Origin of the sequence: Pseudoalteromonas sp. NJ631, from assembly GCF_000276645.1 — a bacterium.
Classification (GTDB): domain Bacteria; phylum Pseudomonadota; class Gammaproteobacteria; order Enterobacterales; family Alteromonadaceae; genus Pseudoalteromonas; species Pseudoalteromonas piscicida.
Genome location: NZ_AKXJ01000005.1, coordinates 1 through 57671 on the forward strand (window position 1 = coordinate 1; position 57671 = coordinate 57671).

Annotated in this window: 23 protein-coding genes and 4 pseudogenes (1 of these 27 running past the window's edge); 7 read left to right on the forward strand and 20 right to left on the reverse strand. The window is 43.2% G+C overall.

The window, feature by feature from the left end; genetic code table 11:
* From A587_RS24910 to A587_RS0110445, 18 genes and pseudogenes are all read right to left on the reverse strand, one after another.
* Positions 1–643: condensation domain-containing protein (locus tag A587_RS24910; RefSeq protein WP_036964809.1), on the reverse strand; the 643-nt coding region annotated here is incomplete at its 3' end.
* Positions 640–4137: a non-ribosomal peptide synthetase gene (locus tag A587_RS23950; protein ID WP_017217524.1), complete on the reverse strand. Its 3498-nt coding sequence runs from the start codon at positions 4135–4137 to the stop codon at positions 640–642. The genes A587_RS23950 and A587_RS24910, both read right to left, overlap by 4 nt.
* Before the next feature lies 1 nt (position 4138).
* Positions 4139–10990, reverse strand: coding sequence for a non-ribosomal peptide synthetase (locus A587_RS0110370; RefSeq protein ID WP_017217525.1), 6852 nt, complete (start codon positions 10988–10990; stop codon positions 4139–4141).
* 136 nt (positions 10991–11126) lie between these two features.
* On the reverse strand, positions 11127–12104 hold the full coding sequence (locus A587_RS23955; protein ID WP_017217526.1) for a TauD/TfdA family dioxygenase: 978 nt from the start codon (positions 12102–12104) through the stop codon (positions 11127–11129).
* Between the two features lie 87 nt (positions 12105–12191).
* On the reverse strand, positions 12192–27383 hold the full coding sequence (locus A587_RS0110380; protein WP_017217527.1) for a non-ribosomal peptide synthetase: 15192 nt from the start codon (positions 27381–27383) through the stop codon (positions 12192–12194).
* A gap of 42 nt (positions 27384–27425) precedes the next feature.
* Positions 27426–29024, reverse strand: a complete 1599-nt coding sequence (locus A587_RS0110385) for an MBL fold metallo-hydrolase (RefSeq protein ID WP_036964811.1) — start codon at positions 29022–29024, stop codon at positions 27426–27428.
* A gap of 68 nt (positions 29025–29092) precedes the next feature.
* Positions 29093–30079 carry a sulfotransferase domain-containing protein gene (locus tag A587_RS0110390; protein ID WP_017217529.1) on the reverse strand — a complete coding sequence of 329 codons (987 nt, stop codon included), beginning with the start codon at positions 30077–30079 and terminating at the stop codon, positions 29093–29095.
* Positions 30069–31832: a cyclic peptide export ABC transporter gene (locus A587_RS23960; RefSeq protein ID WP_017217530.1), complete on the reverse strand. Its 1764-nt coding sequence runs from the start codon at positions 31830–31832 to the stop codon at positions 30069–30071. Before A587_RS23960 ends, A587_RS0110390 begins: the two co-directional genes overlap by 11 nt.
* 26 nt (positions 31833–31858) lie before the next feature.
* Positions 31859–34315: a penicillin acylase family protein gene (locus A587_RS23965; RefSeq protein WP_017217531.1), complete on the reverse strand. Its 2457-nt coding sequence runs from the start codon at positions 34313–34315 to the stop codon at positions 31859–31861.
* A 101-nt stretch (positions 34316–34416) separates the two neighbouring features.
* Positions 34417–35628, reverse strand: a complete 1212-nt coding sequence (locus tag A587_RS0110405) for an aminotransferase class V-fold PLP-dependent enzyme (protein ID WP_017217532.1) — start codon at positions 35626–35628, stop codon at positions 34417–34419.
* Entirely contained in the window at positions 35619–37049 is a 1431-nt protein-coding gene (locus tag A587_RS0110410) for a phenylacetate--CoA ligase family protein (RefSeq protein ID WP_017217533.1), read from the reverse strand. Before A587_RS0110410 ends, A587_RS0110405 begins: the two co-directional genes overlap by 10 nt.
* A gap of 437 nt (positions 37050–37486) precedes the next feature.
* A pseudogene (locus A587_RS23970) lies at positions 37487–38299 on the reverse strand (IS5 family transposase).
* Between the two features lie 380 nt (positions 38300–38679).
* Positions 38680–39084: a hypothetical protein gene (locus A587_RS24480; protein WP_157234642.1), complete on the reverse strand. Its 405-nt coding sequence runs from the start codon at positions 39082–39084 to the stop codon at positions 38680–38682.
* Positions 39048–39644: pseudogene (locus A587_RS24485) on the reverse strand (transposase); the annotation flags it as partial. The pseudogene A587_RS24485 and the gene A587_RS24480, both read right to left, overlap by 37 nt.
* A 43-nt stretch (positions 39645–39687) precedes the next feature.
* Positions 39688–41245: pseudogene (locus A587_RS24700) on the reverse strand (IS3 family transposase).
* A gap of 45 nt (positions 41246–41290) precedes the next feature.
* Positions 41291–41557 (reverse strand): hypothetical protein, encoded by a 267-nt coding sequence (locus A587_RS0110440; RefSeq protein ID WP_026000955.1) that lies wholly within the window; start codon positions 41555–41557, stop codon positions 41291–41293.
* Positions 41558–41741: 184 nt separating this feature from the next.
* The gene (locus A587_RS25410) at positions 41742–41921 is read right to left on the reverse strand and encodes a GAD-like domain-containing protein (RefSeq protein WP_082086205.1); all 180 of its coding nucleotides are present in this window, start codon (positions 41919–41921) and stop codon (positions 41742–41744) included.
* 29 nt (positions 41922–41950) lie between these two features.
* A pseudogene (locus A587_RS0110445) lies at positions 41951–42331 on the reverse strand (SMI1/KNR4 family protein); the annotation flags it as partial.
* Positions 42332–42715: 384 nt separating this feature from the next.
* Here A587_RS0110445 and A587_RS0110455 point away from each other — a divergent pair.
* Both A587_RS0110455 and A587_RS0110460 read left to right on the forward strand, forming a co-directional pair.
* A complete protein-coding gene (locus tag A587_RS0110455; RefSeq protein ID WP_017217543.1) occupies positions 42716–43516 on the forward strand; it encodes a Rossmann-like fold-containing protein in 801 nt (266 codons plus the stop codon).
* A 167-nt stretch (positions 43517–43683) separates the two neighbouring features.
* A complete protein-coding gene (locus A587_RS0110460) occupies positions 43684–44532 on the forward strand; it encodes an EamA family transporter (protein WP_017217544.1) in 849 nt (282 codons plus the stop codon).
* Positions 44533–44613: 81 nt separating this feature from the next.
* Here A587_RS0110460 and A587_RS0110465 read toward each other — a convergent pair whose 3' ends face one another.
* Positions 44614–47097 (reverse strand): S9 family peptidase, encoded by a 2484-nt coding sequence (locus A587_RS0110465; protein ID WP_017217545.1) that lies wholly within the window; start codon positions 47095–47097, stop codon positions 44614–44616.
* Positions 47098–47234: 137 nt separating this feature from the next.
* On the opposite strand from A587_RS0110465, the gene A587_RS0110470 reads away from it, so the two are divergent.
* The 4 genes from A587_RS0110470 to A587_RS0110485 all read left to right on the forward strand — a co-directional run bounded on the left by A587_RS0110470 (position 47235) and on the right by A587_RS0110485 (position 54247).
* The gene (locus A587_RS0110470; RefSeq protein WP_010379361.1) at positions 47235–48245 is read left to right on the forward strand and encodes a LacI family DNA-binding transcriptional regulator; all 1011 of its coding nucleotides are present in this window, start codon (positions 47235–47237) and stop codon (positions 48243–48245) included.
* Positions 48246–48584: 339 nt separating this feature from the next.
* Positions 48585–49811, forward strand: coding sequence for a threonine/serine ThrE exporter family protein (locus A587_RS0110475; protein ID WP_017217546.1), 1227 nt, complete (start codon positions 48585–48587; stop codon positions 49809–49811).
* A 272-nt stretch (positions 49812–50083) separates the two neighbouring features.
* Positions 50084–52660 carry a TonB-dependent receptor gene (locus A587_RS0110480; protein WP_017217547.1) on the forward strand — a complete coding sequence of 859 codons (2577 nt, stop codon included), beginning with the start codon at positions 50084–50086 and terminating at the stop codon, positions 52658–52660.
* 258 nt (positions 52661–52918) lie between these two features.
* The gene (locus A587_RS0110485; protein ID WP_017217548.1) at positions 52919–54247 is read left to right on the forward strand and encodes a TonB family protein; all 1329 of its coding nucleotides are present in this window, start codon (positions 52919–52921) and stop codon (positions 54245–54247) included.
* Positions 54248–54282: 35 nt separating this feature from the next.
* Here the strand turns inward: A587_RS0110485 and A587_RS0110490 are convergent, their stop codons facing one another.
* On the reverse strand, positions 54283–56388 hold the full coding sequence (locus A587_RS0110490) for a winged helix-turn-helix domain-containing protein (protein ID WP_017217549.1): 2106 nt from the start codon (positions 56386–56388) through the stop codon (positions 54283–54285).
* Positions 56389–56487: 99 nt separating this feature from the next.
* Between A587_RS0110490 and A587_RS0110495 the strand changes: the two genes are divergently transcribed.
* On the forward strand, positions 56488–57671 hold the beginning of the coding sequence (locus A587_RS0110495) for a TonB-dependent receptor (protein ID WP_017217550.1). It continues 1417 nt past the right edge of the window; only the first 1184 of its 2601 coding nucleotides appear in the window; its start codon is at positions 56488–56490; its stop codon lies off the right edge, out of view.

The window sequence follows — 57671 nt, forward strand, 5'->3', positions numbered from 1 at the left end:
TCGACCAGCCATCTGAGGCGATATGGTGCATGTTCAATACCATCACCCCCGTATCAACACTTGTCTTAATATACTTCACACGCAGCATCACATCTTCTGCTAAGTTGAAGGCTATATTCACATTGTCCTTAACGATCATTTTTACTTGTGACTCTAACATCTCACCCGTGAGATGTGTTAGGTCTTCTACTTCGACTGAAAACACACACTCATCAATGCTTCGAATATGCTGTAATGTGTCCCCCCCATCGGCGACGTATACGGTTCTTAATATTTCATGACGCGCCAAAATGGTGTGAAAGACCGCCTGGACAATGTCTAAATCCAGCTGACCTGCGACTTTAAACGCCAACGGCATATTATACTCTGCCGATCCGCCTTGTAGCTTGTCGATAAACCACAATCTTTGCTGCGAGTAAGAGGTTAAACATAACCCATTTGGATGATCAACTTTGGTTATGTTTACCTCAGGTTGACTATTGTTTTTTCTTAACCATTCAATGATTTTATCTTTGTCTTGCTTTATTTTTGTTATAAGTTCGGGTGTTAACTTTTCTTTTTTTCCGACAATTTTTAGGTTTACAGAATCTTCTGTCGTTAACTTAATACCAATATCATATAAATGGTTAAGAAGCTTTTTCATATCAATAGTTCCACTTCATCTTCTTCTATCTTATCGCTGACTAGCTCAATTTTTGTTTTTAGTATTTTACTGTCTATTGTTTCTGCAGTGAGCTTTATTGTTGGGCAATCAAATAACTTTGCGACTTCTATACTTACATCAAACTTTTGTTGAATAATCGCCTTCTTTTTCATTACGAGTAAAGAGTGCCCACCGAGTTCAAAGAAGTCAGCTGTGACACTGATTTTTTTCATATCTATCTCTAAAATCTGTGCCCAGATCTCTACTAACACCTTTTCTGTATCCGTCTCAGGAGGTATATACTCCCCTTGCAAAACGCTGCCATCAGGTTGAGGTAGCGCATTGATATCTACTTTACCATTTGGAGTCAATGGCCACTCAGAGATCAGCATCAAGGCATTCGGAACCATATAATCAGGCAACTGTTTATAAAGTTCGCTCTTAGTCTCAGAAAGTAAGCGAGCGAGACTGAACTCATTGAGATCAACAGTAGGTTTTATGTACCCTACTAGTTGCTGGCTATCGAGCAAATCCTTTGCCAACACGACAGTAGAATCCACCCCTGGCTGCAGCGCAATCTGCGCTTCAATTTCACCAAGCTCGATCCTAAACCCGCGTATTTTAACTTGGTCATCAATACGGCCAACAAATTCCAAACTCCCATCAGCCAAGTAACGCACAAGATCACCCGTTCGGTACAAACGCTCAGAGCTATTTGCATCCGCTTTATTGTAGTACGGGTTTTTAACAAAACGCTCCGCTGTCAACTCTGGACGATTAAAGTAACCTCGAGCTAAACCATCACCACCAATATAAAGCTCGCCCAGCGTCCCTTTGGGTAATAGCTGTTCACCTCGCCCCATTACATAGAATTGACTATTACATATAGGCTTTCCTATGTGAATGCTATGTTCTTTAGTAAGCGCTTCTCGCTCAGTGTAACAAAATTTATGATAGCTGCAACCGACGGTGGCCTCAGTAGGACCATACTCGTTGATAAATTGTGCATTAGGCATCTGTGTGAGCATTTTCACCGCTAAGCTCCGAGATAGAGCCTCACCACCAACCACAATCACATGCGGCGTCAAAGTAGGTTTAGCCAAGGATAACCCCTTGAGGTGAGTTGGCGTTACTTTATATAGCCCTGCGACATCCCCCTCAAGAGACGCCTGCAGCGCACTAAATGCATCTTGCTCGCGCCCTAGCACTTCAACATATTTGCCTTTTAGCCAGCTACCAAAAAGTGAAGTTACAGTCGCGTCGAAATTAAGTGACGTACTCATAAAGGAAAACTCAATGTTGTCCGTCAGATAACTTTTAACACACGATAAGTAGTTGCTTACACTTTGATGCTCAATCATGACACCTTTAGGTCTTCCTGTCGAGCCAGAAGTGTAAATCATGTATGCCAAGTGACAAGAAGTCAGTTGGTATTGAGATTTAATAAGGTTTTCACCGCTATAATGTTGAAACCTTGCCTCATCTTCAATACAAATAACTTGCCCTGTGTATCCTTCAAGTACGCGCTCAAGTTGGGCGAGGCCCAATATGGTTGTGAGCCCGGCGTCCTCAATCATATAGTCTATACGCCCTTGTGGATAGCTGGGGTCCAATGGCACATATGCGCCGCCAGCCTTGAGTATGGCGAGAATACCGACAATCATTTCTAGCGAACGTTCAACACATAGCCCGACTAAAGTATCTGGCTTGACTTCATGCTTATCAACCAAGTAGTGTGCTAGTTTATTTGCGCGTTCATTCAGCGCGCTATAAGTCATGCTTGCATGCTCGAATATGACTGCCACACTGTCTGGGTTGTCTAAGGCTTGCTGCTCGAATAACTCATGAATACACATATCTTTTGGGTAATCCGCCGCTGTGCAATTTAGCTCACTAATGAGGTTATAGGATGCTTCACTAGACAGGATTGGTAGTTTATGCGGGGCCACATCGAGGTGCTCAACTTCACAAAGCCCACTAAGTAAGCGGCACAAATTGTCACTTAACCCTTGTACGAACTCCTTGTTAAAAAGAGCGACATCGTAGGTCCAATCAATCCTGACTCCTTCAGCACTAATGCGCATGTTTACTTCTAAATCGAACTTAGCCTGTATTGTCTGTGGCGATAAGGGTTTAAGTGTTGCCTCAGATAAACGTATTTCTTCGATATTAGACTCGGTGTCAACGCCATAATCCGTGTTTGTCGTTATCATTATTTGAAACAGCGGAGTGTGCGCAGTGCTTCTCGGTATATTCAATCGTTCGACGAGTTTGTCAAAGGGCACATCTTGGTTAGACTGAGCATCGAGGTGCACCTGACGAACATGATGAAAGTAATCTGACAAGGTATTCTGATGTGTATCAACTTTGAGTACCAGGGTGTTGATAAAAAAGCCTATTAAGGGAGTGAGTTCTTCATGCATTCGGTTGGCGACTGGGGTGCCGATCACAACATCTTTGCAATTGCTATGACGAGACAGTAGTAGAGATAAAGCCCCATGTAAAAGCATAAATGGGGTCACCTTAAGCTGCTTAGCAAGGGTTTGTAAATTTGCGCGGATCTCCGATGGTAAAGAACAACTTATCATCTCACCAGCATGTGCTTTTACTTCTGGTCTAGGGTTACTCAATGGTAAATTATGTACCATTGGTAAATCATTCAATTGTTCAGCCCAATAATCTAGTTGTTTATCTAATACTTCATCAGCCATTTGGGTGCGCTGCCAGTGCGCATAGTCCACATATTGAATGGGCAACTTGGCAAGCGGGTTTGGCTTGCCTTGGCTAAGGGCTTCGTAAAGCGCGAAAAACTCTTTCGTAAGTACCTCCATAGACCAGCCATCCGAGGCGATATGATGCATATTAAAAACCAAAACGCCGGTATTCATTGCTGTCTGTAGGTAGCTTACTCGCAACATAATATCACGAGCCAAGTCAAACGGTTCTACCGTATCAGCTGCTATGTATTCCTGCACAGCAGATTGCTGCATCTCACTCGTGAGATCTGTAAAATCGACCTCATTGACGCAAAATTCAATGTCGGCCGGAGCTCGAACAATTTGCTTTACTTCCCCTAACTCTTCAACATATACGGTCCTCAGTACCTCATGACGCTGGATGATTTGATTGATAACTGCGGCTAAGAGTGAAACGTCCAAATCTCCCTGCACGCTAAACGCCTTGGGCATATTATACTCTGGAGTCTGTCCTTGCATTTGGTCAATGAACCACAGGCGCTGCTGTGCAAAAGAAACCTGGTGGCCCGTTTGGCTACGCTCTACAGGTCGAATTTTTCCTTTTACTGACCCATTGCTGATCACCCCGTCAAATTGCATTAAATAATCTATGAGGCACGCCTTGTGTGACTTGATTAAATTCGCAATATCACTGGTGATTGCGCCTTTGGGAGATTTCGCTTTTAGCTTACCGTTGTCATCCATGTATACATCTATATCGAAACCAGAAAGATGTACAATTAATTCTTTGGCATTCATTCTAAAACTCCACTTCTTCTAGTTCTTTTTCATCATGTTGAGATAAGCGCGCTTCTAATTCCGTTTTCTCCATAAACCGCGCGCAAGCTTCAGCAATGCTTTCTATGGTTGCGCTAAAAAACAATTTAGATACCGCAAGATCAACACCAAACTTTTGTTTAATCATGGAGTTCATTCTCATAACTAAAATAGAATGTCCCCCCAATTCAAAAAAGTTAGCGGTAATGCTGATCTTTTCTACATCGACCTCTAAAAGTTGCGACCATATCTCTGCTAATATTATTTCTATTTCTGTTTCAGGCGCCACGTATTGCCCCTGAAGCAAACTCCCATCAGGCTGAGGCAGTGCTTTTTTATCTACCTTTCCGTTAGGCGTTAAAGGCCAATCCGATACCACCATTAGCACGCTTGGTACCATATAATCGGGGAGCTGGCTTGCTAATTTCGCTTTAACATCGGATAAAAACGTTACTCTGCTTACCTCGTCAAGCTCACGTTCAGGTTTTACATACCCGATAAGTTGCTGCGCGCCAGCCAGTGATTGTGCCTTCACTAATGCAGAGTCGACCCCCATCACTGTTGATAGCTGCGCCTCAACTTCACCAAGTTCTATTCTAAATCCCCTTACTTTAACCTGATCATCAGCGCGACCGCAGAACTCTAGGTTGCCATCAGGCAAGTAGCGCACCAAATCGCCCGTACGATATAGACGCTCTGCACTGTGTGCGTTGCCTTGTTCATAATATGGATTATGAATAAAGCGCTCAGATGTCAGTTCTGGTCGATTCAGGTAGCCTCGAGCAAGGCCGTCCCCCCCAACATAAAGTTCACCCAATACTCCATCCGGCGCCAGTTTTTGATGGTGATTAAGGACATAGACTTGGGTATTCTTCATACCGCGCCCTATGGGTATTGAGTCACCAAGCTTAAACTCATCTTTACCCACTTTATAGTAACTACAACCGATAGTCGACTCTGAAGGGCCATAATGATTGATCAGCGCACTCTCAGGAAACACCTTGTAAAAGTCCATCACTAGTCTGGCATCGAGAGCTTCTCCCCCTATGACAAACGTATGGGAATTCTGCACCTTAGCATCTCCTAATTGATCCACAATAATCTGAAGATGAGAGGGAGTTAATCTGAGTAGCTTATCATCTACACCACTCAAGAGTTTGTCGATCACGTTGCCTATAATACCCTCATTATTGGCTAACTCAACACAGTCACCATGGATCAGAGGCAAGTATATACTAGGTAAGGTTAAATCAAAGCTTAAAGATGAAAAAACCAAAGAGCCAGTCAAGTTCTTAGCATAATAGCTATCACTATTAGTCAGCATATAATCGAGTAAACTTTTGTGCTCCACCATCACACCCTTAGGCTTGCCCGTTGATCCCGAGGTATAAATCACATAAGCCAGATTTGACAAATTAGTCTCTAGTGTTGATTTATCAATATTCTCAGCTCGATATGCTTGAAATTGTTGCGAGTTATCAAGTTCAATGACTTCATATTCATCCCCTTGCAGCTGGCACGCCACTTTAGAATGACTCAAGATCGTAGTGAGTCCAGCATCTTCTATCATATTGTTTAGACGCTCCTGCGGATAGCTGGGATCTAACGGTACATAAGCTCCCCCCGCTTTGAGCACAGCCAATATACCAACAACCATCGACAATGAACGTTCAATGCACAGTCCAACCAAAGCTTCCGTTTTGATCCCGTGTTTTTCCACCAGAAAATGAGCCAACCGATTCGCGCGCTGATTTAATTCAGAGTAGGTCAATTTCTCCCCTTCAAAAGACACTGCAATCTTGTCAGGATTATCTTTGGCCAGCTGCTCGAACAGCTCATGAATACACCGCTCTTGGTTATGCTCCATCACTGTATTATTGCGCTCATTCAGTAAAGATTGCTGTTCTTCATTTGGTAGTATCGTAAGTTCACTGACAGCCAGTGAGGGTGTAGCAGTCAAACTGACCACTAGATGCTGTAACGCGGTATGCATATATCGCATCACGCGCGCCACATCAATCGATGAATCCACTTTGAAATTTAGAGCAAAGCCAACCCCATAATCATCAACACTCAAATTAAATGGGTAATTGTTTCGCTCTTTCGATGAAATCAATTCAAATTCAGACAGGCTCGAGTTATCGTCCTCTTCTTGAAGCTTCGAATGTCGATAATTGAGCATCGCACTAAACACTGGCGTATTATTTGCTATTGCACTGCAACTTTGTGCGAGGGACAAAGGTGTTTGTTCGAACTCTAATAACTCATGTAAATGACGCTGCACACTGATAACGAAATCCAACACGCCTGTATCTTTAATTTGAATTCGTACCGGTAATGTATTAATAAACACACCCAACATATTTTCAGAGTGCTTTAACCCTTGTAACCGACCCGACATCACACTCCCAAAGACCACATCACTTTTATTACTGCATGCCCCGACAACTAAACTAAACGCAGCATGAAAGAGACTCGCCGGGCTAAACTTGAACTGCTTAGATAACTGGCGAATACGCTGTGCGATATCATCAACGACAAACTCTCTAGATTCTAAAATACAGCTCCCATCTCTATTGATATCGAATAACTCATAAGGCACTGTCGGCTCAACAACATCCCCCAATATCTTTTCAAAATAGTTTCTAGCCTTATTTTCTTTCAATTGTTTCGACGTGTAAGCGATGAAATCTCGGTATGGCCGCACCGGTGATAAGCGGTTAATTTTCCCCTCACTGATTAAGTTGAGTTCACGGTGTATGATCTCTAACCCAACATGATCATTTATAATATGGTGTAACCGCAACAATAAAAAGAACTGCCCCGCTAAGCTACCTTTGGCGATTTCCAAATGAAGAAGTGGTGCCTTCGTCAAATCTATCCATTGATTTTCAGGTAAGCTCTGTTCGGTCATATAAGCCTTTACATCAACGCCATCATTTAACTCCAGCCAATTTACAGACAGCTGTGCTTGCCTGCAAACAACTTGAACCGGCTCTGAAAGCCCTTCGCTTATCACCAATGTTCTTAATACATCGTGCCTTTGAATCAGGTGCTCGATGCCGTTAATGAAATTATGTACAGCCTGCTCTTTGCTTACTTCAAACAGCATAGGTAGAACATAAGGGTCATTCTGCTGACTCATTTTATGGGTATATAGAATCCCAGCTTGCAACGGGCCTAACGGGTATATATCTTCAATGTTTTCCGCCCCACCAGGTACTTGTAAAGTGATATAATCAATTTCGCTTGGTGACAAAGAAATCAATGGTAGCATCTGTGGTGTAATAGCCTGGCAATCGGCCGGAATTAAATTAGTCGGCGCCTTAAAGTCATGTATTTCATGAGTCTTACCATTGCTTTCAATCACACTAGCCAATGTCATTAAATTTGGCGTCGAGAATAGGTTTTTCACTTCGATGTTAAGCCCGGCTTTCTGTGCTTTGGAAACCAACGTCATAACCAATAAAGAGTGCCCGCCTAACTCAAAAAAATTGGCGTTGCGGCTGACCTTTTCTGCTTCTAACCCCAATAGTTCAGACCAAATCTCGACTAACATTTTTTCTGTTGTGGTCTGAGGAGCCAAGTATTCACCTTGTAGCGTCGTCAAGTCCGGTTCAGGCAGTGATTTTTTATCTACTTTTCCATTGGGGGTGAGCGGCCATGTATCTATCGACATAATGACACTCGGCACCATGTACTCCGGTAATAGGGTTAACATGCTGGCCTTAACCTCAGTAAGAAAAGCGGCTTGCTCATTATTATCGAGTTCATAAGCCGGCTTTATATATGCCAGTAATTGCTGGATACCACCCAGTTCTTTCGTGATCACTAAGGCCGAGTCGACCCCATCATGCGCAACAAGCTGTGACTCGACTTCCTCTAGCTCAACACGAAACCCTCTGATCTTTACCTGATCATCTATTCGACCCATGAACGTCAATTTGCCATCAGGTAAGTGACGTACTAAATCACCAGTACGGTACAGTGTCTTTGAGCTATTAGGGGTATTTTCATTGTAGAAAGGATTGTTGACAAAGCGCTCAGCGGTTAACGACGCGCGATTCAAGTACCCGCGAGCCAACCCTTCTCCACCTATGAAAAGCTCTCCAATTGCGCCCAGTGGAGCCAATTGGAGATCCGAGTCTAAAACCAACAACTGCGTATTCAATAATGGAATCCCGATACTGATAGAGGAGACATTGGGTATATCAATCAGATCTTCATGTTTGAACAATTCAACACAACATCCTACCGTCGCTTCTGTTGGGCCATATTCATTGATAAATACGCTGTTAGGCAACATTTTAGCAATTTTATTCGCCTCCTGATATGCGAGCGCTTCCCCACCAATCACGACAACATGACGCGTCAACACAGGAGCGGGCAATTCCAATCCCTTTAAATGCGCAGGTGTCACCTTGAACAACGTGCTCGTATCGCTCTGTATCGCCTCTTGTAATGCTTCAAACACATTGCGGCTTTCGTTTAGCATTTTTAAATAGCCGCCTTTTAACCAAGACCCGAATAACGAAGTGACTGTCGCGTCAAAATTTAATGAAGTGCTCATTACTGAGCATTGAATTTCATCATGAGGGTAACCATTGATACTCGTAAAATAATTTGAGACGCTGCGATGTTCGACCATCACCCCCTTTGGTCTACCCGTTGAACCAGAAGTATAGATCAAATATGCTAAATGCGATGATGTCAGCCCGATTGAGGATTTGGCAACATTAGCAGTACTGTACTTTTGAAAAGTACTTTCTTCATCAAGATAAATCACTTTCCCGGTGTAATAGGGTAATGAATTACGCAAATGCGTGTGGCTCACAATGCTCTTCAAATCGGCATCCGCTATCATGTGTGTCAATCTCGACTCCGGATAGCTTGGATCTAAGGGTACATAGGCACCGCCCGCTTTGAGTACCCCAAGTAAGCCGATAACCATTTCAAGGGAACGCTCAACACAAAGGCCCACATGTGTATCTGGTGTCACATTATGCTGCTCGATCAAATGGTGCGCTAATTGATTTGCTTTATCATTGAGTGCCTGATAGGTCAGCTGTTTATCGCCAAATACCACTGCTACACTGTCGGGATTATCCATGACTTGCTGCTCAAACCATTCGTGAATACACCGTTCTTTTGGATAGTCCGCTTGCGTTTGATTAAAATTCATCAATAAGTGGTTTTTCTCGCATTCATCAGCCAGTGCTACCTGGTTAACTTGAACCTCAGGGCTGAATACAACCGCTTCACATAAAGTATGAAAGTATCTCGCCAGCCGTTTAATGGTTTGCTTGGTAAACAACTCATTGCGGTATTCTATCGAACCTTCCAACTTATCTGAGTTTTCGTTAAACACCAGCGTTACATCGAATTTACTCATACCTAGATCTAACGGAGCAGCCTGCATCCGGTCTCCCAGCGTGCTTTTCGGCGTATTTTGCAACAGAAACATCATTTGAAAAAGTGGGCTTACCGATGAATTTCTGGACACCTTCGACAGTTCGACCACTTTCTCAAAGGGCACATCTTGATTTTCGAATGCTTCAAGGCAAGTTGCCTTGACTTGAGCCAATAATGATGTGAAAGACTCCCTACCTTTGACTTGGTTTCTCAATACCAGGGTATTGATAAACATACCAATTAGACTTTCAGTCCCCTCATAGTGGCGATTGGCAACAGGGGTCCCAATACAAATATCTTCCTGATTACTACAGCGATAAAGCATCACTTTAAATACACTCAGCAATAGCATATATAAAGTGCACCCTTGCTTCTCGGCCAGCTTTTTCAATTGCCCCGTCAACACTTCACCTAGGCTAAAATTATATCGGCTTCCAGAGAAACTCTGCACATATGGCCTCGCAAAATCTGTTGGGAAGTTTAATACCTCAGGTACGCCCTCTAGTTTGCTTTGCCAATAAGAAAACTGCTTTTTCAATGCCTGTTGCTCATCACATTCACGGGTCGCTAAATGAGAGGAATTAGGATCCGAATTACTTGGAGTTACCTCGTTATCTAACCATGCCCTTTGCCAAACACTGTAATCGGCATATTGAATTGTTAGCTCAGGTAAACATGGGGTTCTGCCCTGCTCAAGCGCTTGAATAATGTGATTGAATTCATTGACAAAAACCCCCATTGACCAGCCATCGCTCACAATGTGATGCATATTGACGACCAATACATGATGCGCATCGTGTAGTTTAAATATCTTGGCTTTGAGTAAAGGTCCGGTCTGTAAGTTAAAAGGCATGCGTGCTTCGTCATCACACAGCCTGTGTAATGCATCATCGCGCTCACCCTGCGACTTAATATGACTAATATCGACTTGTTCAAGCTCTAATTTAAGCGAATTCAAAACCTGTTGTTGTACTTCACCTTCCACACTCGGAAATATGGTCCTTAGATTTTCATGTCGACTAATGATTACATTAAATGCCTGTTCTATATGACTAATGTTCAGAGTTTGATCCGCTTCACTTCGAATATCTACTCGCCACGGAATGTTGTAGCTGGCACTTTCAGAGCCCATTTGTTCAATAAACCACAACCTTTCTTGAGAAAAGCTCAATGGAAACTTATCGATCTCGTTGCCTTTATCGCAAACTCGGTTTACCGCCTGAATGAGCGGTGTATCCTCGCTATTTTTCTCTGCTGCTAGCGTTTCTAAAAAGGTAATGACGTCAGCTTTGTTAGCGACTAACTCATCTCGGATCTCATTATTCCATACGCCTTTTGGTGCTTTGAATTTAAGTTGCCCACTTTCTAGCCATAGCTTTATTCCGAGCGCATTAATTTTGTTGATAAATGTTACTATTGCCATACTTTGAGTCCTTAAATTCTTTTTGTTTTTCTCTTTTTATTTTTATAATTAAGCGTCAGTGACGCCCCAAAACTCGCGTCACTGAGCGCTCCCTAGCGAGGTATGCTATTTAATATTTATGGGAGTTAAATCGGCCTTAAGACATCGCCACGAGGATTTTTCTAGGGCCAGTGAATGGGGCACGCCCGTGTGCCATTAACATGTTATCTAACACTAACGCATCGCCTTTTTGCCAAGGGAAGTAAATAGTCAGCTGTTTAAACGCGTTTCTAACACTCTCTAGTATCTCATCAGATATTTCACTGCCATCACTAAAACAGGCGTGTTGCGGCAATGTATGAAGGTTGCCATCACACATATCTACCAGGGCTTCGTAATAATCTCGCGGGTGATTAGAAGCGTGAAATTGATCAGCTTGATTAAACCAAACTTTCTCATTACTAATAGGATGCGTCGCTACACCGAGCCCTTGTTGCAGTGTTTTCAGTCCGCCGTCTTTTTTCCATTCAAAGTCAATATTGGATTGTTTACAAAATTCACTCACCTCATCCTTGTCATCGGTTTCGAAAGTTTCTTGCCAAGATGGTCCGAAAATGCCGCTTCCGTCATGCATATTTCGAATATACATAACTTTACGTTGCTCAAACATCTCTGTTATTTCAGGGTCTAGTAATTGCAATACTTTACGACCATCCGCAATCAGCGTATTGCCCGCTTTTTCGGGTGGCGTGACACAACAGAAAAAAAGCTGCTCTGGCCACTGTTCGTTATAGGAAAATTCATTGTGCAAAGAGATAAAGTGCTCTGCTGGGTATTCAGTCGATGTGTATATACCTTGCAAGAGCTTTGTTCTTGGAGAATTCCCCCCCGTGTAATCAAGTAAATGCGACTGTTTAAACTGCGTCAAAAAGTCATCAAACCCCTCTACAGAGTCAACACCAAAGTTGCGAAACAAAATCGCCCCATGCTCAAGCAACTTTTCTTTTAGTAAATCACTGTTGCTTTCCTTCCACTCCCTCAGTTGTTCAAGTTTATGTAAATCAGATGCTCCGTGAACTTCGACAACAAATGGAGAGCCGGCTTTTTCTTCATATACCCTAGTCGTTATGGACATTAAAATAATCCCTTGTTAAATAAGAATTGCTTAGAAACAGACTGTGAGGGGATCTCTCAGTCTGTTTCCGATGTGCATTAGTAAACCTTAGAGCGAACCCGCAACAAAGTCTTCGTCGGATGCAGCTTCTTCCGCCTCACTCATTACTGGCAGTTCATATGTGGTATTCTCAAGTATGTACTCGGCTGTACCACTGATGTCCTTGAGGTTGAAAAGTGCTTGTAGCGGCAGTTTTATCCCCAGCTCCCTCTTTAGCTTTGACACCAACATTACAGCCAATAGTGAATGCCCACCTAAGCTGAAGAAATCATCATTGATACCGATTGTTTCAGCCTCAATTTGCAATATCCCCGCCCAAATACTAACCAACTTCTCTTCCAGCACATTTCGTGGCGCGACATAAACTTGCCCAGATGCCAAATTAATGTTCATTTTTTCAAGAGATTGGCGGTCCACCTTACCATTGGCAAGTAAAGGAATTTGCTCTAAATTCACAAAAGCCATCGGCACCATATACTCAGGTAGCGTTTGTAATAAATACTCTTTGAGCACTTCATTATCTAATACCTGCGCGGGATCATGTGGCACATAAAAAGCTATCAGTTGCTTATTGACCACATCACCATTGTCCTGATTTTGTACGACCACCACGGAGTTCGCGACATCTTCGTGTTGAGCGAGCACCGCTTCAATCTCATCGAGCTCAATACGGAATCCACGGATCTTGACTTGAGTATCTATGCGACCCAGATATTCAATACTACCGTCGTCTAACCAACGAGCTAAATCGCCTGTTTTGTACATCCGGCCAGATGACTTAAACGGATCTGAAACAAACTTTTCTTCAGTGAGTTCAGGACGATTTAAGTACCCTCTAGCAACACCATCACCGGCGATATGTAGTTCGCCTGGGACACCGACAGGGGATGGAGCCCCTGACCTATCTAGAATGTACACTTGGCTATTATGTAGCGGTCTACCCAATGCAATGCTGGTCACATTATCGGTATTATCTGCAGTTAATGGATCTGATGAGATTTTTGATATCGTCGTCTCTGTCGGTCCATAGTTATTGAATACCTGACATGCCGGATTCAGTTTATTGACTAGATCTACTATCGGTTTGGTTAACACTTCTCCAGCAAAAATTAATGCCTTTTCAACCTGTACAATTTGCGTATCTGACACTTTAAACATTTCAAAGTGAGATGGCGTAATCTTCATACAATCGATCGGATTAGCTTCCATATAACTATGTAGCTCTGTTGGGTTATTCACATAGTCATCAGAAAACAGCGTAAGCGATTTGCCAAACAACATAGGAACATAGAGCGCAATATTACCTAGATCTGAAGCAAAAGTAGACACCGCCGCAAACGTCTCGCATTGCTGTAAACTCATGCGTTCCACTACCGAGTAACAATAGTCAACAACCATGCTGTGCTCTATCATTACCCCTTTTGGCTGCCCCGTGGAGCCAGAGGTGTAGATCACATAAGCTAGGTTGTCCGGTTGTACTCTCGGCTCTAAGGCCAGACCATTTTCAAGTATATGCGCTACGCATTCATGCTCTAGACAACCATTCTCATCCAGTACTACGATCTGCGTATCGGGCGTAACCAGCGATTGTACCTTGTCTTTGAATTGAGCTTGAGTCACGACAATCTGTGTTTGGCTGTCTTCAAGCATGTACGTTAAACGCTCTGTTGGATAAGCTGGGTCCATCGGTACATAAGCTCCCCCCGCTTGCAAGATCCCCATCAATCCCACCATCGTGGCCAGTGAACGCTCAACACACAATCCAACTAGGTTATCGGGCTGTATACCTTGTGACTGAAGATAAATAGCAAGTTCCAGACTCTGCTTCTGCAACTGCTGGAAAGTCAACTGTTTATCACCGTCTTCGGCTGCCTCAATCAAAGCAACTTGATTGGGGTGCTTGTAGGCTTGCTGAGCAAATAGCTGATGGATGCACAAATCCTTCGGATATGCCAAGTGATTGTCATTGTTTGGCGCCAATAACGTTTGCTGCTCTTTTTCACCAACATAATTAAATGACTCGATTGTGGCAGTTGGCTCTGCGACGATGGCGCGGCATAAAGTTTTAAAGTGCGTCACCATACGGCTGATAGTTTGCTGCTTAAATAGGGCAGTTTTATACACTATCATGCCTTCCAACCCGTTATCTGTTTCAGTGAAGTGTAAAATCAAATCGAAACGACTAAAGTTCAGCTCCAAAGGGAAATCCTGAATATCATTGTCCGACAGATCCATCGCCACATTGTGTAAGACGAACATCACTTGAAAGAGAGGACTAATACCAACCGTTCTCTCCGGCTGAACCAAGTCAACAATCTTCTCAAATGGCGTATCTTGGTATTCATATGCTTCTAGACAGGTTTCCTTAACTTGTGCAAGTAATGAAGCAAATGTGTCATCTGAGACAACCTGATCTCGGTATACCAAGGTATTGGCAAACATGCCTATCAGATCGGCCGTTTCTTCATGCTGGCGATTCGCTATCGAGCCTCCAAAGCAAATATCCTCCTGGCCTGTATAGCGATGCAACAAAACCTTAAAAGCTGCCTGCAATGTCATGTAAAGTGTCGCACCATGCGCTTCGGTCAACTTGTTAAGTGCTTGTGCTAATTCAGCATCGATATGGAATACTTCCGTTGCCCCATCAAAATTTGGCGTTTTCGGTCTAGGGTAATCGGTCGCCAAATTCAAGCGTTCCGGCACTCCTTCTAGTTTCCCTCGCCAATATTCCAGCTGCCTTTCAAGCAAACCGCTTTCTTCCATGAACTGCCTTTGCCAAGCACTGTAATCTAAATACTGGATCGGCAACTTCGAAAGCACAGGTTCTTTGCCTTGCTCAAATGCAGCCATAATTTGCCTAAACTCTTTGATGATCACATTCATTGACCAACCATCACTGATGATGTGATGCATATTCAGTAACAAGACGTGCTCAACATCGCTCTGTTTGATGATTAGACCTCGAATAAGTGGACCCTGCGCTAAATCAAATGGCGTTGATGCATCTTGTTGACAAAGCTTTTGGGTTTCTTGAAGACGCGCATTTTGATCTCCTAAGTGACTAAGATCTATACTCGCCAGCTCAAAATCAAAGGGTGCCAAAATTACCTGCTGAACCTTACCGTCAACACTCGGGTAAAGTGTTCTTAAGCTTTCATGGCGCGCAATAATTAGGCTGATAGCCTGCTCAACTTGTTGAATGTCTAGCGGGTGAGCGTCATCACTCTTAATGGTCACCGCCCCAGGAATATTATAACCTGCACTATCAGGGTCTAATTGATCAATAAACCACAAACGCTCCTGAACATAACTTAATGGCAAGTTCTGGTTGCTGTGCTTAGCCAGATCAGCGCGGTCCAGCGGCTTGATTTGCGGCAGTGCACGTTTTGTGGAGTTTTCTACTTTAGCACTAAGCAAGGCAACGGTGTCGCATTCAAAAAGTACTTTTAATGGCACTTCAATTCTAAATTGAGCACGTACTTTCGACACAACTTGAGTCGCCAAAAGGGAGTGCCCCCCCAACTCGAAAAAGCTGTCATTGACACCTATTTTTTCAGCCGGTAAGTCTAATACGGTTGCCCAAATATTGACTAGTTCCGCTTCATTTTCGTTGCGTGGAGCTTGGTAGCACTGGGTCTTGGCAAAGCTAAAATCAATTTCAGCCAATGCTTTACGGTTCACTTTTCCATTACCTGTCAGCGGAATGCTTGACAAACTTACCCACGCAGTGGGAATCATATGCTCTGGTAACTCTTGTCTCAGAGACAGTTTGAAGACATTTGTATCCAATTCTTCCAACTGGGTATCTGTTGAAGCATGTGCCACATAGAATGCAACCAACTGCTTCGTATCACCTTCACCTTTGGCGATCACCACACATTCTTTTAACTCTGAATATTGCTCAAGACGCGCTTCAATTTCCCCCAGTTCAATTCGGAAACCACGGATTTTGACCTGATGATCAATTCGGCCAATAAACTCCAAACTTCCCGCAAGGCTCTCTGTATTGGGCATCCAGCGAACCAAATCACCCGTTTTGTATAAACGTGCGCTAGGATCATCCGAATAAGGGTTCGGGATAAACCTTTCTTTTGTCAACTCAGGTTGATTTAAATACCCGCGCGCCAATCCATCGCCTCCAATATACAGCTCACCCGCGACTCCGATCGGGGTCGGCTTGAGCTGTTGATCCAATACATACATTTGCGTATTGCTAATTGGACGACCAATAGGTACAAAGTTTAGCGTATCTTCTTCGCATCGCCAATGAGTGACGTCAATTGAAGCCTCTGTCGGACCATACAGGTTAAACAACTTCGTGCTCGCCGGCTTGACACGCATAAACTCGTTGACCAACGCCTTAGGAAGTGCCTCACCACTGCAGAAGACATAACGCACGGAAGTTAAATCAGACCAACTTTCTGCTGCTAACATATTACTCAGCATGGACGGAACAAAGTGTAAAATGGAGACCGCTTGTCTTTTTATTACACTCGTTAAGTAGGCTGGATCTTTGTGACCTTCTGGCTTCGCCACAACAAGTTTTGCACCATAAGCTAGAGGCCAAAAGAATTCCCACACAGAGACATCAAAACTATAAGGAGTTTTCTGTAGTACACAGTCCTCTGCTCTTAGTTGATATTCTGAGTGCATCCACTCTAGTCGATTCATCAAACCTTGATGGGTTGACTCAACACCTTTTGGTTGACCTGTACTACCAGAGGTGTAAATAACATACGCTAAATTATGCGGCTGCAATTCAATTGACGCTTTTTCAATATTGTCCATGGGATACTGAGAAAAAGTGTCAAACTCATCTAGGGTAACGATTTGCTGTGCAGAATCGCACACCTGCCTTAGATGAGACTGCGTCAGTACAATGGTTGCACCGGAGTCTTGTAACATATACGCCAAACGATCTGCTGGATAGCTAGGGTCTAACGGTACGTATGCCCCTCCTGCTTTGATGATCCCCAAAATTCCAATCACCATTTCAAGGGAACGTTCAGCACATAAGCCCACTAACGAGTCAGTTTTAACACCCTGCGCCATTAAATAATGTGCCACTTGGTTCGCTTTGGCATTGAATGCCTGATAAGTCAGTGACTCTTCCGTTTGCTCTCCCGTCTCAAAAGTAACAGCTATAGCATCTGGAGTAAGTTCAACCTGTGCCTCAAATAACTCATGAATACACTTGTCTTTAGGGTAATCAACCGCTGTATTATTCCACTCGAGTAACTGATGTAGCTCATTTTTAGCAACTAAAATGGGTAACTCACTAAGCGTATTGCACTGCTCATTTAAGAAGCTTTTTAATATCATTTCAAAATGCACCAGCATTTGTTTGATAGTCGCCTCTTCAAACTGCTCAGCATAGTAGCCCAGTTTAAAGTTCAGCTGCGTATGTAAATCCGTCTGATTTGGCAGTACGATGAGTGTCAATGCGTAGTTCGTTTGATCAAAAGCACACACATCAGATACTTGTAAGTCGGAACCGACAGCCGCTTTTTCCATTTCAAAATCAATTGGGTAGTTTTCAAAAACCACCAATGTATCAAACAGGCCTTTTTCCCGTTGGTCCTTGGTGTTCACGGCACTCAATTTTTGAATTTCAGAAAGTGGCAAGAAGCCATTTTCAACCCGATCGATACTTGCCATGTGCATACCACGCAGCCAAGCCCCTAGCTCTTGTTCAGGGTTTATGTCAACAACTACAGGTAAGCTATTGATAAATAAGCCAACCATATCTTCGACACCACCCAGTTCAGCAGGTCGCCCAGAGATCGTTTCTCCAAATACCAACTGTTTGTCACCACTATAGTGATGTAACAGATAGGCCCATGCGGCTTGCACAAGTGTATTCAAAGTAACTTGATGAAGACTTGCTGCAGATTGTAGTTGCTTGCTTAGCTCAGGAGTCAGTTTTAGCCAACGTTCTCTGGATCCTTTAGAGTGACTGTCTATCACCTTGCCTGTATTGATATGATTTGGCGAGTCAAAGTTAGCAAGTAACTCTTCCCAATATGCACAGGCTTTCTCTGCATCCTGCTCAGTCAGCCATTGAATATAATCCTCATAAGGCCGCGCTTTAGGCAGTGTTGACGCTAGAGTAGAAACCGAAACAGGGGTCTCGGCACCTTGATTTGCGAGTTCATAGAGTGCAATCGCTTCTTTAAATACAAGAGGGAATGACCAGCCATCAGCTAACGCGTGATGCGACGTCCAAATTAAACAATGTTTATCTTTTGATAGCTTGATCAATGTGATACGCATTAGAGGTGCTTGTTTTAAATCAAAGCCTTGAATTTTATCTTGTTGTAAGAATTGCTCAAGGCGCAGCTGTTGCTCAGTGTCACTCAAAGTGGACCAATCTATTTCATTGAGATCTAAATGTGTGGTTGCTAATACGATTTGATGTGTATGACTGTCGCTAAACACCGTTCTAAATACGTCGTGTCGACTGACCACTGCATCTAACGCCGATTTAAATGCAGTACGCTCTAAGTGGCCATTTAAGTTCAAAGAGAACTGAGAAACATAAGCTTGAGCGTCTAAGCTGCTAAAATACAGCATCCCCTGTTGCATCCCTGTTGTCGGATACAGGTTTTCCAGCATCGGATAACTATCAAACACTTCCTCCAATTGCGCTTGCGTTACATTTGCGAGTGGGAAATCTTGGGGCCTAACGCACTCATAAAAAAACTTCCTACGCATCTGGCACTCGTTCAATGATGACGGTTGCACATCTTCATGACTTGCTTTCCATTGCTCGAAACGCTGAGACAGACTAACTCGTTGCGCTGCTTCATCAAGACTCTGCTGTGTCGATGAAGGAGTTTGAAGCGTGACCAATGGCGCCAACTTTTCAATCGTCTGACACTCGAATATCTGACGAGTTGTAAACACCAAGCCATCTTTAGCAGCCCGAGTTACAGCTTGAATTGAGAGAATAGAGTCCCCACCAATTGCAAAGAAGTTATCAGTGATCCCCACCTGGCTCACTTTCAGTAGCTCCTGCCAAAGTGCACATAGTTGCTGCTCGACTTCTGTTTTTGGTGCCACATATTCTAAAGTTAACTGCGCTGGTAGCTCTCTATTTTGCAACCTATCACGATCAATTTTACCGTTAGGCGTACGTGGCATGTCATCAATGCCGATGAACACAGAAGGGATCTTGTAACTCAATAACGTATTGCTCAAATAAGCTCTTAGTTCAGCTGAGAGCAGTGCATCTGAATTTTCTTCATTCAACTTCGCGTCTGTAGTTCGACTAGGCACAACATACGCAACAAGTTGCTTTGAATTTTCCGCAGAGCCGATGCTTTTCGCGAGTACAACCACTTCAGATACTTGGCGATGTGTTGCAATGGCCGCTTCAATTTCTCCTAACTCTACCCGGAAGCCGCGCACTTTTAACTGATGATCTTGACGACCAAGGAACTCTAAATAGCCCGGTTCGCCCGCTTCATTTGGTGTACAACGAACTAAATCACCGGTTTTATAGATCCGTTTCGTACGATCGAAAGGATTAGGAACAAATCTTTGCTTTGTTAACTCTTGTGAATTTAAGTAACCTCGTGCTAATGCATCGCCACCAATATACAACTCGCCGCCCACGCCCAATGGGCAAAGTTGCTGTGCATCATCGAGTACAAACAGCTCGGAGTGTGGGGCCGCTTTGCCTATTGGGACAGCGCCTGAGACATGTTCACTACAATCAAAGTAACTGCTCCAAACACACCCTTCCGTCGGGCCATACTCGTTAATCAACTTTATCTCACTCCATTTAGGGTGAGATTGATGTTGTTCAACTAGGCTTTGCTCACAGGCCTCACCCGCCACAATCACCATTTTTAGTGCTGGGCCAGTATTTAAATCCGCTGACAACATATTCTGATACACACTAGGTAGCGTCACAAAATGACTGATCTCTTCACGTACAATGATCTGCTCAAAATAAGGTAAATCAACCCCGTTTTTAATGTCTAAGATGCATAATTTTCCACCCGAAGTCAGTGTCCAGAAGATACCGGTTATCGAACCATCAAAAGCGAATGAGAAGAACAAAGCAAAGCTACTAGGCACTTGCGGATACAGGTCAAATCTCGCCTGTGTTGATCTAGCAAGACTTCCATGCTCTATTGCAACGCCTTTAGGTAAGCCTGTGGAGCCGGATGTGTAGATCACATAAGCCAAGTGATTTAGCGTCAAGCCCAATTGCTGACGGTCAATATTATCCTCCGCATAGCAACCTAAGAACCCATCCCACATTTCTTCATCTAGTGGCAAAATTTCAAGCTCGCTAAGGGGTAATTCAGACAGCAACTCTGAACTAGTCAGTACAATCTCGATATCAGAGTCTGAAATAATGTGTTCAATGTGACTTTCAGGATAATCGGGATCAATTGGTACATAAGCACCACCTGCTTTCAAAATCCCCCAAATCCCGATGACCATTTCTAAAGAACGTTCGACGCAAAGGCCAACTAAGCTATCAGGCTTTACCCCTTTATCAATTAGATAGTTAGCAACTTGGTTAGCTTTTCTATTAAGCTCATCATACGTCATCCGCTCATTCGAAAACGGTGATTCATTAAATACTGCCGCAATGTTATCAGGGTTTATAGCCACTTGTTCTTCGAATAGATCTAAGACCGATGTTACCTGCGTAGCTGGTGCCAGAGCATGCGGTGCACCTTCAAGGTCTGACGACCACTTCGACCAATCTAACAGTTGTGCTTTTTCATCACCGCTAATACAAGGCAGTGTATTAATGGATGATTCAGGCTGTGCAATGATCCCTTCAAGTAAGACTTCAAAATGTTTTGCCATGCGCGTAATCGTGGACATATCGAACAACGCAGTTGCAAACTCCCAATCAAGCCTTAACCCCTGCGCTTCTCCATTTTCCGCCAACTCATAAATATCCAAGCTTAAATCATGTAATGCCACGGAGTGCGGCTGTTCAATTTTATGAGCAGATACACCTGGTAGGTCAAACCATTTTTGCTCATTGTTTTGCAATGCAAGTTTAACTTGGAACAAAGGTGAGTAGCTTAAACTGCGCTCCTGCTTGAGCTCATCGACTAACTTTTCAAAAGGCAATTGTGTGTATTCATAAGTATCTAATAAACTTTCTTTCGAGCGTTGTAATAACTCTACAAACTGTGGATTGCCTGACAGGTCATTTTGCAATACAACACTGTTGGTGAAAAAGCCCACCAATGGCGCAAGTTCAGCCTGATCCCGATTGGCTACGGGTGCACCAATGACAATGTTTTCAATGTCTGCTGGGTTGCCACCTTTGTCTGAGTGTCTTGAGAGTAATATTGCAAGTGCGGATTGCAGTACCATAAAGGGGGTCGTGTCGGTGGCTTTTGCCAGTCGATATACACCTTCTTGTATAGTTGGGTCGATAGTTTGAAGGTAATGCGCACCTTTATAATCTTGTACTGGCGGCCGAGCACGATCTGTTGCAAGGTTATGTACTTCTGGTAAGTCTTCTAAGCGCGTTTTCCAGAACTCTAGCTGTGATTCGAGCATTTGTCCTTGCAACTGCTCTTTTTGCCAATGGGCATAGTCACTGTACTGGATTGTCATTTCCGGTAAAGTACTTTCCGGCTCGAGATAGAAGTGGTTAAACTCGTCAAAAATAATGCTCACTGACCAACCATCGACAGCAATATGATGCATGGTTACCAATAACACATGGTCATCATCCGCTAGCTTCAACAATTTGGTGCGAAGCATTAAATCTCGATCAAGAGCAAATGGTAAAGAAGACTCTTCATTAATACGGGTGCGTATTGCAGCCACTTGCTCGTGCGCTGCTAACGAGCTCAGGTCGAACACTGGTGTAGTCAACTCCCAATTGGTCTCGACTACTTGGGTAGGCTCTCCTGTTTCACTAGTCTGAATCGTCGTTCTCAAAACTTGATGACGCTCAACAATACTTCTAAACGCTGACGATACCGCCTCTAGATCTAAATCACCTGTCAACCTAAATGCCTGGCACATCACATTCTGATTGGTACCACTTTCGATTTGCTCGATCAACCACACACGCTGCTGAGCAAAAGATAACGGTGCAGGCTCAATGCGCTCCACAGATACGATCTGAGTAATCTGACTGGCCACAGAGTCATCGATAAAACCAGCAAGCTTTTGCACCGTAGGCAGAGTGAAGATATCTCTAATAGAGATTTCTATTTGCCAAGTTTCGCGTATTAAAGAAACAAGGCGAGCTGCCAGCAAAGAGTGCCCGCCTACATGGAAGAAGTTGCTCGTAGTACTAATACCCGAAGTCCCTTCTGTGTCTAAATTCAATAATCCCTGCCAAATATGGCCAAGTTGCTCTTCAGTCTCGGTCTTAGGTGCAGTGTAACTATCCTCAATCGTGAAATTTGGTTTAGGCAAAGCCAAACGATTAATTTTGCCATTTGGCGTCAGCGGTATTTCATTAAGGAGTACATACCGACTCGGCAACATATAAGTAGGTAAACGCGCTTCTAAGTGCGCTGTTAGTGCTTGCTTTAGTGCTTCTTCTTGTTCATCAAATTCTCCGATGACATATGCCACAATATGGGCTGAATCATCTGCTGTCCAAACATGCGCCACGGTATCTTTTACCTGTGGATGCTGTAATAAACCAGATTCGATTTCACCTAGCTCTATTCGATGACCTCGTACTTTGACTTGTTGGTCTAAACGTCTCATGTACTCCAAAGTGCCATCTGGTTGCCAGCGAACCAAGTCACCAGTTTTGTATAAGCGGGCAGTGCCATCCTCAGAAAAAGGATTTCGGACAAACCTTTCAGCGGTCAACTCAGGTAGATTCAGATAGCCTCGCGCGACACCCGCACCACCAATATATAACTCACCGGCAACACCTACCGGCACAGGCGCTAAATTAGAGTCTAAAACATAAAATTGTGTATGTGCTATCGGTTTACCTAACGAAATACGACTCTCAATTAGACTGACCGAAGACCAAACAGCGGTTTCTGTTGGACCGTACATATTCCACAGCTCAACTGTGCCTCTCGATAGCAGCGCATCTTTTAATTCTGCACTCAGCATCTCGCCGCCACACAAGGCTTTGATTGGGCTTTGTGGTTGCCAATCATTGCTAACAAGCATTTTCCAGGTTGCTGGTGTGGCCTGCATGCACGTAACATGATGCGTAACCATGAGCTTTGTAAGGGCGTCTGGATCCTGCACCTGCTCAGAAGAAGCCATCACGACTGTGCCGCCACTCATCAGTGGCAGATATAACTCCAAGACATGAATATCAAACGACAATGAGGTCACTGCAAGTAACGTATCGTCACTCGTCAAACCTGGCTGTACCTGCATCGAATTCAAGAAATTAGTGACATTACGATGCTCAAGCATTACACCTTTTGGCTTTCCTGTTGAACCTGATGTATAAATCACATACGCCAAATTACTCGCGCTCAGCCCTAGATCATTCTTATCTAGATCTCCATGCTCAAACTGCCTAAGTTCTTCAGATATACATTCATCGTCTAAACAAATCGTCTGACTCACCTCTAAGTGCCCGCACAGGTGTGTTTGCGTGATCACCCATTGCAGCCCAGAGTCTTCAACCATATGTGCGAGTCGGGCTTTAGGGTATGTCGGGTCCATCGGTAAGTAAGCACCGCCAGCTTTCATAATCGCCAGTACACTCACCACCATATCAACAGAGCGCTCGACACATACACCAACCAATGTCTCAGATCTCACACCTTGCGCCACTAAGTAGCGAGCCAATTGATTGGCACGCTGATTTAACTGTGCGTAACTAAATGCTTGCCCCTCAAATACCACCGCAATGGCATCTGGATTAAGCGCAACCTGTGCTTCAAACAACTCATGCACACTCTTGTCTTGAGATTCTGGTTTGCACGTGTCATTCCACTGCGTTAGGAGTGCTGTTGCGTGATGCTCATTTTGTAATGGTAATTCACTGATTCTGCTCTTTGGAGATTGGACGATAGACTGAAGCAATACTTCAAAGTGACCAAGCATTCTCTCAATTGTAGTGCGAGAAAATAAATCACTGGCGTACTGCAACTCCATATCTAAGCCATTTTCACTCTCGAGCAATGTTAATGTCAGATCATATTGTGAAACGGCTTGGTTCGACTCGAGTTGTTGAGACTCCAAACCTGATAAATTCAATGGTGTCATTTCCTGGTTCTGCAGGATCAACATTACTTGGAATAACGGACTGTGACTAAGGTTTCGCTCCGGCTGTAGTGCATTCACCAATTTTTCAAATGGCAATTGCTGATGCGCATAAGCTGCAAACGTGCGCTCTTTACTTTGCGCCAACAACTCAACGAATGACGGATCTGCTGACAAGTCAGAGCGAAAGACTAAGTTGTTAATGAATAGGCCAATTAGTGGCGACAACTCAGATTGCTCTCGGTTTGCAACGGGCGAGCCGATAACAATATCAGTCTCACCAGAATAGCGGCTTAAGAAACTCGCAAACGCGGCATTCATCAGCATAAAGAAAGTTGCACCATGCTTTTGTGCCAATTGATGTAATGCATCTTGCAGCTCCGCTGACACACGATGTGAAACACTGCCACCTTTAAAGCTTTGTGTGGCAGGCCTTGGATTATCTAATGCTAAACCATGTACTGCTGGTAGATCAGATAAATGCTGCTGCCAATAACTTAGGTGTTCCTTTAACACCTCCTCTTTAAGCGTATTACGTTGCCAGTGGGCATAATCACGATACTGTATCGCCAGCGGTTCCAATGGGTCATTTGCACCTTCGGTATAAGCGTTATACAGCGCATTAAGCTCCTTTGTTAGTACACCGAGCGACCAGCCATCCGTTGCAATGTGATGTGTTGTAACCAGTAAAATATGAGACTGTGCCCCTAGTTTTAACAAGGTCACTCGTAGCATGACATCTTTAGTAAGGTTAAATATTCGGTGCGCTTCTGCCAGTCTAAGCTCGGCGATGCGCTGCTCTTGTTCAGATTGCGTGAGTTCCGTCAGATCGATAACCGGTAGATCAATTTCCGTTGCAGCTTGTACCCATTGAACAACTTGGCCATTTTCTTCACAATAAGTGGTTCTTAAAGCCTCATGCCGGTCAATAATTGTCGTAAAAGTGCGCTGTAAGTGCGCAACATTTATCTCACCGTATAACTTGAAGGAGAAGGGAAGGTTGTACTGAGCTTGCGTTTTTTCAATTTGGTTTACTAACCACATACGCTCTTGTGCAAAAGAAGGTAAATCAGCATCACGGACAGGTACAATCTCAGGTGTATTGGCAGGTGTAGCCGACTCAATAACCTTGGCCAGTTTACGAATGGTGTTGTTAGTGAAAAAATCTCTGATGGAAATTTCAACCTGCCACTGTTTCTGGATCTTTGAAATTAAAGTCGTTGCTAATAGAGAGTGACCGCCCAAGCTGAGGAAGTTATCTTCAACACCAATGCTATCAATGCCGAAAACGTCTCGCCATAATGCACACAGCTGCGCCTCATTTTCAGAGAGTGTCTGCTGTTCAGTAGGCTCAGACGTGATGCCGCCTATGAAGCCTTCCTGTGCGCTGCACAATGCATCAAGATCTTTACCAAGATACCGCTTTTTAGACAAAGCGCGCTGTATCTTCCCGCTCGAGGTACGATTTATTCGACCCGCTTTCATAAATACAATGTCTTCAAGTACAACTTCAAATTGCTCAAAAATGGCACTCTTAATCGTCTCGCTGGCAAGCTGATAATCAAACTCGCCCATTTCCTGCCGACTCACTTCGAGTAGTAATACCGCCTTTCCATTAAACTCAAAAGCTGCTGCGCCATTTTGATTCAATCCAGGGTAAGCGCGATACGCCAATTTCTCAAAATCTTGCGGGTAATAATTACGGCCTTTAATGATCATGACATCTTTGATTCGACCAGAAATATAGAGCTCACCTTGATAGATAAAACCTAAATCCCCAGTACGTAGATAGCTGGCATCGTCATCTTGCAAACGCGCACCAAAGCTCGCGTTGGTTTTCTCTTCATCATTCCAGTAACCCTTGGCAAGGCTAGGGCCTGCAAACCAGATTTCACCCACCTCACCGTCAGCTAGTTCCACCATAGTATCTGGAGATACTATTTTGAGATGATGTTCAGGCTGGACATGCCCATGTGCAATGAGAATTTGCTGTTTCGCATCGTCTTGCGAAAGCTCGGCTTGCCCTTTTTGTAACCCTTCGCTGCCAAACGCATTGGCAGTGTAAGGCGCAGCATGCACGCCTCCGCAAATAAATACGGTCGCTTCCGCCATACCATATGCAGGGTAAACAGCAGACTCTTTAAAACCAACTCGAGAAAAACGTTCACAGAACCGAGCTAGCGTGTCAGCATCGAGTGGCTCAGCTGCATTAAATGCAATGCGCCAACTAGACAGATCCAAATTTGCCATTTGATGAGGTTTAATACGCTCTAAACAGTGGTCAAATGCAAAATTTGGTGCACCCCCAATGGTCCCCTTATATTCGGAAATCGCCGACAACCATGTAAGTGGGTTCTTTATAAAGCGCACGGGCGACATCAATACGGAATGAGCACCTAAGAAAATGGGTAACAATAAAGTGTTCACAAGACCTAAATCATGGAATAACGGTAGCCAGTTACAGAACACATCATTTTCTGAACAAAGCGTACCTTGTTGTAGCGTTTTTAAGTTTGCTACAATGTTTCCATGCGTGATCACGACCCCTTTTGGCGTGCCTGTCGAGCCCGATGTGTATTGTAAGAAGGCAATGTCATCAGCTTTGGGGAAAGCACTCAAAGCTAACGCAGATCCGTTTGATAATTGCTCAAAGCCAAGCACAGGCAAAGGAGCCAACTCCCCTTCCAATTGTGGTTTTAGCATGCCATTAGTGAGCACTAAATTCGCTTTACAGTCATTAATGACAGTCAGAACTCGACCGGCATGCTTTTTACTTTGTGGCGGATATAAGGGAACTGCGACCATACCTGCATAAAGACATCCTAGGAATGCCTGAATGTATTCCAAACCTGGAGGGTACAATAAAACAACTCTTGAACCAGGCTCTACTTCAGCTTTTAAAGCACAAGCAATTGATGCCGCTTTTTGGTGTAGTTCACTAAAACTGATTTGATTTTTTTCACCCGAGTCTTCAATAAAAGTAAAAGCTTTATTATCTATCTTTGATTTAGCATGTACTGCTAAATAATCATAAATTGTTTCCATCATTATCACTTACCTATCAAGTATTAATGCAGTTTTTATTTTTTCTTATTTTAAATGGATGGTTTTTTTGCCAGAGATGATGTCTGCAGGTACACCTATCTCTTCGCAAGATGCCAAAAATTTCGTGGACTCTGCGATTTGTCTAGAGTCTTCCTCGTGTTCAAGGCCCATAAAATACTTAAAGCAGGTTTCTAGCCCAATTGCATAGACATACACTTGCTTTGCGTTAAACGCTTTCACCATCGGTAGTGCTTGATCACAATCAGCCCCGTCTAACCGCCTAGAATTTTTAATCGACTTTGGTACTTTTTTGGTGTGTAAAGCGCCATATGACCATGTATATGGCGCGCCCACACACTCCATACCGATTGCCAACACGTCTATGTCTGTAAATATTGCACCCAACTTTTCAAATAACTGCCCGTCTGGATTCGCACAATCAGCGCCAAAGAAACACTTCTTACCCAGTACCTCAATATACCAAGCGGCTTTCGTTCGAATATTTAAGTCGCCGTGTTCCCCTAAGAAAGGGAGCGCAACAATTCGGCCAGCTGGGATCTCGATTTCGTCTAAATCGTCTACTTCAATCACATTAAAGTTCAATTGTTTTAAAATGAGTCTTAGTGATGGATCAGGCAGCGTGCCGCCGTTATTTTTTGGTACAACCACGGTGTTTGTTTTATAGCGCAGCTGTAACAAGGTTTCGATATTGGCATGATCCATATGAGTATGGGTCAGCAAAATATAGTCAATTTTCTGCGGCAACTCGCTGAAGCTGATCATCGTATCATCATCATTCGTGTTACGAGATGCGATAACAGGATCAACCAAGATACATACATCAGCAGTTTCAATTAGAAAGCCGGCATGGCCTGTGTAATTTAATCTCACCCCTTCTTTCACTGGCATATGGTTTATTGTCGGTTTTTCTGTTGTAAATAACTCCCGATACGATACCCCGCCGTCTAACTCATACCCCTCAAACAGCGCTTCTATTTGCTCTGAGGTGAGTGGTATTTCTCTCGCTTGAAACAACGCATCGACAATCTGGTCATTGAAATCCGCTTTTACCTGTAAGTGATTGTTGTCCGGTAGTCGCGGTGTACTAAAGACAAAAGGACGCTCATCAACTTTGGATAACAATCCAAAAGATAAACTTTGTAACGTCGGTTTGTAATACGCACTTCGGTACATCAAAGGCTCGATTATGCGGTAAGATGGACGGTGTTCCATATCTAGAAATAGTTCAATACACCCTCTTAGTGGCTCGGGTATTTTTGCGTAAATATACTCGATACTTTCTCCACTGGTGTGGCTGTACAATAATTCATCGAGGTGTTTTACAGCATCCGATAACTCAATTAAATCACCGCATCGTTCATTTTGCTCTTCGATGAGTGCTTGAATGTCACTCACCTGATCTTCTGTGCAATTTAGAAACTCCCCACCAGTAAGCACAGACTCTTTTGACGCCAGAATATGCAACTTATAATTCTTTACAAAAGATTGCATGATCCGCCTATGCGTGTTTACGACATGCCGCGCAGCCGTAACCGGTGGAATGAGGTAAGGCCATGCATACCAATGATTCATTAAAGGCTCAAAATATACTTCTGATTTGAGATAAAGCTTTTCACTTATCATTTTTTCATTACTCTATGTGTGTACAATTGGGAGGCAGATAACCCCCCAATGGCAAGAAGTTGTGCTAATTATTGCCAGTCAAACTCCTGATCCAGCAACGCGAATAGCTTGTCATTAAAAGGACGATAAAACTCAGCAAGTTTTGCCTTAGTCTCTTCATCCGCAGGCGGCATCTTTGTTGGGTTTTCATTTATTTTGGCATTGAGTTCAGGAATGCCAATCACAGGTATTTCAAGGAACTCTTGAATTCTCTCAAACACAGGCTGTCTGTTTTTGAAGTATTCAGCAACATCCAATACCATGACATTTTCCCTGCCAAAGCGCTTAATCCAATGCTCTACAGCCTGATAATAGATGCCATTTGCCAAAACTTGAGGACCAGTCAAACTGTCCATTGGCATACTTGGAAACACTTCAAGCGCACGCGATATATAGTCTGAGTAATTGTTGAAATACTCTCTGTTTTTACTGCGAGCAAGCGTTTTTACTCCCAAAAAGAGCTCCCACTTCCAGAATGAATAAGCCCTGTCAACAGGATCTCTTAATGTAATTATCACCTTACAATTTGGGTTAAGTTCGTATAGCCTTTGCATAACATCAAGACGAAATAGCTCAGGGTCGAGGTAACCGCACCTTACTGGGCCACCAACACTTTCCTCCAGCTCCTGTTGTTCTTGAACAGTGGGGTAACCCATTCGCCAATTTTTTACCTTATGCATCTTTGGCTCTTTGGCCAAAGGAGGCATAACGTTTGGGTGAAACAACAAGTGGCTAACTAAATCACTGGACCCACTTTTACAAGGCCCGGTCATCACATAGTTTGGAGCCATTCTTTCTTTAGAGCGCAACTTTCTAAGAGAAAGCCGCCAATTAGGCACATCAGAAAAATAATAAGGGAGGAATTGATATTCAAGACCGCCTTTTATGAGCTGCGACAATTGAGAAAATAAAGGTTTATCAGAACCAACAAATTCCCAGTATTTAGTCGTTAACTCAAATGATCTAAAGAATCTGGATACTTGTCGTTTGTCCATTGTCTCTAGATTAGTTGACATCTGCCGTCTCCCATGAAATTTTATTTTCACTGGGTTGTTTCGCCCCTCCCTGCTTAATAATCTTGCTTACTTTACCATTCTCTAATCTCACGATTTTATCTGCTAAGTGGAAATATCTATCATCATGAGTGATCACCACCACTATTTTGTTCAACTCTTTGAAATACGGAACAATATGGTTATAGAACACATCTTTGAATTCTGGATCTTGATCTGCGGCCCACTCATCAAAAATATGTACAGGCCTATCCTCTAAATAGCTTACAAGTAACGCCAAGCGCTTCTTTTGACCATCAGACAACTTAGTGCTAGAGAAAGTCCCATTTTTTATCGTCACCTTCTTATCTAACCCCAATAACTCCAGTAATCTTGTAGCGCGGCTATCTAACCCTTTTTCCGCAATGCCAAAAAGCTTTGGAAATAAGTAAAAGTCAGAATATATCGCAAAGATACTTTCACGGCAGGCATCTCTATTGTCATCGGTGACTAAATCAGCGTCGTGATATACACTTCCGCTACTAGGTTGATAATGAAGCGACAATACTTTGCCTAACGTGGTTTTACCTGAGCCATTGCCGCCAACTAGGTACACAACTTCGCCTCTTTTAAAAGACAAATCAATTGGGCCAATATGGAACCCTGAATCTTCGTTTCTGACGGTCGCGTGTGTGTACTCAATATTCTTTAGCTTCAACTCTTGAACATCTCCCTGATTGGCTAAAGTATTGTTAGAGCTAGGCTCTATGGGCATCTCTTCGAATAGTGCGGCTAATTTTCTGCCCGCTACCCTTGCCGCAACAATAGAGTTCATCGAACCAACCAACACCGTCAATGGGCCCATGATATAAAGTAATATCATAATTGCCCCTAAGACATCGTCTCTTGAGAGGGCTAAATAGTTAGCCAAAGCATATGCCACTAGCCCGATAGTAAAAAAGCTGATTAAGTTACTATAGTTATTTGCGAAAACGAGGAAAGTTCGGCCTTTCTTAATTGATGCACTATACTGATCTTCAACGTTGTAAAGCTCTTCATTTAAGAACGCTTTTTGCTTCTCTTTATTCAGTTTCAACTCTTTCGCACCGTAAATTAGCCCTTTAATGCCATCTTGGATCCTGTCAAAACCATTTCGCCCCTTCATGATGTATTTTCGACTGAAGAAAATTGGGACCTGGTAAGTGACAAATCCAAAAGCGATTAGGCCCAATACCGTAAGGAAAACTTCTAACTGTAAATATAATAAAAATGAGAGCATACCAAAGAAGGTCATGATAGCGATCATAATCGTAGGGATGGTACTCGCTCCGTTAGCGATGTGCTCTACATCATTATTAATTGCTGTCAGTAAACGCGATGGACCTATCTGGTCAAGTTTTTGAATCGGGATCTGAGAAATCCGTTTATACATTTTTTTTCTCAGGCCCACGGTCGAGTCAACTGCAACTTGAAGCATCAATGTACCAGACATGACTCGGCTAAATAAAATGAGCATGCAAACAACAAAGAATGTTAAAGCTTGCTTTGGATTAGATACTTCAAACATACCGAACAACCAATAAGACGATTCAAACTCGGGCTGCATAAAGCGACTAAGCTCAGGCTGTAGAGAAAGCATGATGAGAGGCACTAAGAGTGAGTAGGCAAACCCCCCTATTGCGCCGATGACAACTGAGAGAAAAACTTTGTTGGGCGAGACCGAAGTCAAAATCTCTAGCAGTTTGATAGACGAATTTTCTTGTTTAGTTTTATTCATTTTAGTTACCTTGTTCAACCGAGGTTTTATTTCTTCGGCTCTAAATGCAATACAGCTCTATCACCAGAACTCGTTGTCGACTCAAGACTCATTGGCCTTAACTTCAGCTCTTCGAAAGCCGAGATATTGTCATCGTAATGTTTGCTCAAGAAGTGCCCGCTTTGACCAGTATTATTAATGAACCCACTGAGGTTCTCGTCACTAAAATCAATTACCTGGCGGTACCCTGCTGCGCCTAATGTGCGATAACCAAACTGCTCTGAATAACTCCAATCAGCACGGTTAACGCTAAACCTATCCCCTTGACCATCGCTGGTGAGAGAGAAAATTCCATCGTATGGCGTCATCGATAATGGTTGATGAGGGAAATAGGTCTCGTTGATATCTCCCCACGCCTTTGAAAACCCGGGAATACGACCTAGCTCTTCAATTGTAGAATCTAATGCGATCAGGCCAATTTCGTTACAGCTTTCATGCTCTACCGTATTAATTTGATCGCACCAATCATGCTTTAGTTCAGGGCTGTTCTGTACAACTTTGTTTATCAGCAACGGTCTAATTCTAGACACACTCCCCAACAATGCATCGCCTCGCTCAACGTTTAGCATATTGCCTGACAAGTCATCTGCAAGTAGGAGATAGTTAAAATGTTTTAGCCATAGTTCATAAATGGCAGTTTCTTCACTGTTGCCAGACAAGACACCATTCCACTCTTTTAGTTGTGTCAGTATTTCCTGTTGTTCACTAGATGTTGCTGGCAGGTTTCTTAAAAATGGCAGTAACTCTTTTGCCTGTAAACTGTTATTGTCACCTTGCAGCTTGATAAAATCTTCTACTTCAATTTTCTCACCTGAATCTATGAACTCCTGGATTACCTGCTTAATACGATTGTAACGATAAGGAGGTGATTCTGAAGTTGAAAGAATGTAGGGGTAGTCCTCATCATGATTTTTGTTATTGGCGTTGATAACATAGCCTACTTCTGGATTAATAATGTGTGGCATCTCGTCGAAAGGGATATACTTGTCCCATTCATAATCAGAGCTCCACCCTGGCACTGGCCTTCTACCATTTCCCTTTTTACGGATCGGCAATTTGCCTACTGCAAATTGCGCAATGTTGTTTTCTTTATCTGCGTAAATGATGTTAACCGCTGGCGTTTTATAATCCTCAAGAGCTAATTTAAAACTATCTATGTTCTGCGCGTAGTTCATATCCAAGTAGCTACGAAACGTTTTGTCCACCTTGTCCAAGGCAGTCCAGCGTAGCGCTAACGGTGTATCAACTCGGCCAATCGCATCACTAATTAACGGACCATTTTCAGTGCTTCTGATCTGCCATTTGATAGGCGGGATAGGCTTAGTCAAAAATGTAGGACTGGCCGCCTTGACATGGATAATCTCTTCTTCAATCTTCATGTCAACCCACTGACCATTTTTTTCATATTGATTCGGGTTAGCAGGGTTCGTACGCTCCATAAACAGATCGATTGCATCAGGATACATGTTGGTGATACCCCATGAAATCACGTCATTACGCCCCATAAAAACAACCGGAACACCTGGGAAAGTCGCCCCAGTTACACTAAGTTTATCACCCTTGAGGTGTGCCAAGTACCAAAGAGAAGGGGTTTCTGTTAGTAGGTGAGGGTCACCAGCAAGCAAAGGCAAACCATTTTTTGTGTACTTACCAGACACAGCCCAAGCATTACTGCCTACAGACACTTCCCCACCGGTTTTAAACAAACTCTGCAGTTGATCATTTAAAGAAATCAGCTCTTTTTGCACATTGTTGTTGGCTAAGTTTTCGTAATGTACTTCAGCCGCTGCAGGGTTGTTTGGATTGAGGTTAGGTTGGATTTCATTGGCTTTAGCTAAACCCACTTCTTTTACCAACATATCGAAACCGAGTTCAGCTTCATGATTTGGCCCCAGTGTCAATGCCATTAATTTGAACATTAAAATGGAGTCTTCAGGCTTCCAAAGCTCGGGCTTTGTATCGAAAATGTAAAACTCAGCAGGTAATACATTACCCTCTTGGATCCATGCATTGACCCCTTTCGCATATGTTCTCAGTACGCGTAACGACTCTTCATCTAAATTTTCCACAGCAGACTTTGCCGAACGAGCTAGACTGTATCCCCGCATGTACTTATCGATTGACAATGCATCCGCACCGAGAATTTCACTTACTCGACCTTGCGCTACACGTCGCTTATAGTTCATTTGCCATAATCGCTCTTGAGCATGTACATAACCCATAGCAAAGAATGCATCATGATCAGTAGTTGCAACGATGTGGGGTACAGCATTCTCATCCCGCGTCACTACAACTTTGTCATTTAAGCCAGACAGTTGGATCACCCCCTCAGTTTTAGGAAGGGCTTGTAGTAAAAAGTAATAACCGAAACCGGCTATCAATATTAACGGCAGGACCACCCAAAAAATAATCCGCGATAGTATGGGGGAAGACTTCATAAACATTTAGTTTTTTTCCTTTTTGAGTTCAGTTGCAATTGACAGTGCTGTTATTTTTTTTGTTATATAAATCATGAATGTCTTAAATTATATTGTGCCAATAATGATCACAGTCCTAGAAAACTAACCAGTTCATCCAAAGCTAAATAAAACTTTTCTATTTCATCAGGAGTGTTGTATATGTACGCAGATATACGCAATATTTCCCCACCCATTTGATTGTCCACTACAGGTTGGGCACACATATGCCCCGTTCGACACATAATACCGTACGAATCACTTAACGATCTTGCAATATCGGATAAGTCATCACAACCCCGGATCCGCAAACTTCCTATAGCACAGCGGTCTTTCGCACTCTTTGAACCAAGTAACTCTATATAGTCTCGGTCCATTGCGCCTTTAATAATGGCCTCTGTTAATAATTCTGTGTGCTCTCGCGATTCTTGTGCGCTAAATCGATTTAAATAAGACAACGCAGCACCTAACCCTAATGTTGAAGCAATAGGGGGAGTACCGGCTTCAAATCGATGTGGTATTTTTCGTTCCTGAGATCCTTCAGTATCAACCCAATCTACCATGCCGCCACCTAACATCAATGGGCGCAATTTATCAAGCTCGGAGCTCTTGCCATACAAACACCCGACGCCTGTTGGCCCTAACATTTTATGTCCAGAGAATGCGACAAAGTCAACAGAAAGCTTTGATACATCGATACGCAAATGAGGGTGAGGAATAGACTGTGCAGCATCAACTACGACAATCGCACCACACGCTTCCTTTGCCTCAATGGCCATTTGTTCAATCGGGGCGACTGTGCCACTCACATTAGAACAATGAGTCAACACTACAACCTTTGGTTTTAGTTTTAACAGCTCGCGGTAATGCTCAAGATCAATGCCGCCTTCCTCATTTAAATGGACAAGCTTTAAGTTAGCATAACGTCTCCACGGTAGCATCTGTGCATGGTGAGAGTCGAGGAAACCAACTACTGTGTCTTCTTTTTGTAGATCTAGGCCGTAGGCAACTAAGTTCAGCGCTTCTGTTGTGCCTTTGGTAAATACAATTTCATTACCATATGCCCCCAAGTACTGGGCAATGGAGTAACGAACTCGCTCATAGGAATCGGATGCTTCTTCTGATAAGTAGTATTTACCACGGTGAATGTTTACGCCATTCTGATAATAATAATTTGACATTGCGTCAATCACTGAGCGTGGCTTTAAAGATGTAGCGGCACTGTCTAAATAAGTAATACTTTGACCGTCTATTAATCTTTCTAGAACCGGAAAATCAGCTCGACTATTTTCTATACCCATGACAATAACCTTCTTTTTTCTTCTCTCATTGCAACACTAGATATGCAAGAAATAAATTTACCCCCACGATCTGCAGGGAAGTATTCTGTTGGTGAGCAAGTCACATTGTTACTTCTTAAAGTGTCTTTAAAACATTCTAAAAGCTCATTTTCGGCTTGCTGTGTCCAATTTTCGTTGCGTAGATATTTGAAAGTGAACTGATCATCATCTGTTTGGTTCATTTGGTACATATCTATCCATGGAGCAGGACCAATTAATTCATCTAATTCTTTTGGCGTTACCACTGTATTATCATGACGCCAAAGGGCGTTTTTAACACGACCTTCTGCACGAACGACTGGCGTGGGATCACCACAAGTGCATGCTTCCTCACTTAAACGAAACATATCACCTGTTGCATAGCGAATATGAGGGGATAACTTATCATCGATTGTGGTTATTAAGAGCTCAGCTAGCTCTCCTGGTTGTGCAGCACGGCCATCATGAATAAACTCTAGATGATAGTCATCAATGTTCATGTGCTGGTGACCATGAGGGCATTCAAAACCTAAATAACCCAGCTCAGACATACCTAGCATATCTGCAAATGCAACATTTTCCCCAAAACACTCTTTGATTTGACGCCTAGCTACTTGTGTACATAAAGTGTAACCAGACATGATGCAAAAGCCTTCTTTTTTATGAGGGACACGGCCTAGCTTTTTCATCGCTCTTATCAAAAATGCAAAGTGTGTTGGATCAACAAACATCAGGTGAGGATCATATTCCTCAATCTCGTCAAGTGCCATATTTATCATACGATCCGGTGTGGTCAACAAATCGTGATAGACAGGTAAAACCAAAGTGCCATCCGGCAGCATACGACTATCCATGGTACTGTTGGGATTTGCACACTCTACATCTGAACAGTTTGGTGCTGCAAATCGACAAGTACGTAGTTTGAGACCTGGTTTCCAAAGTGACGAGAAGTTTGGGTTTACAGATATACAGCTAGCTTGACGGCGAGCAAGGTCGTAAGATAATACAACACTCACTAACCGATCTCCTTCAGTTCCTGAGCTTTGAAAGCGCATAACATGAGGACTCTTTAGGTTGTATCCTGAAGCAATTACTCCTGCTGGAAAATTCTGTCTGTAGTTCTTTTTTACGGTAGGCGGTATACGTAAAAAATCCTTAGGTTCAACTATATCACTGGGGGCAAGCCCTGCTTGTTCCATATGCTTTCTAAAAAAAACAGTATTTTCATAGCTATATATTATTTCTTCCTGAACTTCCTTAAAGTTCGTATTAATCATTGTGTATCTACCATTTTTGAATTTACTGAGGTCAAGTAGAATGAAGGCTTTTTGGCTGCAAGTTAGCCCATTAAACGTTACGTGACATACTTTTATCAAGAAGCGCAAAATGATTGTTTTTAGCATACCTTCTGTTATGCGTTATCTCGATAACGGTGATCTAAAGTTATCAGCGATATTCATTCAAATCTGTGATGCTACCCCCTTCATAGCTTTGAGCTAATCTACTCAAAAATGTCGCTGTTTTATATTGGATCAAAGTTTACTAAATGCCATCCACCGAAGAAGGTATGTTGTTATTCTTCGTTAAAGGGGGTCTTCATTTGTTGGGTCATCTCATGCGTGAGATATCTTAAAATGATTACCGTATTTTTATTGTCGAGATGTTATTTAGTGAAAACTTAGTATGCTCTATGTCGTTCGGCTACTAGCAAATGCCTTACCTTATTCCGTTAAAAACGCCTGCTTAATATAAAAGTAAAGTACGAAACAATGCAACAAATAAGCATCATATAAAATTTAAGCGTTAAACGTAACCTCTATAGCGCTGATAGTCAATAAGATTAGAAAATTAGTCCTTTTATTAGAGCGTGTTGATCTTTCGAGTACATTTTATAATCAACCCACATCGGTAGCCACATGAGTGAAAAAGCAAGGGCTACCACGCTCAGGTAATTCCTAGCCAATTTGTCATATCGAGTTGCTACCGCTCGATATTTCTTTATCTTCAAAAACGCATTCTCAACTAAGTGACGATACCTATACATGCATCAATCAATGTCGTCATTTCCTTGTTTACTATTAACTTTTCTCGGTATCACATGCTTGGCACTGCGACTTTTAATTAGCTCTCTAAGCACTTGACTATCATAACCTTTATCTGCAACTACCACTTCGGCAGTTGGTGATGAAACCACTAGGCTTTCGCCATAACTTACATCATGAGCCTGCCCGCCAGATAGCTCAAAGTGAACTGGCAAACCACAGCTACCAACCGCCAAGTGTATTTTAGTTGATTTACCACCTCGGCTTTTACCTATTGCTTGCTCTGCTTGTGAACTAATATTTGTACAGCCTTGATGAGCTTTGACAATACTGCCATCTAGAAATAGCCATTAAGCATCATTTTCCTGAGAAAGAAATTGAAATATCTCTGTTATCACACCTTTCTTAAACCACAAATTAAACCGCCTAAATATAGCACTCCAGCTGCCGAATTCACTTGGTAAATCTCGCCAAGGAATACCTGTACGCATACGGTATAAAATACCTTCGAGTGTCATTCTGTGCTCAGGTTTATTATAAATACGACCTGTTAAATACATGATTCTTGATAGCAATTTCCAACTATCATCTGTTAGCATTAGTCTCGGCATCTGGGAAAGTTAAACTGATTTTTGGCGAAACCATTATAACTGACCCATTTGCCGTTTACTTTTCGTACCACAAAGAACAACACGCTCTAATTTTCATATCAAATTTACATTTGACGAGTTGGTTTTCAGTGGTTCAACTCACTAGGTTGGAAAATAGCTCGTTTACAAACTGCATATCAAATCCATTCTTGCGAATTTCAAAGCGGTCGGCTTAATTAGTCGGTTCTGAATATTGACGTTTTGATGCTTAGATTGGCAGTACAAAATATGTCCAGCCTGAGCATTAGCTTTATCGACAGTGCTGTTATTACGCAGCGCTTTTCGCTGCTAATAGCTGATATAAAATCCAGACATAAAAAAGCCGCAGTTGGGCTAGAACTTTACGGCAGTTTTGGCCTACCATTCAGTTTGTCACCGAACTTTCCTTTTAAGCGGTTAAGCCCTAAGTGACCGTCTTGTTTCATGTGCCCGATGATTGGCTCTATGGCATTGCGTCGCTTGAGTTTTTTCTTAATACTCAGCGTCACACCGCGCTTTTGCCCCGCAATATACACATCATAACGTTCTGCAAAGTGCCCGCGATAACCTCTATCTACAAAACAGCTGTATGGCCTTTTATCTGTGACGTTTTCTACTATTCTTAACGTTTCCCATAACGTGTCACCATCATAGGGATTGCCGTGCATTGCATGAGAGCAAACGACAAATGCTCTTTCAATGTGGTCGCGACACTCACTTTGACACCAAACTAGTATGGCTTTGCGCTTTTTCCCTTGGCGATACATTCAACATCCGGCTCATGTAGGCAATAAAGTTTGTTTTTACTCGTTTTTTCTTGCTTTAACAGTCGCTCAGCCTGCTGTAGGGTATCGAAAAACTCCTTGCTTGGTCGCTCGGTAATTTTTCGCAAGATGTCTTTCATCACTCGCCTGAGATAGTTTTTCTGTTTTTTCAGTGTCTTCTTCATGCGTTTGAATTGTTTGGCATGAGCATAGCTTGCCACCTTTTGAGCGGCCTTAGGGCCTACTCGTTCATAACTTTGCCTAAGCACAATGCCGGCTTGCTTAGCGAAGCCAACCAGTTTATTGCGGCATTTTTCTAGTAATTTACGGTCTGTTGGATGGGCGATATTTTTCTCCATAACGGTGCTGTCTACGACCACTTCTCGCAAGCTTGAAGGCTTAATAGTATTACTTTTAAGGCCCGCATCTACCGTGAGTGACAGCATTAACTCAACGCCATCCTCACCAATTCGCTTGCGAAAGCGTGTCATCGAACTGGGATCGCAAGGCGGTTCATGCGTAAAAAATTGCATGCCACAAAAATATTGCCAATACGGGTTTTCGCACCACTGTTGTTTTTCAAGTTAATTGTCACCATTTACTGTTTTAAGCAGCTTGTTTTTCTACCTCACCCGTGTGCTGTTTTTCCGGGTTGAGCGTTGTAGGCCCGACTGGACTGCAATTTCGCACAGCACGTGTTCCCCATCGACTAGGAATAGCAGCTTTTGCTATTTCCATTCGCTCTTTTCGTTGGGCAAGGATTTCTTCATCCTGTCCTATATGTCGCTGATGTGGTGTAACAAACCGCAATTTACTGTGCTTATGCTCATAGTTATACCAACGAGTAAATTTAAGTACCCACGCCAGGGCTTCTTCGAGGCTTTTAAAGCCTGCTGAGGGCCAATCAGGTCTGTATTTGCAAGTCCTGAACAACGATTCTGCAAATGGATTGTCGTTGCTGACTCGTGGTCTGTTATATGACGTTGTCACACCCAACTCTTGTGCTTTCACACGCATAGTTTGCGATTTCATCGGCGCACCGTTGTCTGAGTGTAAAACGACACCGCTATGCAGCGCATTTACACGCACTAATGTTTGCTCCAGCAGCTTGGCTGCATGCTCGCCTGATTCTTGTTCGTGGACTTCATGGCCCACTATTTTTCTGTTGTATATATCTTCGAGCACGTACAGATAATAAAACTGCCCACGTACTGTGTTTGGCAGATAAGTAATATCCCAACAAAACACCTGACAAGGTCCCGTTGCCGTGTACGTTGTTGGAAGAGTTATCCCATAAGATGGAGTGCTTCGGCCTCGGTGATGTAACTGACCATTTGCCTTGAGTACTCTGTAAAATGTTGACTCTGAAGCATAATATTCGCCTTTATCTAATAACGCAGGGATAATTTGTGATGGCGGTAAACTGGCGAATTCCGGCAAATTGCAAACTGCTAGGATTGTGTCTACTACCCCGGAGCTGAGCTTATTTGACGGTGCTGGTCTAATGGCATCAAGCCGCCTGTCTGAGGTGACTTGACCGTCACGATACTAGCGTCGATAGGTCCGCAAAGTAATGCCAATTTCTTCACACGCTTTGTCCAATCTGGCTCCAGAATCATTCGCTTCGCGTATCCACGACACATACTGCGTGCGCTGTGAGAGCGAGGTCAGTCGTCCTCGTTGTCGCTTTCCCAGAGCGCGTTGAGCTTTTTTCTCAGCACCAATAAGGCAGCTGTTTCAGCCAGCGCTTTTTCTTTCTCGCGAAGTTCTCGTTTGAGTTGTTTAATCTCTTTTTTGTCGCTCTGGCGCTGACGTTTCGCTTCTTGCTCGTGTTCTTTGGAGTTTTGGAACCCGCGCAGCGCATCGGATTTCCAGGCTTTTACCTGCTCAACGTAGAGACCTTTTTCCTGCAATATTCACTCAATTCAGCTTCATTCAAACTGGCAGTTTCAAGTACAGTGGCAAATTTAGCTTCTGCTGACCAATGTTCTGAGATTGGTTTATTTCTGGGCACGGGGCGACCTTCTTGCTTGGCTTTGTTTCGCCAATTATACAAGGTTTCGCTAACGCCTTCCTGCTGCGCAACTTCAACCACCGTTAAGTTCGATGGTGGCAGTAATTTGTTCAGAATCTGCTGTTTACGTTCTTCACTATAACGAGACATACTTACACCTGACCGCCCCAATTGGTTAAATTTTAAGAGTGACAACTATCCTGCCATAGGGGGCCACATGGCCACCGTGTTTTCGTCAGACAGTTTGTGAATTTGTTTCAGATATTCGAGACCCGCAAGTAGACGGATAGGCTTGGCGCCAGCGCCTTTATCGCCATAATGCTTTTTAAATTCAACCTCTAGGCGCTGCCAATCAATGAGTTTTGCTAGCTTCACTAGATCATGATGGGGTGAAACAATATCAATAAGCTCGATTTGAAACAGGTACTTTTGTGGTGTTTGCATGGTTGGTTTTGGTTTCATTTTTACACTCAAATTGTAATGTTTTGGTTGTGTGATTCAAAAAAGTTGCAGTTTGAGGGTAGTAATATCGTTTAAATCTTCAAGTAATTCAATAAATTAAATTGGTTTCAGAATCGACTAGATAATGTGTTCTCCTTGACGTCTTCCAACCATGATTTCAGTACATAACTATATTCAGGTGGGTTTACTGTCCAGAAGATGCAGCTCCCCAAACACAAAAACCATACTGCAGCCAATATTCCAGCAACCTTTCAGGTAACTGGTATTGATATTCACGTAATATTTCTTTTGTTGGCGTTATCGCTTTAATGACCGATCCGAAGCTCTTGTAATTATAAAAATTATCAAAAAACTTGTTCTTTATTTACAGACTCGACAACTCAGTTTAAAGAGTTAGAAAACGCTAAAACCTGTTAAAAAGTCAGTAAATAATGACGCAATTAAGTCGACATTTTGATAATCTGGATTGGCACCTTCATTAACTTGCTTATCTTTCCACCATATAAATACGCCACCTTTTTGTGCACCGTTTACACCCATGCAAATAACATTACCAACGCCATCATTACCAATAGGCAGTAGCTCTTCGGGAATCCTATCGCAATAAATAGAAAACATAGTTAACAAATCAAAGCTAGTATCATTTTTGCCAATTCCAAATAAAACATTAATGTCAAAGTCAAAAAGCAATTCACCGTCAGAATTATGTTTAGTAAACTGATTTTTAGTAGGCTGACCACCATTAAACTTAAGAAGAAAATCTATATATTCTTTGGGGAGCTGAAGTTCAGTTCATTACTGAGCGCTTGGATCTCAAATAAGCTTATTTTTGGATAACTGTTTTCAAAGTTCATTCTAATTTCCTAAAATATAGCAAGTTTGTGCAGCTAGATTAAGCCAGTACTCTTTATCTTAAAGCGTTTTGCTCTCTTGTGATTAGACTCTTTGATATTGAGATAAAATCCATGCTCAATGTATCCTGTATGACGACAGCAGACCATTCGATGCTACGAGCAACCACCAGCATTGCAATCGTAACTGAAAGATTCTGATGTATGACTGGATTGTCTAGTTGGTTTTAAACTAATAAAAGGACCAATTGCTACAAGATAATAGCCGGATTTGATAAACTCCTCCTTTTACCGATTAGACAGCTCCATGATACTCGATAAAAACTGGCGTATTCTTACCGTTGGCGATGGCGATTTAAGCTTTTCATATTCATTAGCAAAACATTTTGCTCCAGCACATCTTACTGCCAGTGTGTATGATAGTGAAAGTGAACTTAAGCATAAATATCAAGATAATGCTTTTAATAAGCTACATGATTTAGGAATTACTGTAGTGACTCAATTTGATGTCACTGATGCGCTTTGTTGGCAAAAAGTGCCGCCGCATGCCTTTGATGCAGTTATTTTTCAATTTCCTCTCATTCCGGCGTTTGATTCGTTTGAAAGCTTCCAAAACCAGACCTTGAGCGTTAACAGCCTCAATCGGAAATTGCTGCGAGAATTCTTAATAAACGCAGCGGCATATGCACTTGACCCAAATGGCGCTCAACTCGGGATCATTACCTCAAAGGACGTAAAGCCCTATATTGAGTGGAATCTAGAAGGCAACCTGATCAACGGACTTGAACAATATTACCTCGGCCAATCTCGATTTGAGATTTCACAATTCCCAGAGTATCAAATTCGTAATGTTGACCGTGATAAACACGTAAAAGACACCAGCGGTATTAGCTATTACTGGTCTGTTAACCCAGCTCACGCTATCAAAGAAAAGCTCAAAGTACCTGATTATTTGGGTGATGATTACTGCACTGTTTGTAGGGCTGGCCCTTTTATCAATGACCGCGATAAGCTCGCACATTTGGACTCGAAAAAGCATAAAAATATGCAAAGGCATGAAAGTGCTTGGCTTAACTACCTGAGTACACAAGCAAAATTGGAACGATAATAAAAAGAAAACACTGAAAATAAAAAGTAAATAAATCAACAAATAACCATTTCAAAAACCAAGAAAGGCATAAAATATACAAAAGTAATTGAGCCATTATTTAGACACGATTAGACTAGCCTTATATCGCCATTTTTAAGCTTGTTATTTATCTTATTGGGGTCTCAATGCCACTACTTAGCCGCGACTTTGTCATTGCGATTTTATGCCTACTTTGCGCTATGGTCACCATTCAATCCGGTGCCTCTATTGCCAAGCAGTTATTTCCGTTTGTGGGGCCCGAGGGTACCACAGCATATCGCCTTGGATTTTCAGCTCTTATTTTATGCTTGGTGTTCAAACCTTGGCGTCATATACCGACAAACTGGCGACCACTCATCGTTTATGGCCTATGCTTGGGCGGTATGAATATCACCTTTTACTATGCCATTGAGCGTATCCCTATTGGCATTGGTGTGGCATTAGAGTTCACCGGACCGCTCGCCGTAGCACTGTTTTCATCTAAACGGAAACGTGATTATTTATGGGTTGCGTTTGCTATTTTGGGGATCTTGCTATTGTTACCAGATCTTGGCGATGTCAATGGTTTAGACCCAGTCGGTGTTGCTTTAGCCTTGGTTGCTGGCGCTTGTTGGGCAGGATATATTCTCTACGGTAAACGCTCAGGCAATGAAAGCTCCGGCGGGGTGACTGTGGCAATCGGCATGACGGTTGCTGCCCTTACTATCGTGCCGTTTGGCGTGGTGTCACAAGGTGCTGCATTGCTTGATTGGTCACTGATCCCATTAGGTATCGCGATTGGTTTATTATCCAGCGCCCTGCCTTATAGCCTAGAAATGGTAGCGCTTCGAAAAATGCCCGCACAAGGATTTAGTATTTTAATGAGCGTTGAACCTGCGGTTGCGGCGTTGGCTGGCTTTTTAATTCTCGGAGAGTTGCTGACTGTTTGGCAATGGCTTGCCATTTTTATGGTAATTACCGCTTCCGTCGGCAGTTCAGTATCCAGTAAAGAGTAGGTAGCTTAATTTTCGTCTAACTGAATAGGGTAAATAGAGGGAGTAGATCTACTATACTCCCTCTACTGTATCGATTTATTGTTAGTTAACTGTCGCTTCCGTTGCAACCGGTATCATTTCATCTGTTGACGTGTCGTCAGGGATTGTTTCTTCCTTCTCAGAGAACAGATACTTTTCAAGCCACTGCTCTTGCTCCCAAAGCACATGTAAAATACTTTCTCGTGCTTTATAGCCATGGCCTTCTTCTGGCAACATCACCAGCCTTGCATTGCCACCTAAGCCATTCATTGCAGCAAACATACGTTTAGATTGCATAGGAAAAGTACCAGAGTTTGGATCTTCCTCTCCATGGATCATCAACATAGGTTCGTTGATTTTTTCCGCGTGGAAGAAAGGAGACATAGAGGCATAGACGTTTTGCGCTTCCCAGAAGTTACGCGGCTCCCCCTGAAAACCAAATGGCGTCAAGGTGCGATTATAAGCCCCGCTTCGCGCAATACCAGTAGCAAACAAGTCACTATGGGCAAGTAAGTTGGCCACCATAAATGCTCCATACGAATGCCCTGCAATCGCAATAAGCTTAGGATCTGCTATACCTTTTTCGACTAAGGTATCAACAGCTGCCTTTGCACTCGCGACCAATTGCTGCCTAAATGTATCATTAGGTTGCGTATCACCAGCCCCCACAATCGGCATCGTCGGATCATCAAAAACAGCAATACCTTTTGCTAAATACGGCATTGGTCCCCAATAGCCAATATATGGGAATTGATAAGGCGATTCACGCACCTGCGAGGCAACGGCTTTATCTTTAAACTCAAGCGGATAAGCCCACATCAACACAGGTATACGACCTTTTGATGGGTCATAATCAGTAGGAAGATAAAGATTACCGGATAGCTCAACGCCATCATCACGTTTGTACTTGATTTGCTCTTTTACAACGCCTTTAAATGCGGGATAAGGGTGCGCAAACTTAGTTAGCTGCTCCAATGTATCAAACTGTAAGTCTCGGACAAAAAAGTTCGGTTGCTCTTGGCGTGACTCACGCACGGTAATAAAGCGCATCCCTTCGTCATCTAACATCGCACGCACTCTTTCGTAATAAGGTTCACTCGACTGCCAAATACGAGTTGAAGTATTGGTCTTTACGTCATAACGATCTAAAAAAGGAATGTTGCCTTTCTCAGATGCACCGTTGCCCGTTAAAAACAAATACCTGCCTCCAACTAGCTTCAATATTCTTGAACCTAAATCACTATTTTCATATACAAAGTTGCCAGGGTCTTTGTATGCATCATTAGCACTGCGCTCTGAAAACACCACGCGATTTTGCTCTGGATTGCGTGGAGAAAATACAGAAGAACGAACACTGCGATCGGCAAAGCGCCATTCATTCAAAATCGCAACATTGTTATCGGCCCACTCAACACTCGAAAAACGACGCTCTACTTTTGCGAAAAGTTCAGGTTCTTTTTTGAATGGCGAACTAATCGTGTAAAGGTGGTCATGATAGTCAACCTTCGCACTCATGTCCCCACCATCTTGCGCTTCGGCCCATATTAGCGTCGCGCCATGGTCGTCACGCCATTGGATCTTTCGAGGGCCTTCTCTCACGCTATCGAAGCCCGCAGGCAGTGCGTCGGCTAGTGGTTGTCTTGCAACTTCAAATAATGGATAGCCACGCATTCCCCACACTTGCCATACCGCTGGAAAACGGCTGTAAGGCACTTGGAATGAGAAAGGATCGGCCATCATGCTAACCACTAGATTGGTAGAGTCTGGCGAAACAGAGAAGTGTTTAAGATAGGTTGGGTTACCAATTTGCTGCGCGCTGGCATTCAGATTTAGCTTAATTAACTGCCCCTCAGAATAGAACTTAAATAGCTGAATATCATAGGGACTAGACAATAAGTTCTGATAAGTACGAGTTGATGCTTTTTTGCCAGATGTGGTTTGTACTATTGGCGTTAGGCTAGATTTATCTTTTGCGCTTGGCTGTTTGCCATGATTAATAGCAATATTTGCGATAATCGCTGTACTGTCTGGCAACCACTGGTATGGCGTTGAAGTCACCACGCCATTTAAAGTTGATTGAGTGAGCTGTTTAAGGTTGCGCTGCTCAATATCGTAAGCCCAAAGCGTAGCACTATTTTCTTGTTCAAGAATAAACGCGAGATAGCGGCTATCTGCACTCCAACTTGGCGACTTGATCTTGCCTTTAGGTAGACCTGTCACCTTAATTAAGGCACCGGTTGCGACATGTTTAAACTCAATAGAGCTATATTGGCGGCTGGAGGTCCGCATAAAGGTTTGCGGGTTGAACTTTATCCCCGCAAGCGCTTGCTCTGGCTGCCCAAGCTCTTCGAGCGTAAGCACCCTATTGCGCTGTAACAATGCCAACCAATTGCCGTTTGCACTCAATTTAGATGTAGGGATCAATGGTGCATCAACAAGCTTTGCCAGCTCTGGAGAAGGTGTCATGTAGCCTTGCTCTTGTGCACATACCGTATATGATACGGTAGTCATTAATATGATAAATGTGATTTGTTTTAATAATTTCACTGTATTTACCTATCTTCGGCGTTTAACGAATGATCATATAACGATTATCGGGAAATGTGCAGAGATTTGCGATTTAATGCGATGAAAACTTGATGTACACTTAGTCACTTAACCAGCCATAATTGACACGAATTAGCATGAACAATGATAAAAAACTCGCTAAGGTTACTATTTTCGATGTTGCCGAAGAGGCACAAGTTTCTAAATCAACAGTATCTCTTGTCCTCACACATAGCGATAAAGTCAGCGATAAAAGTAAAGAGAAAGTATTAAAAGCTATCGAAAAACTGGGCTACGTCTATAATCGCGACGCAGCAGCGCTACGTAGTAAAAAGTCTAATCTTGTTGCGGTTGTTATCAACGACTTAACTAACCCGTACTCTGCTCAGCTTGCTGTCGGATTAGAAAAACATATTTACGCATTAGGTATGGTGCCTATGCTGGTAAATACAGGTGAAGATTTCAATCGCCAGCGCCAAGTAGTTAATACTCTTAAAGAATACAATGTTTGTGCCTTTGTTATGGTGCCTGCACCAAGTACCCCACGAGAGTGGCTGGACCAATTGGCTGACTCTGGATTTCCAGTTATTACCATTATGCGTGAAGTGGCCTTCGCGAAAGCCCCCTGTATTCTACCTGACAATAAAAAAGGGACTCACCTAGCAACGACCCACCTCATTGAGCAAGGCATAAAAGACATTGCTTTTCTGGGTGGTACTCCCGAAATCTCAGATTACCATGAGCGACTGTCTGGTTTCCAAAGCGCTCTAAAACTCAACGGATTAAATGAAGCGCAACCTGCGATCGCTGCTCCAACCAATCGCCAAGGGGGCCGAGAAGCGTTTAATACCCTCATCGCTGACCATAAAGAGATAAAAGCTATCGTTTGCTTTAGTGACGTCATTGCATACGGTGCAATTGAAGCCATGCGCGAACATGGACTGGTACCTGGTGAAGACATCAAAGTTGTCGGTTTTGATGACTTGCAAGACTCCCAGCTGATGAAACCCGCATTAACGAGTGTTAGAATTGATGCCGACGACATCGGTAAACGGACATGCCATACACTGTCCGAAATTTTAAACAAATCGCAACCTGCCGTTAGAACCCTAGTGGATGTGTCATTGCAGATCAGAGAATCATCGTAACTCTTAGCGCTTAGCAATAAATGTAGCGCTGATACCTGTTTATAAAAAATGCAAATATTTGCGGCCAAAACTATAGACATTACTGAGAATCTGGATAGAATTCGCAGCAATCTTGGCCGCCAAATTTACCTATGCAAATAGTCTGTTGCGAATATCAAATTCGTGTGCAAAAACATAACTAAAATCTAGTAAAAGCAATGATATGTACCTTACTAGCAGCGCGTACCCATGATGAGCTCAGTTTGATTTTTTTAATTTCAAACACCATACTTTTTTAACATTTTCGCCAATTCGCTTCATTCAGTAGAATTGGCATTACATATTTAAGGTTCTCTTTCGTTGAATAACGCAACCTTTACAGAGAAACGCCGCTTTATTGTGAAGTTAGGCAAAATGCTTCACAAATACGGTACTCCTGCCTATCGACTCGAAGCACATTTAATGGAAATAGCCACTCACCTAGGGCTAAAGTCTTCCTTTGTCATGTCTCCGACATCTGTCACTTTTGTAATTTGGACCGAAGGTCATGAAGAAGAATATACCCATGTGGCGCGAGTTGATCCCGGCGATCACGATTTAGGTTCATTGGCAGATACGGATGACGTCGCAACACGCGTGTTATCTGGTGAGCTTTCAATCCAAGAAGCTGAACAATGCCTTGAAGCCATTTTGCACGCTAAGCCCCCTTATAATAAGTTAATGACGGGTCTTGCATTTGCAACCTCAAGTGGCGCATTTGCGATGCTGATGGGGACTAGCTGGAATGACGTTTGGTGGTCGGCGCTAATATCGCTTGTGGTCTACATATTCGTGCTTTGGGCAAGTATTTCCAAACGCGTAACACATATGCTTGAGCCTTTGGTCGCCATCGTATCAGCGGTTGCTGCCTGCGCTGTGTCTGTGTACATTGACCCGCAGGTCAACATCCGTTTGGTGGTACTTTCGGCCATTATCGTGTTTATACCTGGCTTGGCGCTGGCGCTTGGGTTTGCGGAATTATCGGCTCGCCATCTAGTGTCAGGCACCGCTAGAGTCATGGACTCTATTATGTTGCTCTTTAAGCTCTACTTCGGTGCATTTTTGGGGATCAGTTTAGGGTTTGCGTTTTTTGGACAAGTTGATTTTATACAACCATCACCATTACCACGTTGGACGGCTTGGCTTGCAGTGCTATTACTTTGTAGCAGCCTAGTTATTATCTTTAGAACAAAGTTACGCCATGCAAGTTGGTCACTCGCATCAGGCTTTATCGCCTACGCAGCCAGTATCAGCTCTGCGGTTTACTTTGATTATGCACTTGGTACTTTTGTAGGTGCATTTGCAGTGGGTGTCTTTAGTAATATCTTTAACCGTGTGGTAAATGCCCCTGCGTCCATTGTTGCAATGCAAGGTTTGATTGTGTTGGTCCCTGGTTCTAAAACCTATATTGGACTTAATTCTTTAATTGAAGGCCAAAGCTTTGTTCATGCGGATCATATTGGCCAACAAACCTTCTTAATATTTATGTCTCTTATCGCTGGCCTTATCTTCTCAAACGTTGTGCTACCACCCAAAAAGAGCTTATAACGCACAAAAAGAACTGGAAAGTCGCCTTTCCAGTTCTTTGTAGTTGTGAATGTTAACAAAAAACAAAGTGAAATCACTCCAGTAAACTTAACTTAAACCGAAAACCACCGAGAAAAAATTATTTTATATCTATAAATTTCAATAAAATAAGAAAATACAAAGTAAAAGATCTCCAAATTCATAACTATTCATTTCAATTCAAGATTTAACAAACCCCGCTGGTGTTTAATCTTTCTCGTGGTCAATCACAAGTAAGCACTCAAGGGGAATTTATGTTTCGCAATAATAAGAAAAAACTGGCTGTATTAATCAGCCAATCTTTGCTCGGCTCAGTACTTTTTGCACCGGCTCTAGCATTCGCTGAAGAAAACAACAATCAAGAAGCAGCTAAAAATGGTGAAGTTGAAGTTATTCAAGTCAGAGGGATCCGTGGCAGCGTTGTTCAATCACTCAATACAAAAAGATACTCTGACGCCATTGTCGATGCAGTAACCGCCGAGGACATTGGCAAATTTCCAGATCAAAACGTCGCCGAATCACTACAACGAATTACCGGTGTTTCAATCACACGTAGTTTTGGTGAAGGTGAACGCGTTAGCATTCGAGGCACAGGTGAAAGCCAAAACCGGACCTTATTGAATGGTCAAGCCGTTGGCTCAGCGGATTGGTGGACTAACTCAGCCGCGAGCCGTGGTTTTAACTATACAATGTTACCCTCTGAAATCATTTCAGGGCTTGAAGTGTACAAATCACCAGAAGCCGATATTGACGAAGGCTCTATTGGTGGAACCGTGATTGTTAGAACACGTAAGCCGCTTGATTTAGAAGCAAATAAAATCGCAGGTTCAATTATCGCACAGCACAGCGAGGTGTCAGGTGAAACCGACCCGCAACTTTCCGCTATGTACAACTTTAAGACCGATGATGAATCTTTTGGCGCCTTAATTTCTGTCGTGCGCCAAGAACGTAACTTGCGTCGTGATGGTATTGAAGCATGGTCTTGGACCTATCGTGATATCACACTTGAAGATGGTACCGTCGTCGACAATGTCTACAGCCCAGGCGGTGGCGGCTCAGCAATGTTCTCACAGCAGCGCGTACGCACGGGTATAAACCTCGCCTTGCAATATCGTCCAAGTGAAAATATGGACATTGTATTCAATGCGTTAGACTCTACACTTGAAGCCGATAATGAAAACCAAAACTTCCTGTGGTTACCCGGTTACGGCGGCTCACAATATACTGACATTACCGTTATCGACCACCCCGTAGTTGGCAAGATGGCCGTCGGCGGGACGCTTGGCTTATCACCAGATGGTAATAACATTCTGGATGAGACCAAAGTACGTAACTCTGAGCTCAAAACCAAATCGTACGACTTAAAAGTTGAACATCAAGGGCAACTTTGGGAATCTTCATATCACTTAGGTTACACAGAAGGTTCGGGTGGTTCACAAGCGGATCGCTCCGTTGGTTGGGAAGGCAACTATGTTCACAGCTTTGATGCGTCACAAGAGGAAGACGTAAAGACTAGTTATGCTGCCGATCCAAACGATGGTGATAAATGGAATTTAGGCTTTTTACGCTATGACAGCAATGATGCGAAAGATGATGAAACTTATTTTCAAGCCGATTTTAAACGCCCAATTGATATCGCTATCTTTAACCAGATCAAAGTAGGCTTTAAATATCGTGATCACAGTCGTTTTAATACCAAGCACACAACGGATAATCGTACCGACTTAAACTGGAGTCTCGCTGATTACTCTAAAGCCATGCCTTCTGATTACCTTTCAGGCATAGGCTCTGCAGGCACAACGCGCAGCTATGCAATCACTGATTCAGATAAAATACGCCAAGAAGGTGATGCGCTGGGTTGGAATTACCGAGTATTGAAGGCCAGTACTTTCGATATCAATGAAAAAATTACCGCAGGCTACATTAAAGCGAATCTGGATGCAGATGGTCTACGCGGTAATTTAGGTGTAAGACTTGTAAATACCAAACAAACCTCATCCGCGTTTGCAGGTGAGTCAGGTGCTGAGGTTTGGACAACGGAAGAAAAGGACTACTTCGACATTCTTCCAAGCATTAACTTGGCAATTGACTTAGATGACGATTTATTAATGCGTTTTTCTGCCGCGCGAGTTATGTCTCGCCCAGATTACGCCGATATGACCGCATCAACCTCATACAACCTAGAAACACAAACCGGCACTGGCGGTAACCCTGACATCGACCCATATAGAGCGACGCAGTTTGATACCGGTATCGAGTGGTACTTTAGCGACGCAGGTCTTTTTTCTGCGGTATTTTTCTACAAAGATATTCAGTCGTTTATCGAGAGCCAACCAGCACTTGAAACTCATGAAGGTAAAGAAGTGCTGATCAGCCGCCCTGTTAATGGGAAAGCAGGCCGCATTCAAGGCCTAGAAGTGGGTTATCAACAAGAGCTATACGAAGGTTTTGGCGTTGCGGCTAACTATACCTATGTAGATGGTGAAGCCAAAGATGATGAAGGTAACGACATCACTATCCCAGGCAACTCTGAGCATACCGTTAACTTGAGTTCTTATTATGAAAACGAATTCATTAGTGCCCGTATCTCATACAACTTCAGAACAGGGTATGATACAGGTCGCGACTGGCCAGGATACATTGACGATTATGGTCAAGTAGATGCCAACCTTACCTATAACTACAATGAGAATGTGGCATTTATTCTTGAGGCCATCAACTTGATGGATGAACATACATTTAGCTATCAGGAAAAGGGAGTTGAGCAAGCACTAACGGGTGTCTATGCCGATGGAAGGCGTTTTAGCGCGGGGGTTAGATTTAACTTCTAACACCGAATAGCGAATGAAACTTTTACCGCTAAATCTGGTCTTATTAGTCGTAAAAACATAGTTTCATGACTCGAATTAAGTCGCTTCCAAGCTAACACAGGTTCGACTTAGTAAACTCCCTGCCCGGAGTTCCAAAAAGCTGATAGCGTTTGCTATCAGCTTTTATTATTTAAATTTCCCTTATATTGTGGTTATATAGCTTTTTCAAAATGACCATAACGACCCCAAAGAGCAGTCCGAGGATGAGTAATCAATAAAATGCGCAACAATCTCATTTCTGGGCTTATTTTTTCATTTTTGCTGAGCATAAGTTGGCTGACAAAAGCCGATCTTTACGATGCTACCCTCGCCTATCAGAATGAAGAGTTCACTCTTGCATTTTCTGAATTCAATCGCCTAGCTCAGTTAGGCAATGCAGACGCCATGTATAATCTTGGGGTGATGTATTTGTACGGTCAAGGAACCGAACAAAGTGCCGCAAATGCCTTTGCTTGGTTTTCATTGGCTAAAGAATTCGGTATTGCTGAAGCCTTTCAAACTGCGCAACTCGTTTTGCAACAGTCCGACGACCAAAGTGGCTTAAAGGATTTCGTAACACTTCAAAAAAATCGTTTAGCAGACACCTACTTACTTGATTCAACCCTTGCCCGGCTCAAACAACCCAATATCGTTTCTACGCCGAGTAAAACTCATGATGTATTACCTGACTACCCTGATGAGGCCGTACGGCAAGGGGTTGAGGGCTGGGTTTGGTTAGAGTTTGATATCGACCAAAGCGGTAAGGCAACCAATATTGAGGTTGTTGATAGCTATCCCAAGCATATATTCACCGCTAGCCTGTTAAATGCAGTAGAGAAGTGGCGATATAGTGGACCAAAGCAAGCACACACGCTGATTTACCATTTTGCGACATATAAAGGCGAGCAATATCGCGAAACCTTAGCCATTCAAAAGAAGGCCTACGAAAAACAGCTAAAGCAGAATATCGACGCTGCAGAACGTGGTGTGGCGCAAGTACAATACTATATTGCTAACTGGTTGAGTATGAAAGATTACAACGCGTATCAGCTGCTGCGCTATCACTGGCGCGCTGAAGAACCAGAAAATGAATTATATTTAGCCGCAGCCAAAAATGGCTTGGACTTGGCACAATATCGCTTAGCAACTCAACTTATCAATGTGGGAGAACATCGACTTAGTGTACTTTGGCTTGAACACGCAGCACAAACCATGGATATCGCAAAATATCGCTTAGCACGATCACTACTTACAAACACAGAGCTGCAAGATACTCCACGTGCGCTACAAGTACTTACCGAAGCTTCGAACAACGGCCATTTGCGCTCCACACTTCTATTAGCAAACACTTATTTAACTCGTCTCAACGACAAAACTCAGGCCAAGACTTGGCTCCGCCATGGTCTCACCATCGATCCCGAACACCCTGAACTGCTGCTACTGTCTGCCAAACTTACAGATAGCCAGTCAGAAGCCAAGAAGCTTGCCTCAAAAGCATTGAAGTCGGCATCACAGCGCAATTGGAGTAGTAAAGCAATACGCTTATTCCAGCAAAAACTAGCTAACTAACTGTACCCAACCTGAGCTTTGAAACATTGATATCTTCATCGGTCACCGTACTCCAGTAATACTATGTCACTTTCATAGTTGTTGATCCGATTGAATATGACCTGACTGCCATCAAAGCTTGCTAGTACCTGTAACTCGGTAAACCCTGCATAAAGGTGTAACCCAATTGGTTGAATTTCTTCGACCTTGTTTTCACTACTTAAATAGCGATAAAGCACCAGTTGGTGACCTCGTTTCAGTATAAAATAAACCCCGTCTCGGTATACTGCTGGCTGGTAAAGAGATAAAGACCCACGTAACTGCTCTACATCAATTGTTTCAGTTAGCGCAGCAACTAGGTATTCCCTAACTTGTTCTTTGTACCCCACGAAGCTTGAGTTCTTCTGGGTCAGGGATAAATCAGACGAATGAGTCACCAGAGGTTGTTGCTCACTGCGCCCTTGAGATACGGTAAATTGCCATGCCTGCCATTTGGCTTCTGTCGAGAGCTTCGCTCGATAATACAGGTTTCTCCCATCCTGTGACCAATGCAAGTCAGCAACTTCTGCAAAGTTATCAACTACTTTTTTCACTTCTTTAGTAAAAGAGCTTATTAAATACACTTTATGCGACTTTGATAATACGGCGAGATATTCGTTATTAGGCGACAGCAATAGCAAAATAGGCACTTCTCCCAGCGGCATCGTACCAAGCAAACTCGATGTTGGTCGAAAAGCATGTTTATGCCACAGCTCAAATTGTGGCGCACCATTATTTTTGGCTGTCACAGAGGCATACACAAAATGTGCGCCATCATCAGACAATGCGGCAAGTAGATCCATCCTTGCGGGCGACGTCAACTGCTTTTGCTGTGCTTCGCTATGTGCATCTACAGCGAGCTGATAAAAGTTAATTTCAGCCACGCCCTCAGTGTGCGCCGAAGCACGCAAGTGCGAATTAACATCAATCTCAGATATCGTACCAAATCCGGAGTATAACAACTGCTGCTCACGACCTTTCAGTACACTCAAGTTTTGTTTGGCGATAATAACCGTATCGTCCTGATAACCATGACTCAATGCCGAAAAAGACTGCTTGGAGAGTGTGGTAGTTTGCCTTCCAGGGTCCCCAAGTTGCCCCAGATTTAGGCGATAAACGCCCTGCTCTTTTACCTGATACAACAGCGTTTGTTGGTTAACTTGATAATGTGTTACATCGCGAATAGGCAACGCCGTAGTGTTGAGCACTTTAGGATGATTATCCGCAAAAGTGACCGCTACAGATTGCAAATAGGTCCCAGCTTTATCCCAAGACTTAGTGATAAAATGGCCCGCTCGATATTCAAGCCAAGGCGCTGAGTCTTGTGCGCTATTACAGCTGCCAAGTACACTATCGCGCGCTAGTCGCCACATTTCTATTGGACCTTTAACGTGTAACGCCCGTACTTCACAGGAAACCGGATCCGAGCGCGAATAAATCAGCCAGTTACCATCTAAAGACCAACTTGCTGACTCTTCACTATAACCGCTGCTTTTTATCGTATGGGTTGTTTTGGTCTCAAGATCATAGACCGCCAAATCAAATTGATCGGCTCCCTCAGCTAAATAGCTGTAGGCTAAATAGCTACCATTTGGAGAAAAGCGCACAAAGACTTCAGCACCCGGCGAGGATGTGATCCGAGTTGCAGTGACGGGCTGCTGCTGCAATTCATTTTGCCACTGCTTGGCAATAAAAACGCCAGTCAAAGTCACCACAAGACCCATAAAAAACCCGAGCAGCGCAAATTGCGCGCCACGCCCACGAGACAGCTCCTCTACTTGCTCAAGTAGCGTCGGGGCTTTTTCAATTTGTGCAATACATTGATAACCTAGGCGAGGTACCGTTTTAATTATTTTTGGCTCGTTTGAACTGTCACCAAGCAGCTTACGTAGCTGTACCACCAGCTGGCTAACAGAGTTATCACTGACGATAGTACCGGGCCATACGATATCTAAGATGGCATCTCTGGTAACAACCTGTCCCTTGTTAGCAATCAATAGACGCAATAATGCTGCATGTTTCGCTTCGATGCTTCTCCAAGAACCGTCAACACACACAGATAAATTGCTCAGGTCGACAAGTATCTCATTGATTAAAAAACGTTTATCTAAGTTTTCAACCATCAACTACTAAAAATTTGTAAAACTATGGTTAGGCTCGTAATAAAAGCGTATTATGAGTATCAACTAAAGGTAACTTACTCGTATTATAAGTTGAGCACAATGTCAGAATTTCTCATCCGAACAGTTTCTTGTAGCGCATTCTTTATCACAGCTGCAAGTTATGCCGTTGAGCAAAATCAGACAGCTGAAAATACCATAGAACGCATCGAAATCCGTGCCTTCCATGACAGCGTTGTCAAGTCTCTCAGTAATAAACGCCACAATCAACAAGTTTCAGATACGATCAGTGCTGAAGACATAGGTAAGTTTCCAGATAAAAACGTGGCAGAGGCGCTGCAACGGATCACCGGTATCTCACTCTCTCGAGCACAAGGTGAAGGTGAACGGATTGGCGTGCGAGGCACAACCCCCGAGCAAAATAGGACCTATTTGAATGGTCAATATCTCGCCTCCGCTGACTGGTGGATCTCAAGTCAGCCAAGCCGTGGCTTTAATTTTACTTTATTACCCAGTGAAATAGTCTCTAGCCTTGAGGTGTTCAAAACACCACAAGCTATGCAGGATGAAGGGTCATTAGGTGGTGCAATCAATATAAAAACCCGCGACCCTCTGCTTACGCCTTCAGGCTATGGCGTTGTAACGGCCCAGTTCCAATACAGTGACTTGAGCGATAAACTCGACCCACAATTATCTGCAATTTATAACTACCATAGCGAAAGTGGCGACTATGCTGTGCTTTTTACTGCAACACGGCGAGATCGCAGCCTCAGACGCGACGGCTTAGAATCTTGGGGATGGCACGATAGGACGTTATACCAAGGTGATGATGATACTTGGTACGCCACCCAGCAGACCCCACAAGATAAAAGCCAGACGTTATGGTTTCCTGGAGGTGGGGGTTCGGCGATTTTTCAGCAGCAAAGAGAGTTGCAGGCTTATACAGTCAATGCCGCGTTTCAGCTTTCCCCACGACTTAGGTTAAATAGTCACTTACTTTATTCTCACCTAAACGCAGACAACAACAATCAAAACTTTCTCTGGCAAAGTGCAAAGTCTATTGACCTAGGCGGCGGGGTAACCGATTTACAAGTACAAGATGGTACTTTGGTGAGCGCCAACTATTTACCCACAGCAGCGCCGTTCAATACCAGCATGGAAGCCATTTGGCGAGACTCGCAGATCAGCACCAAAAGTGCCCATCTAGACTTGGTCTATGATGGCATTTATTGGTCGAGCCAGTTTCAAGTAGGCCTCAGCCACGGCTCAGGTGGCACCAAAGAAGA

What these genes read in the sequence shown, in the direction of transcription:
- A587_RS24480 (WP_157234642.1), bottom strand. Translation starts at nt 39,084, where the DNA reads ATGTATCGCCAAGGGAAAAAGCGCAAAGCCATACTAGTTTGGTGTCAA.
- A587_RS0110380 (WP_017217527.1), bottom strand. Translation starts at nt 27,383, where the DNA reads ATGATGGAAACAATTTATGATTATTTAGCAGTACATGCTAAATCAAAG.
- A587_RS0110480 (WP_017217547.1), top strand. Translation starts at nt 50,084, where the DNA reads ATGTTTCGCAATAATAAGAAAAAACTGGCTGTATTAATCAGCCAATCT.
- A587_RS0110485 (WP_017217548.1), top strand. Translation starts at nt 52,919, where the DNA reads ATGCGCAACAATCTCATTTCTGGGCTTATTTTTTCATTTTTGCTGAGC.
- A587_RS23965 (WP_017217531.1), bottom strand. Translation starts at nt 34,315, where the DNA reads ATGTTTATGAAGTCTTCCCCCATACTATCGCGGATTATTTTTTGGGTG.
- A587_RS23955 (WP_017217526.1), bottom strand. Translation starts at nt 12,104, where the DNA reads ATGTCCATAACGACTAGGGTATATGAAGAAAAAGCCGGCTCTCCATTT.
- A587_RS0110455 (WP_017217543.1), top strand. Translation starts at nt 42,716, where the DNA reads ATGATACTCGATAAAAACTGGCGTATTCTTACCGTTGGCGATGGCGAT.
- A587_RS0110385 (WP_036964811.1), bottom strand. Translation starts at nt 29,024, where the DNA reads ATGATAAGTGAAAAGCTTTATCTCAAATCAGAAGTATATTTTGAGCCT.
- A587_RS0110410 (WP_017217533.1), bottom strand. Translation starts at nt 37,049, where the DNA reads ATGCTAAAAACAATCATTTTGCGCTTCTTGATAAAAGTATGTCACGTA.
- A587_RS0110490 (WP_017217549.1), bottom strand. Translation starts at nt 56,388, where the DNA reads ATGGTTGAAAACTTAGATAAACGTTTTTTAATCAATGAGATACTTGTC.
- A587_RS23960 (WP_017217530.1), bottom strand. Translation starts at nt 31,832, where the DNA reads ATGAATAAAACTAAACAAGAAAATTCGTCTATCAAACTGCTAGAGATT.
- A587_RS0110470 (WP_010379361.1), top strand. Translation starts at nt 47,235, where the DNA reads ATGAACAATGATAAAAAACTCGCTAAGGTTACTATTTTCGATGTTGCC.
- A587_RS0110440 (WP_026000955.1), bottom strand. Translation starts at nt 41,557, where the DNA reads ATGAAACCAAAACCAACCATGCAAACACCACAAAAGTACCTGTTTCAA.
- A587_RS0110370 (WP_017217525.1), bottom strand. Translation starts at nt 10,990, where the DNA reads ATGGCAATAGTAACATTTATCAACAAAATTAATGCGCTCGGAATAAAG.
- A587_RS23950 (WP_017217524.1), bottom strand. Translation starts at nt 4,137, where the DNA reads ATGAATGCCAAAGAATTAATTGTACATCTTTCTGGTTTCGATATAGAT.
- A587_RS0110405 (WP_017217532.1), bottom strand. Translation starts at nt 35,628, where the DNA reads ATGGGTATAGAAAATAGTCGAGCTGATTTTCCGGTTCTAGAAAGATTA.
- A587_RS0110460 (WP_017217544.1), top strand. Translation starts at nt 43,684, where the DNA reads ATGCCACTACTTAGCCGCGACTTTGTCATTGCGATTTTATGCCTACTT.
- A587_RS0110390 (WP_017217529.1), bottom strand. Translation starts at nt 30,079, where the DNA reads ATGTCAACTAATCTAGAGACAATGGACAAACGACAAGTATCCAGATTC.